Here is a 57,003-nt window from a genome sequence, read left to right on the forward strand (position 1 = left end):
TCATCAGCGGGAACTTGTGCGCGTGGTTGACGATCTGCTCGAAGACCAGGAACAGCAGGGACGGGATCTGGAACTCCACCACCGGGCGCAGCCCGGCCAGGGCCGCCCCGGTGGCGAAGCTGGTGAACGCCTGCTCCGACAGCGGGGTGTCCAGCACCCGCTCCGGCCCGAACTTCTTCAGCAGCCCGGCGGTGACGTTCGAGGCGGCCACCCGGATGTCCTCGCCGAGCAGGAAGACCGACTCGTCGCGGGCCATCTCGTCGGCGAGCGCCCGGGTGAGCGCCTTGCGGTACGACAGCCGTGGCATCAGCCACCTCCCGTCCGGGCGACCAGCCCGCTGGCGTACAGGTGCTCCAGCGCGCCGGCCGGGTCGGGCTCGGGGCTGGCCAGGGCGAACTCCACCGCCGCGGCGAGGACGGACTCGACCTCGGCGTCCACGGCGGCCCGGTCGGCGTCGCCGAGCCGTCCGCCCTGGATCTCGACCGGGTCCCGGGACCGGCCCCGGGCCACCTCCTCGGGCGCGCGGTAGTCGAGGCGTACCGCGTGTTCGAAGGTGTGGTGGGCGTCGAACCGGTAGGTGCGGGCCTCGATCAGCTCCGGCCCGCCGCCGGCGCGCATCCGGTCGACGGCGGCGGCCGTGACCTCGCGTACCGTCTCGGGGTCCTGGCCGTCGACGACGGCGGCCGGCATGCCGAACGCCTCGGCCCGGCCGCCGATGGTGCCGGCCACCGCGCCGTCGACGGGCATGGTGGTGGCGTAGCCGTTGTTCTCGCAGACGAACAGCACCGGCACCCGCCAGAGCGCGGCCAGGTTGAACGCCTCCAGCAGCATCCCCTCGTTGACCGCGCCGTCGCCGAAGAAGGTCGCCCCGACGACGTCGTCGCCGCGGCGCCGCCGGGCCCACACCGCTCCGGTGAGGATCGCCCCGGCGGCGCCGACGATGGCGTTGGCGCCGAGCACCCCGACGCCGAGGTCGGCGGCGTGCATGGAGCCGCCCCGGCCCCGGTTGAGCCCGGTGACCCGGCCCAGCAGCTCGGCGAGCATGCGGGCCGGGTCGGCACCCTTGGCGAGCACGTGGCCGTGCCCGCGGTGGGTGCCGGTCACCAGGTCGTCGGCGCGCAGCGCGGCGCAGACCCCGGCGGCGATCCCCTCCTGACCGAGGTACGGGTGGATGCCGCCGACGATCGCACCGGAGCGGACCAGCTCGATCGCCCGCTCCTCGAACCGGCGGATCAGCCGTACCGTCCGGTAGAGCCGGACGGGATCGGAACGGGTCACGCCGGGCGCCCCGCCTTGATCGCGTCGAGGATGTCGTCCCAGAGCTTCGCCCGGGCGGCCAGCGCCATGTTGACCGTGTCGGCGCACTCCTGCCACTTGGCGTCGTCGTCGCCGCACAGGTCGGCCAGCATCTGCATGGCCATCGGGGTGTGCTGCTCCCCGTCGACCTCGATGTGCCGCTCCAGGTAGTCGACGAACTTGTGCAGCTTCTGGCTGCGCTCGTTGACCGCGACGACCTGGGTGAACATGTCGGGGATCAGGTCCTCCCGGCCGAACGCGAACGCCGCCGCCTGGCAGTGCACCGGGGTCGAGTCGATGATCTTCCAGGTGGTGCCGGCGAACGCCGCGGACGGGGCGGGCACGCCGGCCCCCACCAGCGCCTCGGTCACCGACGTGCCGTCGCGCAGCAGGTCGATCAGGGCGTCCACGGCGGTGGTGGAGGCACCGGCCTCGGCCATGCCCTGCACGTACAGCTCGAAGTGGCTGATGTAGCCCTCGCCGAGTTCGTCGCTCTCCTCGACCATCACGATGTCGTTGATCAGCCGGCGGCTGCCGGTGGGCCCGGTGGGGATCCACGGCACCGTCACGCAGGTGAGCTGCCGCTGCAACGACTTCAGCAGGGACATGAAGTCCCAGACCGCGAAGACGTGGTGCTCCATGAAGGTGACCAGCGCCTCGTGGGTGTCCAGGTTCGCGTAGAGCGGGTGCTTGACCACCACGTCGCGGCGGTCGCTCACCGCCTGCTCCAGCCGCTCGATGCCCGGGTGCGTCTTGCCCCAGTCGTACCGTGACATTTGTTCAGCCTCCCTGTTGGGCGCGGTCGCGCCAGATGACCGGGCAGTATTCGGGGTCCGCGTAGTCCGGCCGCCCGTCGTCGGTGCGACGGACGAGCACGTCGTGGTTGTACGCGGCGAGGGCGCCGTCGGAGAGCGGGAACTCCCGGTAGGCGTTCGGGCCGTCCTGCAGGTGCAGCGAGATGGCCCGGCGGGGACGGCCACTGACGTTCGCGCCGCTGCCGTGGTAGGTGCGGCAGTGGTGGAAGCTCACATGTCCCTTGGGGATCACCATGGGGACCTTGCGGATCTCCGCCCCGTTGTGGGCGGCGTTCTCGGCCAGCATCTCCTCGAGCTGGCTGCGGTCGCGCTCGGCGAAGTGCCGCACGACGGTGTCGTCGGCGCCGATCTCCTTCCACCGGTGCGACCCGTCGACCATGGTGATGGTGCCCATCTCCTCGCCGCAGTCGTGGAACGGGATGAACGCGGTGAGCATCTCCTCCGACGACGAGGACGACCAGTAGTGCTTGTCGAAGTGCCAGGGCACGATGTTCGACGGCTCGCCGGAGATCGGCGGCTTGTAGATCAGCGTGGACTGGAACACCCGGATCTCGTCGGCCCTGGCCAGCCGGGCGGCGACCGCGCCGAGCAGCGGCTTGCGCAGGATCGCGGCGATCCCGTCGTGCTCGTAGTGGACGTAGTCGTTGTGCCGCTGCACCGGGCCCTTCGACGGGTCCCAGTACGCCAGCTTCGGCGGGCGCACCGGCAGGGTGCGGTCCCGCTCGCCGTCGTAGTAGCGGTCGGTGGCCGCCACCAGGGCGTCCACCTCGTCGTCGGTGAACACCTTCTTCGACAGGTACCAGCCGTGCTCGGCGAAGAACCGCACGTCCTCCTCGGACGGCAGCAGCGCCTCCTCCTCGGCGGTCAACGCCGGCTGAAGGTCGACGGTCGTCACGCTCCCACCCCCTGTGCTGTCGCCGTGGCGGCCAGCTCTCGTTCCTTGGCCTCGTAGAGGGCCTTGATGTTGCCGCTGCCGAAGGTCAGCGCCCCACGCCGCTCGATCAGTTCGAGGAAGAGCGTGCGGCGCACGTGCATGGATTCGGTGAAGATCTGCAGGAGCTGGCCGCCGTGGTCGCGGTCGACCAGGATGCTCAGCTCGCGCAGCCGGTCCAGCGGCGCGTCGACCGGGCCGACCCGCCGTTCCAGGTCGTCGTAGTAGGCGCCGGGGGTGCCGGCGAAGCGGACCCCCCGCCCGCGCAGGGTGCCGACCGCCGTGACGATGTCGTCGGTGCGCAGCCCCAGGTGCTGCACCCCGGCCCCGGCGTGCTCGGCGAGGAACGCGTCGATCTGCCCCGGCCGGTGACTGCGGTCCGGCTCCAGCAGCACCAGGGTGACCTGCCCGGACGGGCTCTGTACCACCGTGGAGTTCATCGCCTGGCCGGCGACCTCGACGTGCTCGGTGAAGATCTGCGCGAAGCCGAAGACCCGCTCGTAGTGGGCGACGGTCTCCGCGAGCTGCCCCGGCGGCACGCAGATGGCCAGGTGGTCGATCTCGGCGAGCAGGCCGTCGTCCCCGCCGGTCGGCGGGTCCATCTCGATGGCCCCGGGCAGGAACTCGCGCCGGTCGCCCCGGCGCTGCACCAGCCGGTGCAGCACGTCGCCGAAGCCCCCCACCTCGGCGGTCACCACCTCGGCGTCCGCGCCGGTGAAGGTGGTCGGTGGGGTCACCGGCGTCGCCCCACGGGCCACCAGCTCGGCGTACGCCCCGGCGGCGTCGTCGACCTCCAGCGCCACCACCGCGATGCCGTCGCCGTGCCGCTGCACGTACGTCGATGCCGGGTGCTGCGCGGTCAGCCCGGAGGTGAGCACCATCCGGATGTCGGCCTGGCCCAGCAGCAGCGAGCGCTGCCCGGCCAGCCCGGTCTCCGGGCCGCCCTGCCCGCGCAGCCGGAACCCGACGGCGGTGCCGAAGTAGAAGGCGGCCTGCCGGGCGTCCCCCACGTAGAGTTCGATGTGATCTATAGAACGGATGTCCATTTTCCAGCCCTTCCCCATGTCCCCCCGTGACTGCCGCCCGGGCGGCGCACCGCCCGGAGTGGAACGAGCGATCACCTCCCCGGGCCGGCGACGCGCGCACCCGCACCGGTGCCGCGTCGCAGTAGCAGGCTGACGTTCTGGCCGCCGAACCCGAACGAGTTGGTCAGCGCGTGCTCCGGGGCGGCCACCCTCGGTTCCTTGCTGATGTGGTCGGCGGGGCAGGCCGGGTCCGGGTCGTCGAGGTTCCAGGTCGGGGGCAGCAGCCCCCGACCCAGCGCCAGCGCCGTGGCCGCGGCCTCCAGCACGCCGGACGCGCCGAGCAGGTGCCCGGTGAGCGCCTTGGTGGAGCTGACCGGCACCCCGCCGTCGCCGAACACCGCGGTCAGCGCGGCGGTCTCGGCGATGTCGCCGAGCTTGGTGGCCGTGCCGTGCGCGTTGACGTAGCCGATGTCGCCGGCCGTCACGCCCCCGCTGGCCAGGGCGCGGCGCATGCACTCCGCCGCCCCGGACCCGTCCGGCCGGGGCGCGGTCGGGTGGTACGCGTCGGTGTTCGCCCCGTAGCCGGCCACCTCGGCGTACCCGGTGACGCCCCGGGCGGCGGCGTGCTCGGCGCGTTCCAGCACCAGCAGCGCCGCCCCCTCGGCGAGCACGAAGCCGTTGCGCCGGGCGTCGAACGGCCGGCTCGCCTCGGCCGGGTCGGCCCAGCCCCGCGCCAGCGCCCGGGCGTTGCCGAAGGTGTCGGCGAAGGTGGGGAACAGCGGGGCCTCGCTGGCCCCGCAGACCACCACGTCGGCCTCCCCGGCCCGGATCAGCCGGACCGCGTCGGCCACCGACTGCGCGCCGGAGGCGCAGGCGGTGCCGACCGACGAGCTGTAGCCCCGGATGCCGTGGGCGATGGCGATCCGCGCCGCCGGCATGTTCGGCAGGATCCCGGTGAGCAGGTACGGGCTGACCGCCGCCCGCCCCCGGGCGGCCCGGGCCAGCACCTGGTTCTCCAGGGTGGACATCCCGCCGACCCCGCCGACGATCACCCCGATCCGGTCGGGGTCGACGTCGCGGCCCACCTCGATGCCGGCGTCGGCGAGCGCGTCGGCGGCGGCGAGCAGGGCGAGCACCACGATCCGGTCGAGCACCCGGGTCTCCGGGCCGGACGCCACCGTGCGCGGGTCGATGTCCGGCAGCAGCCCGGCCGCCTCCAGGGACTCTCGGGCGGGGTGGTCGTCGGCCGGGCGGGTCAGCCCGGACCGGCCGGTGAGCAGGGCGTCGAAGGTCTCCGCGACGCCCCGGCCGACCGGCGTGAACAGGCCCATCCCGGTGATGACGGCGGTCATGACGGTGACTCGGTCAGGTAGCGCTCACGAAGCGCGACCTTGCGCACCTTGCCGGTCACGGTGACCGGGATGTCCTCCGAGCGCACCGGCACCACCCGGCGCAGGGTGGCCCCGACGTCGGAGCCCAGCGCGGCGCGCACCGCGTCGGTGCGGTCGGCGTCCGGGTCGGCCCCGGCGGCCAGCTCCAGCAGCACGTCGGTGACGACCCGGTCGGCCTCGGCGACGATGACCACGGTGCAGTCGGTGACGTCGGGGCAGGCGGCGAGGACCCGCTCCTCGGACAGCGCGGTGAAGAACCGTCGACCGTCACCGACCTCGACGGAGTCGACCGCCCGGTCCATGTGGTAGTACCGGCCCTCGTCGTCGGCGTACACCAGGTCGCCGGTGAGGTACCAGCCGCGCAGCCGGAACCGGTACGTGGTGGCCGAGTCGTTCCAGTAGCCCCGGAACAGCGACGGTGAGTCGATGCCGAGGAAGCCGACCTGGCCCGGGGGCAGCTCGTTGCCCTCGGCGTCGAGCACCGCGACCTTGGTGAACCGGTACGGGCGGCCCACGCAGCGGCCGTACTGGTTCGTCTCGCGGGTGTGGGTGATGTGGAACATCGAGTGGCCCATCTCGCTGGAGCCGAGGCCGTCGATGAAGACGGACCCGGGCACCCGGGTCACCCCGTGGCGGGTGACGGTGTCCCGGGAGCCGACCGCGACGAGCCGACGCACGTGCGGCTCGTGCGAGCAGTCGCCGGTGTTGAACCACAGCCGCACCGAGTCCAGGTCGTAACCGGACAGGTCGAACCGGGCCAGCTCCGCCCAGGTGACGGAGAACCCGAACACCCCGTCCGGCCGCCACCGCTGGATGGCGTCGAGCACCCGCTCCCCGCCCTGCTCGGACAGCAGGAACATCTCCGCCCGGTTGCCCAGCGCCTGGTTGACCATCAGCACGGTCGCGGTGTGCGGGGCGGGCAGCGCGTTGAGGATGCGGCCGGTGCCCTGCGCCTGCGGCATGGACAGCAGGTGCCGGGTGGCGGCGAACAGGCTGCTGTGCGAGTGCAGCACCGCCTTCGGCACGCCGGTGGTGCCGGAGGTGTGGGTGATGACGACCGGGTCGTCCTGGTGGTGCCGGTAGTGGGCCGGGGCGGCGGTTGGGTCGCCGGCGCCGGCCTCGGCGGGGGTGCCGAGCAGCGGCGCGCCGAGGTCGTGGCCGGCCAGCAGCTCGGTGTGCGCGGCGTCGGCGAGCACGCCCGCGCCGCGCAGCCGGCGGATGTACTCGGCGGCGATCTCCGGGCGCAGCCTGCCGTTCATCAGCGCCGGGATCGCGCCGAGCCGGGCCAGCGCCAGGAAGCTGAGCACCATGTCGGCGGCGGCGGTGGCCCAGACGGCGACCGGGTCGCGCGGCTTGACGCCCCGGGCGTGCAGCCAGGCGGCCCGGGCGGCGACCCGCTCGTCGAGCTGCCCCAGCGTCAGCGGGTGCTCGGCCGGGTGAGCGTCGACCGGCGTGTCGAAGGTCAGCCCCGGGCCGTCCGGGTCGGCGCCGTGCGCCAGCACCCGGGCCAGCACGTTGCCGGCGCCCAGTTCGGTGTCGGCGGCCAGCACGCCGCGCAGTCCCCTGGTCCTCATCGTGTGTCTCCTCCCCCCAGCAGCACCGCGACGGCCCGGGTCCCGGGCGCCCCGCCCGGCTCCCCGGCCCGGACGCCCGCACCGGCGTCGTCGGCTGCCTGCTCGATCATGATCAACAAGGTCTCGTCGGCGTCGCCGTCGTGGCACAGCAGTTCCGCCTCGGCCGTGCCCTCGGCCAGCGGGTCCCCGGTCGGAGCCACGCAGACCACCGGGCCGCCCAGCCCCCAGCGCGCGGCGACGTGGCCGGCGACGCTGTTCGGCACGGACTGGAAGAAGAACAGCGGCCCGGGTCGCCCGCCCGCGGCGACCGTGGCGTGCACCTGCTCGGCGCTGGCCCGGTCCCCCGCGGCGCTGACCAGCACCACGGCGGTCCGGACGCCGACCGGCTCCGGGGCCGGCCGCTCGCCGTGCCGCCGGGTGAGGCACCGGTCGGCGACGGCCGCCACGACCGGGCTGAACGCCGAGTGCACGAACCCGGGCAGGGCCGGCGGCGCGCCGTCGCCCGGCTCGGGCCAGCGGGCCTGCGCGAGCACCCGCAGGCCGGCGGCGGTCGCACCCGCGCCGGCCCGGTCGGGCTCCCCGGTCACGCCGCACCCACCAGCAGCGCGGTGTTGGCGCCGCCGAACGCGGAGTTGAGGCTCAGCGCGTAGCCGGTGGCGGCCGGGCGCGGCGCGTCGCGGATGACGTCCAGCGGACACGCCTCGTCCGGGCCGAGCCAGCCGGCGTTGACCGGCAGCTTCCCGTGCCGCACCGCGAGCACGGTCACCACCAGCTCCAGCAGCCCGGACGCCTCCAGCGCGTGCCCGTGCAGCGCCTTCGTGGAGCTGACCGGCACCCGGCCGGCGTGCTCGCCCCAGGCCAGCCGCAGGGCCGCCGCCTCGGCGGCGTCGCTGTATCCGGTTCCGGTGGCGTTGGCGTTGACGTACCCGATCTGCTCCGGGTCGAGCCCGGCCCGGCGCAGGGCCGCGCCGACCGCCCGGGCCAGCCCGCGCCCCTGCGGGTCGGGCTGGCAGGGGTGGTGGGCGTCGCCGGCCCGTCCCCAGCCGAGCACCGCGGCCAGCGTCGGCGCGTCCCGCCGCCGGGCCGCCTCGGCCGACTCCAGCACCACGGCGGCCACCCCGTCGCCGAGCAGCAGCCCGCGCCGGCCGGCGCTGAACGGGCGCACCGCGCCGTCGGTCGCCAGCGCCCGGCCGGCGTCGAACAGCGCGTACTGGTCGGGCTCGACCAGGTAGCCGGCGGCGACGACGACCCGGTCGACGTCGCCTCGGCCGATCAGCGCGGCGGCGTCGGCCACCGCCGTGGACGCCGACACGCAGGCGCTGGTGTAGACCCGGGGGGCGCCTGCCAGTCCGCACCGGCGGGCCAGTTCCCCGGCCAGCGCCGGCACGCCCGCCCCGCCGTGCGCGGCGAGCAGCAGCGGCGCGCCGGCCCGGGCACCGGCGTCGAGCCGGGCCGCCGCGCAGGCGACGTCCACCGCCTCGGCCAGTTCGTCGGGCAGGGCGCCGGTCTCCGGCAGGGTGGCCGCCACCCCGACCCGGCGGGCCGTGGTGTCGAAGCGGCCGACCGGCCGGAACGCCGGGGTGCCGGCGAGCACCCCGGCGAGTTGCGCCTCGGCTCCCCTGCCGAGCGCGCTGAGCGCGTGGACGCCGGTGATCCGTACGCCGGGCCGCTCAGCCATCTGCGGGAGCGGTCAGGCAGGTGTGGAACACCGCCAGGGCGTCGTCGACCGTCCGGATGCCGGCGAGCTGGTCGTCGGTGAGGTCGAGTTGGCGGTCGTAGCGCTGCTCGACGAGGTGGACCAGCCAGGCGAGTTCCATCGAGCCCACCCGGTCGGACACCTGGTCGACCGGTTTCGCGCTCATCTCGGCGAGCATCGTCAGCAGGTCAGCTCGCCCCAGGTCGGGCTGACCGGACATCAGGAGTTGCCGTCGGCCGACGCGGCGACGCGGTCGGCGATCATCGTGGTGAACTCGCCGACCGTCATCAGGGCCAGCTTCTCGGACTCGTCGTCGGCGAACTTCAGGCCGTAGCGGTCCTCGACCCGCACGGCCAGGTCGGCCAGGGCCAGCGACTCCAGGTCGACGCCGGCGGGGCCGAGGGTGGTGTCGTCGTCGATGTCGTCGACGTCGTAGTTCATGTCGGTGAGCTGCTCGATGACGAAGGCACGGACCTCGTCGCGCATGGTTAACCTCTTTCCGTGAGCCAGTCAGCGGTGCCCGGTCGGGACACCGTGTACGTGTGGTTCGGCCGTACCACCGGCGGTCGGCCGGAGGCGGCCCGGCGGCTGTTGCGGCGCGTGGGTGGCACGCTGCTCGGCCGGGCGGAGGCGGAGATCCGGGTGGGGCGCGACGCCGCAGGGCGGCCGTTCGTCCGCGCCGGTGACGCGGCCGAACTGCCGGTCAGCGTGAGTCACGCCGGCGACGCCGTGGTGGTCGCTGCCCGCCGCGCGGGCCCGGTCGGGATCGACGTGGAGGCCCGCCGGGAGCTGCCCGCGGTGGCACTGGCCCGTCGCTGGTACGCCCCGGCGGAGGCCGCCTGGCTGGCCGGCCGGCCCGCCGAGCGGCGCGCCGAGGCGTTCCTGCTGCTCTGGACGGCCAAGGAGGCGGTCGGCAAGGCGCTCGGCCGGGGGCTGCGCGACGGCGGCCTGGGCCGGCCGATGCCCCTGCCCGGCGGGCCGGGCGAACTGCTGCGCCCGGTTCCCGGGCCGGGCGGGCTGCGGGTCGGCCATCCCCGGCTGGCCGGCGACACCGCCGGTGACCCGGCCGGCGGCGCGTCCCGGACCGGCGGCCCGACGCTGTTCGACGCCGCGGCGGGGCGCGGCGCTCTGCTGCTGGCGGTGGCGGTCGACGGGCCGGTCGACGGGGTCGAGATCATCACGGACTGATTGATCAGTCAGGGTCGGGGACGCGACGGCGGGCCGCCGGAGCGGGCCGGTCACGGCGTCGCCGCCCGCAGCGCCTGGGTCGAACGGACCAGCTTGCCCGTGGTGGTGCGGGGCAGCCGGTCGAGCAGGTGCAGGGTGCGGGGCCGCTTGTAGCCCGCGAGCCGCTCGGCGATCAGCCTCTCCAGCACCTCCTCCGACAGCGGCCCGTCCGGCTGCACGTACGCGGTGATGCCGTCGTCGTAGACCACCACGGCGGCGTCGACCCCGGGCAGCCCGGCGAGGGTCGCCTCGACCTCGGTGAGGTCGACCTTCATCCCACCGACGGACACCTGGGAGTCGAGCCGGCCGCGCACGGTCACCAGGCCGGTGTCCGGATCGACGGTGCCGGCGTCGCGGGTGTGCAGCCAGCCGTCGGACCAGCGGTCCGGGTCGGAGAGCCCGACGTAGGGCGACTCCGCGCAGCTCACCCACAGCTCGCCGGCGGCGGACTCACGCACCTCGATGCCGGGGGCGGGGACGATCGACGGGCGGTGCCGCCCGTGCAGATCGGTGCCGATCACCCCGACCTCGGTCATCCCGTACATGTTGCCCAGCGGCACCCCGAACCGGTCGGTGAACGCGGCGGCGACGGCGGCCGGGACCAGCTCGCCGCCGGTGGTCATCCGCTTGAGCTGCGGCAGCGGCCCGGTCCGCCGGGTGGAGGCCAGCAGTCCGATGTGGAACGGGACGCCGAGCACGGTGGCGGGGCTGTCGTCGGCGGCGACGGCGGCGAGCACCGCGTCGCCGCTGAGCCGGGCCGGCGGGACCAGCGTGATCCGGGCGTGCAGGCCGTAGAGCAGTCCGCCGACGAGGCCCAGCACGTGCACCATGGACGGCAGCAGGATGATCCGCTCCCCGGGCAGCGCGACCCCGTCGATCCGGGTGTAGCGGCGCACCTCGGCGACGAGCGAGGCGGCGTGGCGGCCGATCACCTTGGACGGTCCGGTGGAGCCGGAGCTGAGCTGGATCACCGCGTGCGGGCTGCCGGCCGGCCGGTCCGAGTAGGGGGTCACGCCCTCGGTCACGTCGACGAAGATCTTCAGCGCGCCGGCGCCGCTGCGCACCGGGGTCACCACGACCTGCGGGGTGAGCCGCTCCAGGGCGCGCTCCACCTCGTGGTCGGTGAGCCGATGGTCCAGCAGGATGGCCTGCGCGCCGCTGCGCCAGGTGGCCAACAGGTTCACCACGTACGCCAGCGACGGCGGCAGGCGCAGCGCGGCGGCCCCGCCGGGACGCAGCCCGGCCCCGGCGAGCCGGGCCTGGGCCTCGCCGACCAGCCGGCGCAGGGTGCCCCGGTCCACCGGGTCGGGCAGCCGGAAACAAACGTCGGTCGACGGGCCGGCCAACAACACTTCGTCAACCCAGGCAGCGTCGTCTACTGTAGATTCTTCTGCCGAACGATCCATACTCACTGTGGTCTACCGCCCAGCATCGAAAAGGGCACAACGGCCCAATGTGGTGCGTCTTTCGGGGTGCTGACGGAACACTACGGCAGCCGCCGAGACCATTACTAGATGCGAATGGCTAGATCAAAAAGGTCGGCCGGCCCGATTGCCGGTCGGCCGGTTCGGGGGGCAGGATCGGCCGCGACACGGCGGCCGGCGGCAGCCTGCCCGCGTACGCCCAGCGTCCGGCGGGGGCGCGAGCCTGCCCGCCGGTAAGCGGTCCCACCGGGGCGGCAGCCTGCCCGGCCCCGGCCCCGGGGTGCGCTCCGGCGAGCACCGCACCCACTCCGGCGAGTCGCGGGCGGTGGTGCCCCTGGGTCGGGGCCCGGACGGGCCGGTGGCGGTGCTGGACAACAGCACGATCGGCGTCGCCCTGCCGGCGGCCGGGAAGCCGCCGCCGCTGCGCCGGCTGGCGCAGACCGACACGCGCCACCATTCCGTCGACGACGTGCTGGACCGGCTCTGCGGGCTGCTGGCCGACCCGAACACCGACGACGCCGTAAGGAAACTCGCGCCGGACGACGCCTACCAGGGGAAGCTATGCCCGGGCTGAGGAGGAAGTTGTATCCGGACATTGGTACGGACGAGCTGATTTGCAGAAGCCGCGGTCAGGCATGTTCGCCGCGGGGTTGGGGGTCGCCGAACCAGTTCGTCAGCGCCTCGAGGAGGTCGTCGGTGCCGTTCGGGCCGAGGGCCCACGCGACGTAGCCGTCCGGGCGGACGACAAGGGCGTCGGTGGGTCTTGGCGTGGGGGCGTAAGCGGTGACGAGGTCCACGCGGTCGCGCCAGGCGTCGGTCAGGTCGGCGAGGTGGCTGGAGTCGGTGAGGTCCACCAGCAGTGGCCGGCCCGGACGCATGAGTTCGGCGAGGCGGGTGGCGCGGGTTCCGACATGCAGGGCGAGGTCGGGGGCGAAGCGGCCGGTCAGGGCATGGGGTGTGCCGTGGTGCATCCGGTATCGGACGTCCGAGCCGGCCAGGAGGTCGGTGATCTGTCCGGTGACACCGGGGGTTTCGAGCAGTTCGGCGACGACTTGGCGCAGGGCGGTGGTCGCGGGTCCGGGGGACATCAGCGCCAACTGGGCCTGGGTGTGCGTGGTGACCCGTTCGGCGGCCGGATGACGCTCGGTGTGGTAGCTGTCGAGCAGTCCGGGTGGCGCCCAGCCGTGCACCTGCGCGGCGAGTTTCCAGCCGAGATTGGCCGCGTCCTGCAGCCCGAGGTTGAGTCCGGGCGCGCCGACCGCGGGATGCACGTGGGCGGCATCTCCAGCGAGGAACAACCGGTCGCGACGGTACGAGGTGGCGATGCGGGTGTTCGCGGCGTGCCGGCGGCGCAGCAGATGCGGTCCCGGGGTCGCCGGCGCGGTAAGCGGCAGCTCCTGTCCAAGGACCCGGTTGAGACTGGCGCGCAGCTCGTCGAGGCTGACGGGGGTCTCGTCGGTGATCGGTGGCCCGTTCCACTCGATCACGGACACCATCACCACGCCTGGCTCGTGCGGTACCACCGCGTAGGCGCCGCGTTCGGTGCGATGCCAGGCGTACAGGCCGATCCGGTCACCGCTCGGCAGGGCAAGTTCGGCGGTGGAGGTGCTGACTGATGACGGTGGTACAGCCACATGTGCGGCGCGGGAGATGACGCTCGGATCGGTGAAGCCGGCGAATGGGAGACCGGCCTGCTTGCGTACGGCGCTGCCAGCGCCGTCGCACCCGACGAGATATCGGGTACGCAGCTCATAGCAGCCATCGGGGCCCTGTACCCGCGCGGTTACGCCATCGTCGTCCTGACGCAGTTCCCCTAGCTGGTGCCCGCGTCGCAGGTCCACGCCGAGGTGGAGAGCCCGCTGCTCCAAGAGTGATTCGAGGCGTGTTTGACGGATCTGCAGGCCGTACAGCGGATTGTCGACCAGGCCGGACAGCTTCAAGGGCAGCGCGCCGAACAGGAACGCAGCAGCGGGCTGCGGCCGATCGCCGTGGCCGCCGAAGGACTGGTACAAGCCTCGGTGGTCGAGGAAGCGGACGACCTGACCGATCAAGGCGTTGGCCTTGTGCTCGGTGCTGCGTTCGGGCATTTGCTCGAGCACGACCGGGCGCACGCCGGCAAGCATCAGTTCACCGGCCAACAACAGCCCGACAGGGCCGCCACCCACGATGATCACATTGACGTTCATCGGATTCTCCACTCGGTCGGGTCCGCCGCACAGGACCCCCGCCGACAGTGGCGGGTCGCTGCCGCCACTTCCAGGCGCGCGCCCGGAATCTGCCCCGCGAGTGCTTCGCCGTGGGCGGGCGGGATCAGGGGGTCCTCACTGCCGCGCACGACCGACGTAGGGGCATTGACGGTGGACAGAGCAGCACGCCGGTCGTCGTCGAAGCGCCGCCGGCGAGATCGTGATTCAACGTGGCACCGAAGTGGACGGCCGGTGTCGCGGTGATCGAATCGGATGACCTGCAGACCGTCGCCGGGTCGCTCTGTCCACAGCCGCAGTCGTCCGGAACTCACGAGCTTCTCGTCACCAGCAAGCATGCCGGGCACCATAGCGAGCACCGAATGAGCCAGATGCCCCTACCCCCGGCAGTCCAAAATAGCGCTCGTGAGATAATGGAGCCGAGGCCGACGGATACGCATCTGCCCATTTGCGACGTTGGAGTGGGGTCTTCTCACTTCGAATCCGACGGCATTCGCCCAGCGCAGAGCGATCTACCTCAACGCGGCCATCCCTCTCGGAATGCGAAGTCCCCGATGAAGCAGTCCGCGCGAGGCTTCGTAGGAAGAAACGGCAATCGCCGGATCGTCGCACAGGTGAACCCACCCGACGAACGCCCCTGGGTGTCGGGCCGACACCAGGGGCGGGCAGGTCGGGGTCGACGCCGAGACGTGCGTCGAAATCCGCGGTACCCCCTATGACTGGCACGGACGACCACGCCAGCGCCCGCATCGCTCATCAGCCGTGGTCAGCCATATCCGTTGATTTTTCCGCCAGGACTACGGGAGCCCCGGGCGTCTGCGCGTAGACCAGGAAGCGCAGCGACAACTCCTCCTCGCTGAAGCACTCGCGTAACGGCTGGACCAGGTCCCGGTGCTGCACGCTGCGCTCCCACGCCTCGAACGCGGCCAGGTTGACCCACTCGCTGGTGATCAACCACTGCTCCGGGTCGGCGGCCGAGCGGCACACCTGGTCCACCAGGTGCCCCGGCGTCCCCTCGGCGACCAGGTGCCGGATCGACTGGTACGCGCGGAGGAAGTCCCCCGTGCGCTCGTCCGGCACCCGGACCAGGAACACCACCCGGGCCCGCTGTTCGATCATCCGTCCGCTCCTCTCGTCACGCCGGGCTCGGCCGCCCGGCGGGGTTGTGGTGCCGGGCGGCCCGCCGCGCCGCGCAGCACCAGCGCGCTGTTGAAACCGTCGAACCCGCGGGCGCCGACGAGCGCCACCCGGGAGGCGGGCCGGCGCGGCTCGCGCAGGAAGTCCAGGTCGCAGCCGTCGGCGGGGCGGTCCGGGCCGGCGGAGGCGGGCAGCGTGTCGTGCGCGAAGGCGAGCAGCGCCGTGGCCACGTCCAGCGCCGCCCCGCCCTGGTGGGCCCGGCCGGTCAGCGGCTTCTGGGTGGTCACCGGGACTGGACGCGCCCCGAACACCGCGCGCAGCGCGTCGGCCTCGGCCCGGTCGTGGCGGGGGGTGCCCAGCGCGTCGGGCAGCACCACGTCCACGTCGTCCGGGGCGACCCCGGCCCGGTCCAGGGCCAGCCGCATCGCCCGGGCGTACTGGGCGGGGTCGCCCGCGGAGTCGGGGCCGGTGTGCGCGGCATCGTGGGTGGCCCCCCACCCGGTGACCTCCCCGTAGACCCGCGCGCCCCGGGCCAGGGCGTGCCCCAGTTCCTCCACCACGAACACCGCCCCGCCCTCCGCCGGGACGTACCCGGCGGCGTCGGCGTCGAAGGGCCGGTACGCCCGCCGCGGGTCGGCCTCCGTGCTGAGCAGCCCGGAACGTAGCTGGCAGGCCAGCGCGTACGGGCTCAGTGGGCACTCGGTGGCCCCGGCGATCACCACCGGGGTGCCCCGACGCACGGTGCGCACCGCGTGCGCGAGGCTGTCCAGCCCGCCGGCGGACTCGCTGACCAGCACCCCGCAGGGGCCCTTGAACTGGTGGTGGATGGAGAGCTGCCCGACGCTGGCCGCGTAGAACCAGGCGATCGACTGGTAGGCCCCGACGGTGCGCGAGGGGCCGCCCCAGAGCCGTTGCAGCTCCCGCTGGCCGAACAGGTTCCCGCCGGAGGAACTGGCCAGGGTGACCGCGTACCCGTACGGGTCGGGGGCCCGCTCGGGCAGCCCGGCGTCGGCCAGCGCCAGCCGGGTGGCCGCGAACCCCAGGTGGGTCCACCGGTCGGTCTGCACCAACCGGCGGTTGTCCGCCCAGGTCAGCGCCTCGAAGCCGGGCACCTCACCGGCGAGCCGGGTGGGGTAGGTCGCCGGGTCGAACAGGGTGATCGGGCCGGTGCGCCGGGTCCGCGTGGACACCGTGGACCAGTGCGCGTCTGCGCCGACTCCGCTCGGGGCGACCACCCCGATGCCGGTGACCACCGCCCGGGCGGTCACCCGGCCACCGCCGGTGACAGCCGGCGGAACAGCATCGCCGACTGGAAGCCGCCGAAGCCGCTGCCCACCGACAGCGCCACGTCCACCGGCAGCTCCCGCGCCACGTTCGGCACGTAGTCCAGGTCGCACTCCGGGTCGCGGGTGCTCCAGTTGGCCGTCGGCGGCACCACCCCGTACTCGACGGCCAGGGCGCAGGCGGCCATCTCGATGGAGCCGATCGCGCCGAGCGAGTGCCCCACCATCGACTTGATGGAGCTGATCGGCACCCGGTGGGCGGCCTCGCCGAGGGCCCGTTTGAACGCCGCCGTCTCGTGCCGGTCGTTCTGCCGGGTGCCCGAGCCGTGCGCGCTGATGTAGGAGACCTGCGAGGTGTTCAGCCGGGCCTGCTTCAGGGTGGCCGAGATGGCCAGCCCCATCTCCAGCCCGTCCGGGCGCAGCCCGGTCATGTGGTAGCCGTTGCTGCGGCTGGCGTACCCGGCCAGCTCGCAGTAGACGTGCGCGCCCCGGCGGCGGGCGTGCCCGTACTCCTCCAGCACCAGCACCGCCGCGCCCTCGGCGAGGACGAACCCGTGCCGGTCGGCGTCGAACGGGCGCGAGGCGTGCGCCGGGTCGTCGTTGTCGGGGCTGGTCGCCTTGATCGCGTCGAAGGAGGCGACGGTGACCGGGGAGATCGGCGAGTCGGCCGCCCCGGCCAGCACGATGTCGGCCTCGCCGTCGGCGATGAGCTGGTGGGCGTACCCGATGGCGTCGATGCCGGAGGTGCAGCCGGTGGAGATCACCTGCGCCGGGCCGTGCAGCCCGTGCCGGCAGGCCACGTCGGCGGCCAGGCTGCTGGGGATCAGGGCCTGGTACAGGTACGGCCCGCCGCGCGCGTGGTCGACGAGCCAGCGGCTGCCGGAGTCGCTGACGGTGACGTACTCCTGTTCCAGCGCCATGGTGCCGCCGACGGCGGTGCCGAGCACCACCCCGGCGCGGTCCCGCTCGGCATCGGTCAGCTCCAGCCCGCTGTCGGCGACCGCCTCGATCGAGCACGCGAGGGCGAACTGCACGTACCGGTCGGCGCGGCGCCGCTCGGCCTCGGTGAGCCCGGCGGCGACCGGGTCGAAGTCGCACTCGGCGGCGATCCGGGAGCGGAACGGCGACGGGTCGAAGAAACTGATCCGCCGCGTCGCCGTCCGCCCCTCGGTGATCGTCTTCCAGAACCGGTCCCGGGTCACGCCGCCCGGGGCGACCACCCCGATGCCGGTCACCACCGTGCGGCGCGCGGTCACGACACGCCCCGCTGTTCGACCAGTTCGGTGTCGACGTGGCCGAGCTCCGGACGGGGCGCGAGCGGGCCCAGGTGGAACACCACCTCGGCCGGCTCGGTGCCGGTGTTGCGCAGCCGGTGGCGGACGTTGACCGGCACGAACAGGGACTCACCGGCGGCCAGCGGCACCGGCCGGTCGTCCAGGTCGACGGTGATCGCCCCGCGCGTCACGTACAGGAACTCCTCGCTGTAGGGGTGGTAGTGCTCGGCGATCCGCTCCCCCGGGGCCAGCACCGCCACCCCCATGAACCCGGAGGTGCTGCCGACCGTCTTCGGGCCGAGCAGCACCCGCAGCTCGCCGCCGCGGCGCCGGTCGGCCGGCACGTCCCGGCCGGCGACGGGCCGGTGCGCCGGTGTGCCCGCCGTGGTCCGCTGGTCGGTGGTCTCACTCATCGTCGCCTCCCGTGCTGGTGGAGCGGGTTCCGGCCGCCCGCTCGATCCGTTCCTTGATCACCGCGAGCTGGACGCGGCTGTTGGCGTTGATCCGCGCGGTCATCCCCGCGTTGTCCAACGGCGCCTGCGGGCGCATCGCGAAGTCCTGCACCCAGGTCATCCGGGTGCCGTCGGGCTCGGTGTCGTAGTGCCAGCGGATCCGCATGTACTCGAACGGGCCGGTCTCCACCCGGTGCGCCCGCACCTCGCGGTTCTCCCAGTCGGTGGTGCGTTCGCTGACCCAGCTCCACACCGTGCCGTTCTCGTCCGGGTGCATGGTCAGCCGGAACCGGACGGTGCGACCGTCACGTTCGAGGATGTCCACCGCGGCGTACTCGGTGAACAGGTCCGGCCAGTTCGCCACGTCGTTGGTCAGCTTCCAGACCAGCGGCAGGGGCGCGGCGATGACGATGCTGTTCTCGGTGTGCCCGGGCGGGTCGGTCTCCCGGGCGACCAGGTCGGCGACGGCGTCGATGCTCAGCCGCCCGGCCTCCTCCGGGATGCGCACCCGGTAACGGTCGGCGAGCACGGCCGACAGTTCGAGCAGGGCGAGCGAGTCCATGCCGAGGTCCTCCAGGGACGCGGCCGGTTCCCGGGCCGCGGCCTCGGCGTCCAGGCCACAGTGCGCCACCAGGATGTCGGTGATCTCGGCGGTCAACGGTCGCCCGTGCGTGACGGTCATCAGTTTCTCCTCTGGTCGGGGCCGGACGGCGCGGCGCCGTCGGCGACGGCGGTGGCGACGGCGGGTGTTCCCCCACCGGCCGGTGCGGCGGGGGCACCCGGAACGCGCGGGCGGAGCCCGGCCGGGGGCACGGTCGCGGTGCCCCCGGCTCGCGGGACTCCGGTCGCGGCGGCGTGGGTGCCGGCGCCGGTGGTGGCACCCGCTGCGGGCGCGGCGCCGTCGGCTCCCCGGGCGGGGGCGCCGGTTGCCGTGGCGCCGCCGGCCGGGTCGGCGGCGCACAGCAGCCGCTCGACCAGGCCGGTCGAGTAGCGACCCGCGCGGAAGGCGGCGTCGTCGAGCACCCGCCGGACGAAGGGGATGGTGGTCCGCACGCCCGGCCCGCCGATGTCGAACTCGTCGAGCGCCCGGTCCAGGCGGTCCAGCGCCAGCCCCCGCTCCGGCGCCCACACGGCGACCTTGGCCAGCAGGGAGTCGTAGTGGGGGCCGACGACGTAGCCGGGTCGGCCGTGGGTGTCCACCCGGGTGAACGGCCCCCCGGGCGGGTGGAACCGGTCCAGCCGGCCGGGGGTGGGCGCGAACCCGCGGTCCGGGTCCTCCACGTTGACCCGGCACTCCACCGCGACCCCGTGCGGGCGGACGTCGGACTGCCGCAGCCGCAGCGGCGTCCCGGCGGCGATGTGCAACTGCTCGTGCACCAGGTCGATCCCGGTGATCATCTCGGTGACCGGGTGCTCCACCTGGATCCGGCAGTTGATCTCCAGGAAGTGGAACCGGTCGGCGTCGTCCACCAGGAACTCGACCGTGCCGGCGCCGGCGAAGCCGACCTCCAGCACACCCCGCAACGCGGTCCGCGCGATGCTGTCCGCGACGGCCGCCGGCAGCGACGGGGCGGGCGCCTCCTCCACCAGCTTCTGGTGCCGCCGCTGCACCGAGCAGTCCCGGGTGCCCAGGTGCACGCCGTTGCCGTCGCCGTCGCAGAGCACCTGCACCTCGACGTGCCGCGCGTCGGTCAGGTACCGCTCGACGTACACCCGGTCGTCGCCGAAGGCAGCCTGGGCGGCGGCCCGGGTCCGCGCGTACGCCCGGGGCAGGTCGCCCGGGGTGCGTACCACGGTCATGCCGCGCCCGCCGCCGCCGGCGGCGGCCTTCACGATCACCGGGTAGCCGACCTCGGCGGCGACCTCGACGGCCCGCTGCGCCGTCGGCAGGGTCTCCACGCTGCCCGGGGGCAGCGGCAGCCCGGCCCGGCGCATCCACGCCCGCGCGGTGGCCTTGTCCGCCAGCGCGGACATCACGTGCGGCGGCGGGCCGATGAACGTGAGCCCGTTGTCGGCGCAGATCTCGGCGAAGTCGGCGTCCTCGGAGAGGAACCCGTAGCCCGGGTGCACGGCCTGCGCCCCGGTGCGCCGGGCCGCCTCGACGATCGCCGCCGCGTTGAGGTAGCTGCGCCGGGCGTCCGCCGGCCCGATCCGGACCGCCTCGTCGGCCAGCCGCACGACGGCGGAGTCGGCGTCGGCGCTGGAGTAGACGGCCACCGTGCGCACGCCCAGCTCCCGGCAGGCCCGCAGCACCCGCAGCGCGATCTCGCCCCGGTTGGCGATCAGTACCTTCTCGAACATCTCCCCACCCGACCTAGGCTGGTTCCAGCGCGACCAGCGGCTGGTCGTACTCCACCGGCGCCGCGTCGTCGGCGAGCACCGCCGTCACCCGGCCGGCCCGGTCGGCCGTGACCTCGTTCATCAGCTTCATCGCCTCGACGATCCCCACCACCTGACCGGCGCGGACCAGGTCCCCGACCGCGACGAACGGCGCGGCGCCGGGTTCCGGCGCGCGGTAGAACGTGCCGACGACCGGCGACCGCACGACGGCGCGGTCGGTCTCCCCGCCCTGCGGCGCGGGCTCGGCGCGCGGGGCGGGCGGGACGGACGTCCGCTCCACCGTCCCGTGCCACTCCACCTCCAGGGCGGCCTGCCCGCTGCTCAGCCGCACCCGGCGCACCGGGCCGGCCAGCTCGGCGACGAGGTCCCGGGCGTGCCGGCGCAGCCCCGCCAGCACCGCGTCGTCGGGCATCGCCTCGGCGCTCACCGGGTGCCCCCCACCGTGACGCCCAGGCTGCCGGCCCGGGCCGCGCCGTACCGGCGGAACCGCTGCCGGCGGCGGCGTACCAGCGTCGCGGGCGGCACGTCGAGCAGCGGGGCCAGGTTCGCCAGCACCGCACGGCGCAGCAGTTCCCCGGCGGCCTCCGGGTCCGCGTGGGCCGCCGGCGCCGGCTCCGCCACGATGTCGTCGGCGATGCCGAGCGCGCACAGGTCCGGCGCCGTCAGCCGCAGCGCCCGGGCCGCCTGCGGGGCCGCGGAGCTGTCCGGCCAGAGGATCGCGGCACACCCCTCGGGGCTGATCACCGAGTAGATCGCGTGCTGGAGCATCAGCACCCGGTCGGCGACCGCGAGGGCCAGCGCCCCACCACTGCCGCCCTCGCCGGTGACCACCGCGACCACCGGCACCGGCAGGCTGCTCAGGGTGAGGATGTTCTCGGCGATGGCCGCCGCCTGCCCCTGCTCCTCGGCACGTATCCCGGGGTCCGCCCCGGGGGTGTCGACGAGGGTGACCACCGGCAGGCCCAGCCGGGCGGCGAGCCGCATCAGCCGCAGCGCCTTGCGGTGCCCGGCGGGGCTGGCCATCCCGAAGTTGCGGGCGACGAGTTCGGCGGTGTTGTGCCCCTTCTGGTGGCCGATGACCATCACGTGCCGGTCGCCGAGCCGGGCCAGCCCGCCGACCACGGCCGGGCAGTCGGCGCCCAGCCGGTCGCCGTGCAGCTCGACGAAGCCGTCGAACGCGGTGCCGAGGTAGTCCAGGGTGGTCGGTCGGCCCGGGTGGCGGGCCGTCCGCACCGTGTCCCACGGATCGCCCGCGCCGGCCAGGTCCCCGTCGACCCGACCCCCGTCGACCCGACCCGCCGGCGCGCCGGCCAGCCGGCCAGCCGGCGCGTCTGCCCCGGCGCGGCCGGACGGCATCTCGCTCGTGGCCCGGCCCGCCGTGACGGCGAGCCCGACACGGACGTGGCCGGCCGGCCCGGCGGCGGGCTGGCGGAGCACCAACTGCCCGGCCTCCGGCCGGCACACCGGCCGCCGGTCCGTCGCCCGCCGCTCCGCGCGGGCGCAGTGGGCCGCCGCGAGCAGCGCCAGCAGCCGCGCCCGCAGGGACCGCCGCTGCACCACCATGTCGACCTGGCCGTGCCGCAGCAGGAACTCGGCGGTCTGGAACCCCTCGGGCAGGGCCCGCCGGGTGATCTGGCGGATCACCCGGGGGCCGGCGAAGCCCATCCGCGCGCCGCTCTCGGCCAGCACCACGTCGGTGTTGGTGGCGAACGACGCCGCCACGCCCCCGTACGTCGGGTCGGTCAGCACGCTCACCGTCAGCAGCCCCGCCTCGCGCAGCGCCGCCACCGCCTGGCTCACCGTGGCCATCTGCATCAGCGACAGGGCGCCCTCCTGCATCCGCGCCCCGCCGGAGGCGGTGACCAGCACCAACGGGACGCCGTCGGCCAGCGCCCGCTCGGCGGCACGGGTGATCAGCTCGCCGACCACGCAGCCCAGGCTGCCGCCGAGGAACCGGAAGTCCATCACCGCCAGCGCCACCGGGTGGCCCCCGATCGTGGCCGTGCCGCAGACCACGGCCTCGGTCAGGCCGGTGCCGGACCGGGCCGCCATCAGCCGGTGCGGGTACGGCAGCACGTCGACGAAACCGATCGGGTCCACATCGTCCGGACGGTCCGGCAGGACGACGAAGGAGGACGGGTCCACCAGCTGACGCAGCCGCTCCGGCGCGCCGAGCCGGACGTGCGAGCCGCACTCCGGGCAGACGTCCAGGTTGCGCCGCAGCCGCTTGCGGTAGAGCAGGGCGGCGCACCCGTCGCAGCGCGACCAGAGTTGCTCGCCGCGACCGACCGTGGCGGTCACGACCGCCGCCCGGCTGCCGGGTCCCCGCGGTGGCAGCAGCCCGCCACCGGTGCCCGCCCCGGCCGCCCGGTCTCCCCCGGCCGGACGTGGCGGTCGTACGGCGGGCACGGCGACCGGTGCCGGCCCTCGGCCGGGCGCGGCAGCGCCGTCGCGACGGGCCCGGCGAAGACCCTGGCGCACTGCTCGACGGTGGTCGGGACCACCTGGGCGACGATCATCGAACGATCCATGGACGTGCCTCCCTAGGGCGCGTGGCGGGCGTGGCCTGGCCCGTCCGTCACGCGGGACGACTGCCGTCACGGTGCGCGTGCCACCGTCACGGCGGCGTCACCACCGAACGCCGACCGGACACGACCTGTGGTGACGATGCGTTGATGCAAGCTGTGAACAATCCATGCCGGACCTTTGAGCCACCTGACGGTGGCGACAAGTTTTCGCAGTTGAGAAGCTGTCAGCCAGGCGGCACGGCTCCAACCTTCACAGACACCATGTTGACTCACCGTAATCGGTAGGGTTAACCTCCGAGAGGGCCAGCCCGGCGGTCGCGGCGCTCGGCCCGGTGCCTTGTGGAGCCACCGGCGACAGTGGCGTCCCGGGTACGCCGCGCCGGGACACACGACAGTCCGGACGAGGTCCGGTGCAGGGGGTGCCGCCGTGACCGCTGATCCGCCCACGCCGACCAGGCAGGACGATCCCTCCCCATCGGTCTCGCTGCACCTGCTCGGCGGCTTCCGCCTGCTGCACGACGGGACCCCGGTCGTCGTGCCCCGCGGGCTGCAACGGGTCCTCGCCCTGATCGGGCTGCGCCCCGGCGCAACCCGCAGCCACCTCGCCGGCCTGCTCTGGCCCGAGGCGCCCGAGGAGCGCGCCCTGTCCTCCCTGCGGACCGCGCTCTGGCGGCTGCGCCAGGACCCGTGCTGCCCGCTGGTCACCACCGGTGACACCGCACGCCTGCACCCCCGCGTCCGGCTCGACGTCGACGAGCTGACCGCCACCGCCGCCCGGGTGCGCGACGGCGACGACCCGGGCACCACCAGCGCCGCCCGCACCGCCGGCCGGCACGACCTGCTGCCCGGCTGGTACGACGACTGGGTGCTGCTGGACCGGGAACGGCTGCGCCAGCTACGGCTGCACATGCTGGAACAGATGGCCCGCAACCACATCGCGGCGGGCCGGCACGGGGAGGCTCTGGAGGCCGCGCTGGAGGCGATGGCGGCGGAACCACTGCGCGAGACCCCGCACCGGCTGGTGGTCCGCATCCACCTCGCCGAGGGCAACGTGTTCGAGGCCGTGCACGCCTTCTACGCCTACCGCGACATGCTGCTGCGGGAGCTGCGCCTGGAGCCGTCCCCGGCGATGTCCGCCCTGCTGCACGACACGCTGGCGCCGATCCGGCAGGCCACCCGGCCGGCCGCGCCCGAGCCGCGCCGCGAGCCGGCCCCCCGCACCGGCCCCCGCCCGCGCTGACCCGTCACCACTTCCGCACGGACCGTGACGGCAACGTGACAGGACGGCCGGCAAGGTGGGCGGCAACGGTGCACATGGTCACCCGACCGTGATCCAGGAGCACCACCGGCGGGAGGGGTCCCATGAGTCGTCTACTGATCGTCAGCCGAATCATCCCCGGCGCGGAAGGCCGGGTGGCGCAGATCTTCGCCGAAGCCGACGCGACGGAGCTGCCGGGCCTCACCGGGGTCCGGCACCGCTCCCTGTACTGCCTGCACGACCTGTGCGTACACCTGATGGAGACCGAGGACGTCGACCCCGACGCCCTGGCCGAGGCGCGCAACCACCCGCTGTACCTCCAGGTCAACGAGCGGCTCTCCGCGCACACCTCGCCGTACCTGCCGACGTGGCGCTCACCGCGCGACGCGATGGCCGGCTGCTTCTACAACTGGGACGCCACCCCGTCGGTCAGCACCACCCGCACGGCCGGCTGACCCGGAGCCGGCCCCGTGTCCGCCAAGGGTCCACACGTACTGGTCATCGGGGCCGGCACCGGCGGCCTGTGCCTGGCCCACGGGCTGCGCCGGGCCGGCCTCTCCGTCTCGGTGTACGAACGACACACCACCCGCGCCGACGGGCTGCTCGGCTACCGCGTCGGCATCAGCCCCTCCGGCAGCAGGGCGCTGCGCGAGTGCCTACCGCCGGAGCTGTTCGACACCTTCGTCGTCACCTGCGCCCGCGCCCCCCGCTACTTCAACGTCATCACCGAGCGACTGCGCCAGACCGCGTCGTTCGAGCTGCGACCGGACACCGACCCGGTCGACACCGAACGCTCCGTCGCCCGGATGACCCTGCGCCAGGTGCTGCTCACCGGCCTGGAGGACGTCGTCCACTTCGGCCGGACCTTCACCCGGTACGAACAACGCGACGACGGCACCGTCACCGCCCACTTCGCCGACGGCAGCAGCGCCACCGGCGACCTGCTGGTGGCCGCGGACGGCACGCACTCCGCGGTCCGCCGCCAGTACCTGCCGCACGCCGCCAGCCGGGACGCCGGGACGATCAACATCGCCACCCGGATCCCACTGACCGAGCACACCCGCGAGCTGATCCCGCAGCGCCTCCAGCAGGGCATCTCGCTGATCTTCGGCGCCGGTGGAATGATGGGTGTGCTGCACGTGATGGAGTTCAAGTGGGACCGCCACGGCGAGATCAAGCCCGGGGTCGGCGCCGCCGACACCGCGCTGTTGCGCCGCTGGCCGGGCCTGCGCCACGACACCACCCGCGACAACATCAACCTCATCGTGTGGAGCGCCACCCGCCGGTTCCCCGCCGACATCATGCGGCGGCGGGGCGGCGAACTGGTCGAGGTCGCCCAGGAACTCACCCACGGCTGGCATCCGCGACTGCGCGAGCTGCTGGCCCGCTGCGACCCGGGCAGCGCCCTGCCGGTCAAGGTGTCCACCGCCGAGCCGGTCGCACCGTGGAAGAGCAGCACCGTCACCCTGCTCGGCGACGCGATCCACAGCATGACCCCGGGCCGTGGGGTCGGCGCGAACACCGCCCTGCGCGACGCCGCCCTGCTCACCCGGCAGATCAGGCTGGCGGCCTCCGGCGACAAGACCCTGGTGCAGGCCGTCGCCGACTACGAGGCCGAGATGATCCCGTACGGCTTCGCCCGGGTCGCCGAATCGTTGCGCAGCAGCGGCACCAGCGGCGACGACGCGCTGTACCGGCCGGTGATCGGCCGGCTCGCGCTGCTCGGGGCACGAAGCTACTTCGGCGTGAGCAGCCGGGTGCCCGCGCTGCGCCGCAGGTTCGTCGACGACTTCTACACCTACCGCGGCGAGGCCGACTGAACCAGCCGGCGTGGCCCCGGCACCGCCTGGCGGTGCCGGGGCCACCCGCCGTCCGGAGCCGTCCCGGTGCCCCCGATGGACGCCGGCGACGACGGGGCGGGCTCGGCCCGGCGACGCGGCGGTACGCGACGCCCCCGCACCACGTTCGGTAACCCCACCGCCACCCCCGGTGCAAAACACCCCACAAGTGCTGTAACCGCACGGACCTCCCTGTCGCCGACCCGGCGCGTGTGCGAAGCTGCGACGGATTTTTCTCGCGACTTTTCACCAATCACGCTCACAAGAGGGAGGTTTGCCGTGCCGTCGACTTTCGGGCAATGGCTGATCGTGATCCTGGCACTGCTGCTGGGTGCGGCGGCCGGATGGGTGCTACGCGGCCGGCAGGACGCGCCGGCCACCGGTACGCCCATCGTGGCGGGCGACCCCGTCGCCGGGGTGGCCGTGGTGTCCGGCCCGGCCGCCGAGGCCACCGTCGACGCGCACCGGCCGGAGGCGACCGTCGCCCCGGCCGTGGCCCCGGCCGCCGTGGTCGACCGCCCCGCTCCGGAGACCGCCGACGCGACCCGGCCGGGCGCGGTCCTCGACGACAGCGACCCGACCGTCTTCGCCGACGACAACGCAACGCCGAAGGCCGACCTGTCCGCCGGCGAGGCCCGGACGGACGACGAGGCCAGCCCGGCCGTGCCGACCACCCCGGCCCGCGCCGAGGCGGCCCCGGTCGAGGACATCCCGGTCGAGTCCGTCCCCGCGGCAGCCGCCACGGTCGAGTCCGTCCCCGCGGCAGCCGCCACGGTCGAGTCCGTCCCCGCGGCAGCCGCCACGGTCGAGTCCGTCCCCGCGGCAGCCGCCACGGTCGAGACCCCGGCTGCGGAGGCGGCTCCGGCCGAGACCGCCCCCACCGAGACCGCCCCCACCGAGGCCGTTCCCGCCGTGACCACGCCCGCCGAGGTCGGTGCCGAGGAGGTCGTTCCGGCCGAGGCCGTTCCCGTCGCGGCTCCCGCGGCTGAGGAGGCTCCGGCTCCCGCGGCTGAGGAGGCTCCGGCTCCGGCGGCTGAGGAGCCGCTGGTTCCGGCGGTTGAAGAGGCCCCGGTCCCGGCAGCCGCCAAGCCCGTCGTGCCGGCACCCCGGGCCGCCGCCGACGACGCCGAGCCGGCCCACGCTGTTCCCGGCGACGCCGCCGAGACGCCCGCCGCCGAGACGCCCGCTGCCGAGGCCCGGGACGACGTCGAATCCCGGGACGACGTCGACGGGTCCAGCCCGTCGACCCCCGACGCGGCCCCCGTTCCCGCGCCGGCAGCCGGAGCCGGAACCGCCGACGACTTCCGGCGCATCCAGGGCATCGGCCCGAAGATGGCCACCGCGCTCCAGGCGGCCGGCATCCGCACCTACCAACAGCTCGCCGACCTGGACGAGGCGGCGCTGCGGGACACCATCCGCGCCGCCGGCCTCCGCGCGGCGCCGGCCCTGGCCAGCTGGCCCCAGCAGGCCAAGGTGCTCGCGGGCGCCCCGGCCGAGGCCGACCGGGTCCTCCCCGCGCCGGTCGGTGCCGACGACGCGTCCTGACCTGCGACGCCGGGCGGTGGCTCCACGCGGGGCCACCGGCCGGCGCGGCGCCGGCCGGTGGCCGTCAGCACCCCGGCCGACGGCGCGCTGGTTTCCGACACCATGTTCAGCCTCAGTCAGCCGGAGGCGGCGCAACCTGGCCGCCTCCGGCTGACGGTCACCGCGGGCCCCGGCAACGGTCGGCCCGGCCACTGACCGAACTCGGACACCCCTCCCACCGGGTCTGCCTCGGACGCCGTTTAGCCGATCGTCGCGGGTGGGTACAACGGGCTCACCTCGACCCACCACAACCCGGGAGGAAGCCATGCGGCGTGGCCCGTCGATTTTGGGAATCATCCTTGTCATCTGGCTCGTCATCGGCGCGATCGCCGCAGGCCAGCGTGGCTACTACAAAGGCGACGACACCAACTGCGCCGAGGCGGGCACCATCCTGGTGACCATCGTGGCCGGCCCGCTGAACTACATCGGCGCCAACCCGAAGGTCGACTGCGAGCTTCCCGAACCGTCCAAGTAGACCCGCCCGTGTCCGGCCCGCGCCCCACCCCCGGGGACGCGGGCCGTCGCATGTCCGCCCGTCCCCCCGGCCCGCCGTCAGCCGCCGACGTGGATGCCCGGACGGCGGGACGGGTCCGGTTCGGACTTGCGGATGATCTCCCGCACCACGGGCGGGGTGTCGCCACGGCCGAGGATCAGGTACCGCAGCAGGTGGGCGATGGGGTTCCCCTCGGACCACTCGAAGTGGGCGTGCGGGCGCACCCCGGTGGCGTCGCGCAACGCGAGCAGGATCGCCGCGATCGCGTTCGGCACGGCGGGGCTCGCCGCCCGCAGCACCCGGTATCCGCCGGCCTCCACCCCGTGCACCCGCAGCACCCGGCTGAACTCCGACGGGTCGACCACGTCGATCTCCAGGAACAGCACGTCGGCGGCTCCCGGGACCGGGTTCATGCCGCGCTGCGCGCGTTCCTTGACCCGGTACTCCTTGACCGCGCCGCTGTCGCGCCTGTTGGCGATCAGGTGCAGCCGGCCGTCGTGGGCCAGGGACTCGGCGACGAACCGGCGGGCAGCGTCGTCGAACTCGATCCGCTCGGCGCGCAGCTCGGTGGTGCGGGTGACCCGGGAGATCAGCGAGACGGCGACGATGCCGGCCACGAACATGCCGGAGATGGCGATCCCGTCCGGCTTCTCGATCACGTTCTCGGTCAGGGCGTAGATCAGCACCGCCGTGAGCACGGCGAAGCCGGCCGCGGCGGTCCGCTGGCGGGCGCGGGCCGCCGCGATGGTCACCGCCACCGCGCCGGAGACCATCATCGCCAGGATGCCCGTGGCGTACGCGCCGGCCTGGGCGTTGACGTCGGCGCGGAACGCGACCGTGATGGCGATGCTGATCAGCGTGTAGACGATCACCACCGGGCGCACCGCCCGGCCCCACTCCGGGGCCATCCCGTACGAGGGCAGGTAGCGCGGCACGATGTTGATCAGGCCGGCCATCGCGGAGGCGCCGGCGAACCAGAGGATCAGCACGCTGCTGACGTCGTAGACGGTGCCGAACCCCTCACCGAGGCGCTCGTGGGCCAGCCAGGCCAGCGCCCGCCCGTTGGCCGCGCCGCCGGGCTGGAACTCCCGCGCCGGGATCAGCACGGTGGTGACGAAGGTGGTGCCGACCAGGTACACCGACATGATCAGCGCAGCGGTGGCGAGCAGCCGGCGGGTGTTGCGGATCCGGGCGGCCAGGCGCCGGGCGGCGTCCGGGCCGTTCCCGCGTACCAGCGGCATCATGCTCACCCCGGTCTCGAAGCCGGAGAGTCCCAGCACCAGCAGCGGGAAGGCCAGCACCGCCGGGCCGACCACGTCGGCGAACCCGGTGCCCCGGGCGGTCAGCGCGGTGGCCCAGTCGCCCACCGTGCCCGGGTCGGCGGCGATCTGCGCCAGCCCCGCCACGACGATCACCGCGTTCAGCCCGAGGAACACCACGACCAGCGGGATGGCCACGGTCACCGCCTCGCTGAACCCCATCAGGAACACCCCGCCCAGGACGAGCAGCAGCACCACGGTCACCGTCACCGCCGCGAGGGCGCCGTGCGGGGCGGACGCCGGCAGGTACGGGTTCTCCAACAGGTGGACGGTGGCGTCGGCGGCCGACAGGGTGATCGTGATGATCCACGAGGTGGCGACGAAGCCGAGCAGGACGAGGACGAAGATCTTGCCGCGCCAGAACGGCAGCAGCCGCTCCAGCATCGCCACCGAGCCCTGCCCGTGCGGGCTCTCCCCGGCGACCCGCCGGTACATCGGCAGCATCCCGAACAGGGTCAGCGCCACGATCAGCAGCGTGGCCAGCGGGGACAACGCCCCGGCGGCGAGCGCCGCGATGCCGGGGACGTACGACAGGGTGGAGAAGTAGTCCACCCCGGTCAGGCACATCACCTGCCACCAGGAGTGGGTCTTCGCCTGCGCCTCCCCGGTCTCCGGCCCGACCGGCTGCACCAGGTGCTGGAACAGCCAGCGGCGCAGCGGGCCCGCGGGCTCCTCCCGGGGGGCGGGACGCTCGACGCACGCCGGGATGGCCCCCGGGCCGGGGCCGCCGTGCCCGCCCAGGCGCGGGTCCCGGGCGGCCCGCGCGGCCGGGCTCGGCTCCCGGCCGCCCCGATCCGACCGACCCGGGTCCCGGCCGGCGTCCCCGTCGCCCGACGGGCCCCGGGGCTCGCGAGGGCTCCGGCCCGGGGCCGGCGCACGCCGGTGCTCCCGGCCCCGCCTCGGCCGCGCGCCGTCCCACCGCTCCGCCATGCCACGCCACCCCTCCACGCCCTGCTCCGACGGTAGGCGGTGCCGGCGGCGCCGCCCGCCGGAACGGTGAGGAAGGCCGGCGCAACGGCGCGGCGGACCCGGCGGGTACGTGCCGGCGGGACCGTCGACCTCGCCCGGGGACGTACTCCAGCACCCGGTGGCCCCGGTCGTCGCGGCCCAGCGGGCGGGGCGCGCCGGGAAGCCGGCGCGCACGGGTGGGTCAGCAGCGCGTCGACCGTGTCGGTCCACGGTCCGGCCGGGCGCCGGACGGTGTCGCCGACCCGGACGACCCCGGCGGTGGCGTTGCCGGGCAGGGCGCCGGTCGTCATCCCGCCATCCGGCCCGGGACATGGGGATGCCCCCGCGCTCCCCCCGGCAGCGCGGGGACCCCCCGTCCCGGCTACTGCAGGAACGCCCCGAGGGGCGACAGCAGCAGCCGGCCGAGCGCGGCGGCGTTGTCGTCCAGCCGTTCGCGCTCACACTCGCGGGCCTCCGGATCGTGCCGGCAGCGCCAGATCTTCTGCGCGTTGCGCCAGGCCACGTTCCGGGTGTACTCCACCAACTCGCCCTGGTACCAGTCGTCGATGTCGCCGTTGAGCATGTCGATCATGAGCTGCCAGTTGTCCAGGTAGCCCCGGCGCAGCTCCGGGATCCGCTCCGCGAAGATCTGGTTGATCTCCAGGTAGTCGTGGTGCTGCTCGCTGCCGTCGACCGGCTCGGACTCCAGGCTGTCGAACGTGGTCACCAGGGCGAACGGCAGGTCGTAGTTGATGTGGGCGTTCACCCCGGCCGCCGCCGAGGGCAGTGGCCGGGCGTCCGGGCCGCGCATCCGCCGGAACAGGCACGACCAGGCCCGCGGCGTGACCGGGCTCGACTCGGTCCAGTACCGCAGCGCGTCGAAGTAGCGGGCGGCGAACTCCACGTCGAGCCGGGCCAGGAAGACCGGGTCGGCGAAGCGGTCGTCGTACAGGCCGTTGAGCACGCTGGTGGTGATGGTCAGGTAGAGCTCGTTGAAGTCCGCGAGGGGACAGCTCCGCTCCAGCGGAGGCAGCCGGACCAGCAGGTCCTGGAGCTTGGTGAGGTGGTCGACCACCGCCGGCACATCCGCCGGGTGGTCGGCCAGCAGGCCGACGATGTCCTGGTGTACGGGGCCCCAGACCGGTTCGTCCATGTCTCCTCCACTGTGGTCCGGGGCACCCCCCGTGCCGCCGACGTCGGAGCACAGCCTTTCAGCCGGGACCGTGCGGCGGATCAGTAGAACGACGTATACGCAACCGACCGACGTACGTCGGCGCCTACTCGGGACGGTTGCGTAGGAAGATCGCGCTGGCCTGCACCCGGGTACGGACCTGGAGCTTGTCGAAGATGTGCGAGACGTGCACGCCGATGGTCCGCTCGCTGATGAACAGCCGCTGGCCGATCTCCTTGTTGGTCAGCCCCTCGGCCACCGCGGCGAGGACCTCGCGCTCCCGGGCGGTGAGCGCCGCCAACTCGGTGCCGGCCGGCTCGGCGTCGGCCGGGGACCGGCCCTCGACCGAGGTGCCGTGCGCCTCCAGCGGCACCCGGGCCCGGCTGGCCAGGGTGCGGATCTCGGTGCTCAGCGGCACCGCGCCGAGGCCCTGGGCCACCTGGTACGCCTGGCGCAGCAGCTTGCCGGCGGTCGCCGTACGGCTGCGCCGGGCCAGCAGCGCCTCCGCCTGCCGCAGCCGCGAGTACGCCGCCGGGTACGGGTGGTGGCGCCGCTCCCACTCGGTCACCGAGCGCGCCCACAGCGCCGGGTCGCTGTTCCCGTCCAGGCGGCTCAGCTCGGCGTCGCACAGCGCCAGGAACCCGTCGACCACGTCGCGCACCGAGCGGACGGCGTGCTCGCTCTTGCGGGCCACCCGCTCGGCCACCTCGCGCAGCCGGCGTACCGCCGTCCGGTCGACCGGCACCGTGCGGGACGCGTACGCCTCGGCCTCGGCCCGCAGCCCGTGCCAGACCAGCGCGGCGAGGATGCCCACGTCGTCGGAGCGGCTCTCGGTCAGGCCCCGCTGCACCGCCTGGCGGGCCAGTTCGTGCCGGCCCTGCCACATCGCCAGGCCGGCACGCAGGGTGAGCAGCGGGATGACGTGCCGGGCACCGCCGCCGGCCAGCACCGTGGCGACCGCCTCCAGGTCCCGGTCGGCGGCCTCGATGTCGCCGTAGCCCACCCAGAGCCGGCAGCGGGCCAGCAGCAGCTCCACGGCGTCCGCGCCGGAGGGGCGGTGCCGCAGCGCCGCCGCGACCACCTTCTCCGCCTCGGCCCACTGCCCGACCCGGAACAGCCCGTTGGTGGCGATGGCCAGCAGCCGGGTCTCGTACGTGCGGCCCAGCCCCAGCTCGGCGACCCGCTCGGCGCCCCGGCGGGCCACCACGACGCCCTCCTCCAGGATGTTCAGCGGGCCGGTGAGCAGCTCCGCCAGGTGCAGGTACGCGCACGCCACGTCCTCCGGGCGGCCGGACCGCTCGGCGGTGGCCAGGGCCTCGCGCATGACCGCCAGCCCGGCGTCCGGGTCCTCCAGGTACGCCTCGCTGAACCCCAGCGCCATGCTGGCCAGAACGACCTCGGAGACCGACCCGTCGACCTCGGCGGCCAGCTCCAGGGCCTCCCGGGCCCGTTCGCCGGCGTCGGCGTACCGGCCCAGGTGCAGCAACAGCTCGGCCAGGTGCGCGGCGGCGGCGGCCCGCTCCCGGGAGGTGCAGTCGGCCGCCGCGAGGGCCCGCCGGTACTCCGCCTCCGCCGGGGCGGACCGGCCGGCCGCGGCCAGGTAGCGGGCCCGACGGATGTGCAGCGCGCAGACCGGGGGCGCGCCGTCGGCGGTGGCCAGCTCCTCCAGCAGGGCCAGCGCCCGGGCGTGCTCGCCGCAGTGGTGCGCCGCTTCGGCGGCGTGCCGCAGCAGGTCCGCGCGGTCGACGTCGAGACTGCCGTCCACCGCAGACGCCCCGGTGGCCGGGGCGTCGGCCAGTTGGAGGGCCACCGACCAGTGCCGGTGGGCCTCGGCGTAGCCGTGCAGCCGCTCCGCCTCCCCAGCGGCGGCCACCGCCGCCGGCAGGGCGCGGGCGGGCTCGCCGGCCAGCCGCCAGTGGTGCGCCAGCCGGGCCTGGTGCAGCTCCGCCGGAACCGAGGTCAGCGCCTCCGCGTACCGGCGGTGCAGGGCCGACCGCTCGGCGGGCAGCAGTTCGTGGGCCAGCACCTCGGCGACCAACCGGTGCCGCAGCCGGTACCCGTCGTCGTCGCCGACCAGCAACCGGTGCGCCACCGCCGCCCGGACCGCGTCGATCAGCTCCTCCTCCGGCAACCGGGTCACCTCGGCCAGCAACCAGTGCGCCACCGGCTCCACCCCGACGGCCACCGCGTGCACCACCGCGTGCGCGGGCTCGGGCAGGGCGTCCACCCGGGCCAGGAACACCTCCCGCAGGGTGTCCGACAGCCCGTCCCGGCCCTCGCGCAGGTCCCGCGCCAACTCCTCGACCACGAACGGGTTGCCGCCGCTGCGCTGCCACACCGACTCCGCCGTCTCCGCGCCCAGCGGCCCGCCCACGATCTCCGCCGCCAACCGCTCGGTGTCCGCCCGGTCCAGCGGGGCCAGGTCGAGCACCCGCACCGACCGCAGCCGGCGCAGCTCGGTCAGCACCCGGCGCAGCGGGTGCGCGCCCTGCAACGACTCGGCCCGCACCGCCGCCAACACCGACAGTTGCAGGTCGCCCAGCCCGGCGAGCAGGTAGAGCAGCAACTGCCGGGTGCTCCGGTCGACCCACTGAAGGTCATCGAGCACGAGCACCAGCGGCCGGCCCTGGGCCACCAGGTGCAGCCCCCGCGACACCCGCTCCAGCAGGGCCCCCGCGCCGTCCGGGCCGCCGGTCTCCTCGGCGAACATCTGCAACAGCCCGCGCACCGCCGACGACGTCCGGGCGTGCGAGGCGGTCAGGTCCGCGTCGAACCGGCGCAGCGCCTGCAACAGGGGGTGCAGCGGGGAGGCGTCGCCGATGTCGAGGCACGCGCCGGTGAGCACCAGTGCGCCGGCCGCGCGCAGCCCGTCGCCCACCTCACGCAACAGCCGGGTCTTGCCCACCCCGCTCTCGCCCGTGAGGAAGACCGCCGCCGTCTGTCCCGGCCCGACGTCGTCGAGCAGCGCGGACCGCAGCGTCGCCACCTGGCCGGCACGGCCGACGAGCGGCGCGGTGTCCACATCGCTGGCCATGGCTCGCAGCCTAGTCACAGGTCCCCGGACCGTTCTACGGGTCTTTGCCGCCACTCGTACGCCTCGCGTCGACATTGCGACTAAAGGTTGCGGGGGGCCGACATACGTCGTTCTGCCGATCCCCCGACCTACCGGTGGTGGGAGTCTCCTGGGGTCGTCAGGCACCAAACGGGGGGAAGGACGGTGCGATGCCAATGTCCACGATCGTCACGGGAGCGCAGGTCACGGCACCGGCGGACTGGCCCGTGCCGGAGGAGCGGCGGACGGTCAGCGTGCTCTTCGCCGACATCGTCGGCTCGACCGCGCTGGTCGACCGGCTGGACCCGGAGGAGGTCCGGGCCCTGCAACGCGCGTACTTCGACACCGTCGCCGGGGTGCTGGCCCGGTGGGGCGGCGTGGTCGAGAAGTACGTCGGCGACGCCGTGATGGCCCTGTTCGGGGCCCGGGAGTCCGACGGCTTCGACGCGTACCGGGCGGTGCGGGCCGGGCTGGAGATCCAGCGCGCGCTGGACGGGCGGACGCTGCCCGGCGTGGCGGCCCTGCGCACCCGGGTCGGGGTCGCCACCGGCGAGGCGCTGGTGGACGTCGCCGCGGTGCGCGACGGCGCACACGGCACGGCCAGCGGCGCGGTGATCACCGCCGCCGCCCGCCTCCAGGAGCACGCACCGCCCGGCGCCGTCGTCGTCTGCGCGGCCACCCGGCGCGCCACCGCCGGCCTGATCGCCCACCGCGCGCTGCCCCCGCTGACCGTCGCCGGCAAGCCCCGGCCGATGGACGTCTCGATCGCCGCCGGCCCGGCCCGGCCCGAGCAGGTCGGCCACCGTGGCCGGCTGGTCGGCCGGCGCCGCCCGCTGGCCACCGCACGGGACCAGGTGCTGCGGGCGGTACGCGAACGCAACCCGCGCTGGGTGTCGCTGGTCGGCCCGGACGGCAGCGGGCGCAGCCGGATGCTGCACGAGCTGCACCAGGCCGTCGGCGCCGTCGACGGGACCCCGGTGCGCTGGTGCGTGGTCGCCTGCCCGCCGTGCCCGCAGCGACCGGTCGGACCCGTGGCCGACCTGCTGCGCGCGTTCGCCGGCGTACGCGCCGAGGACCCGCCGGCCACCGTCCGCCGGCGGCTGCTGGCGGCGGTGGACGGCCTGGTGCCGCCGGTGCGGGCGCTGTCCACGGCCGTAGCCCTGGAAGGGTTGCTGGACGGGTCGTTCCCGGCCGGCGCGGTGGTCTGGCAGTGGCTGCTGCTGCGTCAGGCCGCCGTGCAGCCCCTGGTGGTGGCGGTGGACGACCTGGACCGCGCCGCCCCGACGGTGACCCGGTTCCTGCGCGGCCTGTTCGCGGCGGCCGTCGCGCGGGGGCTGCCGCTGGCGGTGGTGACCACCCACCGTCCGGAGCGGGCCGACACCCGGCCGGGGCCGGCCGACCGGCGCACCGAGGTGCCGCTGCCGCCGCTGTCCCAGGTGGAGACCGGACGGCTGCTGCGCCAACTACTCGCCCGGGCCGGCCGGCCGACGGCGCTGGCGGCGCGGCTGCTGCCCCTGGTCGGCGGCCTGCCCGGGGCAGCCGAGGCGTACGCGCGGCAGGTCACCGAGGGGGCGGACCCGGCGGCGGCGCTGCCGGACCGGGTGCGCGCGAGCGCCGGCGTCCGGCTGGACGCCTGCGACGGCGCGGAGCGGGCCGCGACGATGGTGGTCGCCGCCCTGGGGCCGGCGGTCCCCGCCGCGACGGTGGACCGGGCGGTCGGCTGGGCGCCGGGGCGGGCCGAGCCGGTCCTGCGCCGGCTCGCCGGGCGCGGCCTGCTACGGCGCGCCGCCCGGGGCGGCTGGTCCGTCGCCGATCCGGCGCTGCGCCGGGTCGCGCACGACCGGCTGCCCAGGTCGGTACGGACCGAGATCGCCCGGCGGGCCGACCGGGCGGTCCCGGCCGGGCCGCACCTGGCGTCTCGGCCGGTCGGCGCGGCTGGGCGGGCCGAGGCGGTCCCGGGTCACCCGACGGGCCCGGCGCGACCGGCCAGCGGGGCACCTGTCCACCCGATCGGCGCGCCCCCGCCCCGCCGTCGGGGCGGCCCGCCGGTGCGGACGGGGCGGTCGCCAGCCGCCCGGCTGGTCCGCACCGCGCTGCCCGGCCCCGCCGTGGCTGCCCGCCCCGCGCCCGCCGGCCCGGCCCTGGATACGGCGCGGTCCTCGCCCGCCGGCCCGCCCAGGGATCCGCGCCTCACGATCGCCGGCCCGCGCGGCGCGGCGGGGACTTCGCGGCTCGCGGTCGCCGGTCCACCCGCCCCGGCCGTCGGCCCCCGCCGCGCGGTCGCCGGTCCGCCCGGCACGACCGGGGGCCCACACCTCTCGGTCGCCGACTCGCCAGCGCACTGTTCCCGCGCGTCGGGCGGCCCGGCGACGCCGGCCGGCCGGCCGGCGCGGGAGATCCGGCGCGAACCGGGGGACGTCCGGCCGGCCCGGCCCGATCGGCCCGGTCCCGGCGACGCCGGCCCGCCCCAGGACCGCTGGGCGCCGGTCGTCCGCCTGCGGGAGCGGGCGCTGGTGCCGGCGGCGCCCGACGGGGCGGCCAGGTCGGCGGATCCGGTGGACCGGACGGGAAGCGCCGACCGGACCGGTGCCGGGCCGGGCAACGGGGCGACGATCGCGCCGGGCGCCCCCGGGCGCACGACGGCCGGCGCGGCGACGACCGGACGGACCGCAACCGGCACGGCTCCGGCCGGTGGCGCGGCGACCGTCCGGACGACGATGCGCCGGACACCGACCGGACAGGCGGCGGCCGGACGGACGACGGTTCGGACCGTGGCGACGGGCCCGACGGGGTCAGGCCGACCGGCCCCGGGTACCGGCCCGGCTCACCTGGCGGTGGCGGCCTGAGAAAGTGTTGCGCAACCGATCGACCACCTGAGGTCATCGATCCCGGAAGCCCTGGCACCGGGAAGAGGACGTTCGGCTGGGTGGCCCGCTGTCGCCGGCTGTGCCGGGACCACCCGAGTCGGTCACCGCCACCGATCCGCCCCGGACGTCAGCGACCGTCGAGGAAGGCGAGCACGCGTTCCCAGGTCAGCTCGGCGGCGGCCGGGTCGTGATCAGGGACGCCCGGGTCGGTGAAGAGGTGACCCGGGCCCGGGTAGCGGTACACCGAGAGGTCGGCGCCGGCGGCGGTCATCGCCCGCTGCCACGCGTCGACCTCGTCCTGCGGCTCGTACTCGTCGGGATCGGCGAGGTGCAGTTGCACCGGCAGGCCGGGCCGGACCGTCTCCGGCGGGCCGGCGATGCCGTGCAGCAGGAGCAGGGCGGCGGCATCGGGGCGCTCGGCGAGCAGTTCGGCGGCCACCCAGACGCCGAAGGAGAAGCCAGCCAGGACCGTGTCGGGCGGCAGGTCGGCCACGGCAACCCGGGCCCGGTCGAGCACGGTCTGCTTGCCGACCTTGTCGAGCAGGGCGAACCCCGCCTCGACGGTGTCGGCGGCGGGCTCCCCGTACAGGTCGGGGGTGACGACCCGGTGCCCGGCGGCGCGGAGCCGGTCGGCGGCGGCCAGCACCGCCGGGCGCAGGCCGTAGACGGAGTGGAACAGCGCGATCTGACTCATCCCACCATCCTGGCCCACGGGTCCGACATCCACCGACGGTGGGCGCTGCCCGCCGGCCGGTGGGAGGCGTCAGCCCCGCCCGCCGCCCTCGGCGAGGGTACGGGTGCGGCCACGAAACCCCGGCGACCACCTCGCCGCCGTCACGAGTGACGGTGACGGGCCGGGGCCGAGCTGGAGCGTCCGCAGCTCGGCCACGCCGGCCCGCTCCACCGGTTCGAGTTCCTCGGGACGGGGGTCCGGTCCTGCGCAGCGCCTCCTGCGACGACGGTGGCGCGGCCGGCGGTCGCGCCGGGCGACCCGCATACCGTACGCCCGTACCGGTTGTTCCAGCAGGTGGACGCCGGGGCGACCCGCCCGGCGTGGACACCCGAGGGTCCCACTCCGTCACGCACCGGGATCGCACAATGGCGCGGAGTTACCGACTCTTGAGAGGAGCGCCCGATGACGAGCAGCGGAGTCCGCCACGAGGCATCCCCGTCCGCCCCTGCGGCCGTCCCCCGGGTGCCGCCGGCCACCCGCCGGGAGGACCTGGTCACCGTCCTGTTCGGCGCGTGCCTGACGGCCGGGGCGATGTCCGACGGTTGGGCGCACAGCAACATCGTCGAGACCATCGAGGGCTTCTTCACCCCGTGGCACGGCCTGCTCTACGCGGGTTTCGCCGCCACTGCGGCGTGGACGTTCTGGCTGGCGTACCAGCGGCGCGACGCGGCGCCCCGGTGGTGGCGGGACGGCTTCCCGGCCGGCTACCGGGTCGGCGCGATCGGCGCGGTCACCTTCCTGCTCGCCGGCCTGGCCGACCTGGCCTGGCACGAGGCCCTCGGGGTGGAGGTGGGCCTGGACGCCGCGTTCAGCCCGAGTCACCTGCTGCTGGACGCGTCGGCGGTGCTGCTGCTGACCAGCCCGCTGCGGTCCTGGTGGGCCAGCGGGGAGCAGGGCGGACGGTCGGCGACGGGGGTGGCGTCGCTGGCCCTGGGCGTGATGGCGCCGTCGATCCTGCTCACCTACGCGTCGGCGTTCCTCATCCTCGCGCCGACCCGCGCGATCGGCGCCGTCGGGACGCAGCAGACGGCGGTCCTCGGCGTCGACGCGTACCTGATCACCACGCTGGTGCTGGTCGGGCCGTTCCTGCTCGCCCACCGGCGGCGGGCCACCCCGGGCGCGGGCGCGGCGCTGGCGGCCGGGGTGGCGCTGTTCGACATGGTGATGCACGAGTTCCCGACGCCGCAGGTGTGGGCCGCACTCGGGGCGGTCTGCGGCGCGGGCCTCGCCGACCTGCTGCTGCTCCGGCTGGACGCCGTCCGCGGGCGCGACGCCGCGCTGCGGCTGCCGGCCGCCGGCGCCCTGCTCGCCGGGCTGGTGGTCGCCGGGCACCTGGCGGGGCTCGCGCTGGCCGCCGGGATCGGCTGGACCCCGGAGGTGACCACCGGCGTTGTCACCCTCGCCGCGCTCCTCGGGGCCCTGCTCGGCGGCCTGGCCGCCCAGCCAACCCCGGCCGAGGTGCCCCGGCCGGGGCCGGCCGGTCCCGCCTCGGCGGGACCGGAGGCCGCCGCCCCCGGTGCGCCGGCCCCGGCGGACTCGACCCGCTGACGCCGACGGGCCGCCCACTGGACGCCACCCCGCCGGCCCGTCCCCGCCCGGACGGACCCAGGGCCAGGCCGACCCAGGGCCAGGCCGACACAGGGCCAGGCCGACACAGGGCCAGGCCGACACAGGGCCGGGCCGACACAGGGCCAGGCCGACACAGGCCGGTCAGACGGTGAGCAGCGTCTTGCCGACCGTCGCCCGCTCCTCGATGGCCCGGTGCGCGTCGGCCGCCCGGTCCAGCGGGAACGTCTGCCCCACCAGCGGCGCCAGCCGGCCGGCGGCGGCGGCGTCCAGCGCCGCCAACAGGTGCCGCCGACGGGCCGGCGCCGAGGCGGCCCGCAGTTCCACGATGCCGGTGACCGCCACGCCCCGCTCCCGGGCCGACGCCGGGTCGGGCGCGGCGAAGCCACCGGCCGGCGCGCCGTAGGCACAGGCCCGACCGCCGGGCAGGATCAGGTCGAACGCGGCCGGGCCGTACTCCCCGCCGGCGCCGTCGAACAGCACGTCGAGGCCGCCGAGGCCGGCGCGCACCTCGTCGGTCCACCCCGGCTCGGAGTAGTCCACGACCTCCTCGGCCCCGAGCCGGTGCAGCGCGTCCCGCTTGGCCGGCCCGCGGGCCGCCGCCACCACCCGGGCGCCCGCGGCTCGGGCGGCCTGGACCAGCACCGCACCCGCTCCCCCGCCGGCGGCGGTGACCAGCACCCGCTCACCGGTCCGGACGCCCCCGACGAGGTCGAGCACGGCGAACGCGGTGGCCCCGTCGTGCAGCAGGGCCGCCGCGTCGCGCAGCGACACCACCGGCGGCACGGCGAGCAGACCGTCGACCGGCACGAGGGCCCGATCCAGGTAGCCGCCGCCCGGCCCGGTCCGCCCGACCACCCGCCGGCCGACCCAGCCGGGGTCGACGCCCTCACCCACCGCGGCGACCGTCCCGGCCACCCCGGCCCCCGGCCGGTACGGTGGCTGGGTCGGGAACCACGCGCCGGCCCGCCCCCCGCGGATCGCCGTGTCGATCCACAGCACGTCCGCGAAGGCCACCTCGACCACCGCGTCACCCGGACCCGGCGTCGGGTCGGGTGCGTCGATCAGGGTCAGCACCTCCGGCCCGCCGAACCGGGTCACCTCGATCACTCGCATGCCGTACCTCCAGGTCGCTCGCCGTCCACGACAGCCTCTGAGGTGAAGCATGGTTGAGGTCAACCCCCGATTGATCGACACGGTGTCAGTGACATCGGGGCATCTCGACGGCCTGATGCCGCCTTGTCATGGACCTGGAGTCGATCAGGGCGAGGCCACCAGCGCGGCGGGACCGGCGGGGCGACGTCCCGGCGCAGGGATGAACCACCACCGCACCGGGACGCCTCGCCGGCCATCCGGCCGATCATCGCCCCGCCATCATCCTGCAATTGCCAATAGTTGGCAACAAGGTCTGGACGAAGCCCGGACAGGTAACTAGCCTGCTCGTCATGACTCCTTACATCACCGAGGCAGCGGACCAGCTCGCCGCAACGGCGGCGGCCTTCCAGGAAAGCTGGGACCAGCAGCAGGAGGCGTTCCTGCCGGACCGGGAGGAACGCTTCGCCGCCATGCTCGACGCCGTCGACGCGGTCACCGACGCGGACGCGCCGCGCCTGCTCGACCTCGCCGGAGGCACCGGCACCATCTCCCTGCGGGCGCTGGCCCGTTTCCCCCGGGCCGAGGTGACCCTGGTCGACCTCGACCCGGCGCTGCTGGCCCTGGCCGGCGCGTCGCTGGGCGACCGGGCGAGCGTGCTGGTCGCCGACCTGGGCCGCCCCGACTGGACCGACCGGCTGCCGCACCGCGACTACGACGCGGTGCTCACCGCCACCGCCCTGCACTGGCTGCCCGCCGGCCGGCTCACCGACCTCTACGGCGAGATCCGCGACCTGCTGCGTCCGGGCGGGCTCTTCGTCAACGCCGACCGGATGCCCGACGACGCGCTGCCGGGGCTGACCGACAAGCTGACCGCCCGGGCCCGCGAGCGCCGGGCCGCCCGGTACGCCGCCGGCGCGGCCCTGTCCTGGTCCGACTGGTGGGAGCGGGCCGGCGCGGACCCGGTGCTCGGCCCACTGGTCGCGCGGCGCCAGGAGATCTACCCGACCGGACACAGTCCCGACTGGAACCCCCCGGTCTCCTGGCACCTCGACACGTTGGCCGCCGCAGGCTTCACCGAGGTCGGCACGCTGTGGCGGGGCGGCGCCGACGCGGCGGTGGCCGCCGTCCGCTGACCGGACCCGCCACCGGCGCGGCGGCCACCCCGCCCCGGACCGCCCGGCCCACCGCACCGGCGGCCCGGACTCCACCATTGACCGGTACGCGGCTACCGGGTACCCGCCGCCACGGCCGGGACTGCCCCGACGCCCCGGGCCGACCACGCCACGCACCGGCGGGCGGGGCCGGCCCGGGGGCCAGGGCTGGTGCCGACCGGGCGACCAGAGGCTGGTGCCGACCCCGGGGCCGGTGGGCCCGCCGGCGGTAGGCTCGTCCCGGCGGAGGCACGAGGGGCCGCCGTCGGGGCGGCCGTCGGGCAGCCGCGAGGTCACCCGCGACGGATTCCCGCCGGTGACGGCCGTGCTGGTGGGAGGACGAGGTGACCGGAGCGGAACCACGCCGGCTCGACCCCGACGTCGACCTGCGCGTACCCGGGGACCGGGGCGAGCTGCGGGTGCACCCGGCGGCGGCGCTCGCCGTGATCGCGGCGGGGGGTGTGCTCGGCGCGCTGGCCCGCGCGGGGCTCCAGGCCGCGTTCCCGCACCGGCCCACCGGCTTCCCGTGGGCGACGTTCACCGTCAACGTGACGGGGTGCCTGCTGATCGGGGCGTTGATGGCGGTGGTCACCGCCGGGCGGACCCGGCCGCTCACCCGGCCCTTCCTCGGCGTCGGCGTGCTGGGCGGGTTCACCACCTTCTCCACGTACGCGGTCGACGTGCGGCTGGCCGTGGCCGCCGGGGCGGCCGGCACCGCGCTGGCGTACCTGCTCGCCACCCTGGTGGCGGCGCTGGTCGCGGTGTGGCTCGGCGACGCCGCCAGCCGGTTCCTGGGCCGCGCGGGCCGCGCCGCCCCGGCGGTGACGTCCGGCGGGCGGCCGGGGGCGGGTGGTTCCCGGGCGGCGGGTGGGCCGGCCCCGGCCGGGCCGGCCGGTACGGATCGGAGGGACCGGTGACCGTCCTGCTGATCGCCCTCGGCGCGGCCGTCGGGGCGCCGCTGCGCTACCTCACCGACCGGGCCGTGCAGTCCCGGCGCGGCTCGTCGTTCCCGTGGGGCACCCTGACCGTGAACGTGCTCGGCTCGCTGCTGCTCGGCGCCCTCGTCGCCGTGCCGGTCGGGCCGGCCGTCGCCGCGCTGCTCGGCACCGGCTTCTGCGGCGCGCTCACCACGTACTCGACCTTCGGCTACGAGACGCTGCGGCTGGCCCGCGACGGTTCCCGGTGGCGTGCCCTGGCCAACGCGCTGGTCAGCGTGGCCGCCGCGCTGGCCGCGGCGTCGCTCGGCTACGCGGTGACCCGCGCGCTGCGCGGCTGACCCGCCCCGGCCGAGGCGCCGGTGTCCGTGGGGGCGACGCGACCGTCGACGAGCGGCGGCGGGCCCGCCGTGTCTCCCCGTCCGACGGGCCCCGGGCCCGGGCCGGTCGTCGGGAGGGCCGCCCGTTGCGCCACGGGGCGGACGGGCGGCCCGTCCCGGTCAGCCCAGGGCGACGACCGGGCCGACCACGAAGACCGCCGGGGGCCGGATGTCCGCCCGGACCGCCAGCGCGCCCAGCTCGTCCAACCGGGAGGTCAGCGTCCGCTGGGTCGGGTGCCCCGCGTCTTGGACGACCAGCGCCGGGGTGTCCGGGGCCCGGCCGTGCTCGACCAGCACGGCGGCGATCTTGGAGATCGTGTCGACGGCCATGAGCAGCACGAGGGTGCCCCGGGCCCGGCCCAGCGCGGTCCAGTCCACCAGCGAGCCCGGGTCCCCCGGAGGCAGGTGACCGGAGACCACGGTGACGTCGTGCGCGACCCCCCGGTGGGTGACCGGCACGCCGGCCAGGGCGGGCGCGGCGACGGCGCTGCTCACCCCGGGGACGACGACCGTCTCCACCCCGGCCGCCGCGCAGGCCTGGACCTCCTCGTGGCCCCGGCCGAAGACGTACGGGTCGCCGCCCTTGAGCCGGACCACCCGGCGGCCGGCACGGGCGTGCGCGACGAGGGCGTCGTTGATGGCGTCCTGCCCCATCGACGGTCCCCGGGGGACCTTCGCCGCGTCCACCACCAGCACCCCGGGGTGCAACCCGGCCAGCAGGCCGCGCGGGGCGAGCCGGTCGGCGACCACCACGTCCGCGGCGTCGAGCAGCGCCCTGCCGCGTACGGTGATCAGGTCGTCGGGGCCGGGCCCGCCGCCGACGATGGCGACCTGCCCCGGCCGCAGGCCCCCCACCCGGTGCCGGCCGCGGCCGTCCTGCCCGTGCCCGTGGCCGTCGCCAGGACCGTGCCCGTGCTGGTGGTCGGGGCCGTGGCCGTGCTGGTGGCCGTGGTCGTGCTGGTGCCCGTGGCCGTGCTGGTGGCCATGGTGGTCGTGGTCGGGGCCGTGGCCGTGGTGACCGCCGACCGGGTCGTCGGGGTGGTCGTGCGGGGTCTGCGGCCGGCCCACCTTGTCGACGAAGCCGGGCAGCGCCACCCGGTAAGCGCAGGTGTCGCAGTTCATCCGGATGTCCCCGCGCAGCGCCTCGGCGTGCCGCTGGAGCACGAGGTCGGCGAGGGCGTCGCAGTCGCCGATCAGGTCGGCGACCCGCACGTCGAGGTCGGGGTAGGCGGCAGCGAACCCGGCCGTCTGGGCGACGATCCGGTCCGGCAGCACCCCGGCGAACAGGAAGTACGGCGCGACGACGATCCGCCGCGCACCGAGCCGGCGCAGCCGGTCCAGCACGGCCGGCACCGACGGCTCGGCCAGCGAGACGAACCCCGGCTCGACGCCGGCGTAGCCGCGCCCCTCCCAGAGCAGCCGGGCCACCTTGGCGACCTCGGCGTTGGCGTCCGGGTCGGTGGAGCCCCGGCCGATCAGCGCCACCCAGGTCCCGGCCCGGTCGGCCCCGGCCAGCACGGCGTCGATCCGCTGCGCCAGCGCGTCGTGCAGCAGCGGGTGCGGGCCGAGCGGCCGGCCGTAGGCGTACCCGAACCCGGGGAAGCGCTGCTTCTCCCGGGCCAGCGCGGCCGGGATGTCGCCCTTGCCGTGGCCGGCGGCGGCGAGCACGAGGGGCAGCGCCACGAGCCGGCGGTGCCCCCGGTCGACCAGCGCGCCGACCGCGTCGGTCAGCGGCGGCCGGGACAGCTCGATGAACCCACCCTCGACGTCGGCTACGGCGTCCCGGTGGCGGATCCGCTCGACCAACGCGGCGAACTGGGCGACCCCGGCGGCGCTGCGGGTGCCGTGCCCGACGATCAGCAGCGGGGTGCGGGCATCCCGGGTCGGCGTCATGGCTTCTCCTCAAGGTAGAGCAGGGCGTTGAGGGCGGCGGCGGCGACCGCGGAGCCGCCCTTCTCGCCGATGTTGGAGACCGCGGGCAGGCCGCTGGCCCGCAGCGCGGCCTTGGACTCGGCGGCGCCGACGAAGCCGACCGGCAGCCCCACCACGAGCGCCGGCCGGGCGGCCAGGTCGATCAGCTCGAACAGGGCGGTGGGCGCGCAGCCGACCACCCACACCGCGCCGGCACCGACCCGGTCGTACGCCAGCCGGGCAGCCGCCGCCGAGCGGGTGATCCCCGCCGCCCGGGCCAGCCCGGCGGCGGCCGGCTCGGCGATCGGGCAGACCAGTTCCAGGCCGGCGCGGGTGATCCCGGCGGCGACCATCGCCACGTCGGTGACGACGGGCGCCCCTGCCCGCAGGGCGGCCAGCCCGCCGGCCAGGGCCGCCTCGTCGCAGACCAGGTCGGTGACGTAGTCGAGGTCGGCGCTGGCGTGCACCACCCGTTCGGTGACGGCCCGGGTCAGCGGCGGCAGGCCGGTCAGGTCCACCCGGGAGCGCAGGATCGCGTACGACTGCTGCTCGATCGGGTGTACCGCGCGGCTCACCGGGACTCCCCCGTCGCACCGGCAACCGTCGCACCGGCAGCCGTCGCACCGGCAGCCGTCGGCCCGGCCGGGTTCGCGGCGGTCCCGCCGAGCACCGCCGTCGGCGCCGGGCCGGCCAGGTGGTGGCGCGCCGGGGGCGCGACGCTGACCGCGGTCGAACTCATCGGGCTCCTCCGGATCGTCTCGGGTTCGGTGACACGGATCGCGTCCACCGGGCAGATCTCCAGGCACTCCAGGCAGCCGGTGCACCGGTCGGCGCGGACCAGCAGCCCGGCCGGCGTCGGCCGGATCGCGTGCGTCGGGCAGGTCAGCAGGCAGGCGCCGCACCCCTGGCAGGGGCCGATCGCCACGGGCGCGACGGTCGGGTCGGTCACCTGCGCCACCGGTAGCCGCGCGGGGTGACCATCCGGCCGGCGACGACCCGGGTCTGGGTGCTGCCGACCACCACCACGCTGTACATGTCGACCACGGCCGGGTCGAGCGTGGCCAGGGTGGCCAGGTGCACCCGTTCGCCGGGCCGGCTGGCGTTGCGCACCACCCCGACCGGGGTGTCCGGCGGGCGGTGCGCGGCGAAGGTCTTCAGGGCGGCGGCGAGCTGCCAGTCCCGGGCCCGGCTGCGCGGGTTGTACAGCAGCGCCACGAAGTCCCCCTCGGCCGCGGCGGCCACCCGCCGCTCGATGACCTCCCAGGGGGTGTGCAGGTCGGACAGGCTCAGGTAGGCGTGGTCGTGGCCGAGCGGGGCGCCGAGCAGCGCCGACGCGGCAAGCGCGGCGGTCACCCCGGGCACCCCGACCACGTCGATCCGGTCGTCGGCGTGTTCCAGGGCGGGGCTGGCCATCGCGTACACCCCGGCGTCGCCGGAGCCGACCAGCGCCACGGCGTACCCGGCGGCGGCCTCGGTGACGGCGGCGCGGGCCCGTTCCTCCTCCGCGCCGAGGCCGCTGGCCAGCACCCGGCTGCCGGGGCGCAGCAGGTCGCGCACCTGCTCGACGTACTGGTCGAGGCCGACGACCACGGCGGCCCGGCGCAGCTCGGCGACCGCGCGCGGGGTGCGCAGGTCGGCCGCGCCGGGGCCGAGGCCGACGATCGCCAGCCGGCCGCGCGGCGCGTGCCGGGCCACCGCGACCGTGGCCATCGCCGACGCGGTCTTCGGCGCGACCAGCGCCGCGTCGCCGCGCCGGCCGGGCTCGCCGAGCAGCGCGGCGGCCTCCGCGACGCTCGGCGTGCCGACCGCCGCGCGCACCACCTCGCTGGGGTGCGGCACCTCGACCGCCGCCAGGTCCGCCGCCGGATGCGTCACCAGGGGTACGCCCAGCGCGTCGGCGGTCGACCGGATGCCCGCCTCGTCGGCCTTGATGTCGGCGCTGGCCAGGCAGCGGACGCTGGCGGGGCTCAGCCCGGCGGCGGCGAGCACCCGGTCCAGCAGGTCGCGCACCTCGGCGGCGGGCACGCCCCGGCTGCCGCCGACGCCGACCACCAGCGACGGGGGCCGCAGCACTGCGGTGCGCCCGTCGAGCGGCACCACCCGGTCGGTGACCAGCAGCCGGGGCCCGTCGGCGGGAGCGTCGGGACGGACGGTCTCCGGCAGGGCGGGCAGCGGCCACACCGCGTCGGCGACCAGCCGCACCGGCTCGCCGTCGAGGATCGCCCGGCTCACCGCGGCGAGGGCCCCCTCGACCGGCCAACCGAGGGTGTCCAGGCCGGGCAGGCCGACCGCGTCGGTGGCGGTGGTGACCACCGGCCGGGCGTCGAGCAGCGCGCCGACGTCGGCGGCGAGGGCGTTGGCGCCCCCGGCGTGCCCGCCGAGCAGCGCCACGGCGTGCCGGGCGGCCTCGTCGACCACCACGACGGCCGGGTCGGCGTGCTTGTCGCGCAGCAGCGGCGCGAGGACGCGGACCACCGCGCCGGTGGCGAGGAACGCCACCACCGCGTCGTACCCGGTGAACGCGGCGCGCAGCGCGTCGGCGGCGGTGCCGGCCTCGACGAGGCGGGCGTTCGGCCAGGCGGCGGCGACGGTCCGGGCGTGCCGGCGGCCGGCGGCGGTGGCGGCGACGAGTCCGATGCGGGGCATCTGCGCTCCTGGGCTGGCGGGTGGCGGTTCGGAAGCGGGCGGGTGGCGGTTCGGCGGCGGTGGGCGGCCGGGCGGGCGCGCGGCGGCGGCTGTCACGGGCGGTCCCCGGTGAGGACGAGAACCGGGTTGGTGGCGGCCAGCCGGACCGATCCGCCGGGCAGGTCGGCCAGCCGGGCGGCGGAGAGCTGTACGCCCTCGGCGCGGTAGCCGTGCTCGCGCAGCAGGCCCAGCGCGGGGGCGACCCGGTCCAGCGCGGCGAGGGTCGCCACCACCCGGGCGGGCCGGCGGGCCGCCACGGCGGCGAGCACGTCGAGGCCGCCGCCGCCGACGAAGGCGGCATCGGGGTCGGGCAGCCCGGCCAGCGCGACCGGGGCCGCCCCGGCGACCACCCGGACGTCCACCCGGTACGCGGCGGCGTTGCGCCGGACCAGGTCCACGGCGTCCGGGTCGCGCTCGACGGCGATCACGGCCGCGCCGAGCAGCGCGCACTCGATCCCGACCGAGCCGCTGCCCGCGCCGACGTCCCAGACGAGCCGGCCGAGGCGGGGACGCAGCCGGGCCACGGCGAGGGCCCGCACCTCCGCCTTGGTGATCATCGAGTCGCGGTGGGCGTACCCGGCCTCGGGCAGCGCCCAGCCGCCGGCCGGCGCGGCGGCCGGCTGGTTGTCGGCGCGCACCGCCCCGACCTCGTCCGGGTCGGTGGCGAGGCAGAGCAGCACGTGCGGGTCGGCCCAGGCGGTGGCGGCGGCCCGCTCCGGGGTGGTCTCGACGACCCGTTCGGCCGGGGTGCCGAGGTGCTCGGCGACGACCAGCCGGCGGCGCCAGCCGACCAGCCCCGCCCCGAGTTCGGCGGCTCCGGCGCCGGGGGCGGTGAGCACGGCGACCGCCGGCAGGGCGCGGACGGCGTTGAGCGCGGGCCGCAGGTCCCGGCCGTGCGCGCTGACCACCGCCGCACCGTCCCAGGGCAGGCCGGCGCGGGCGAACGCGGCGGCCACGCTGGACACGGCGGGCAGCACCCGCACCGGCAGTCCCTCGACGCGCAGCCGGCGGACGATGCCGAACAACCCCGGGTCCCCGCTGGCCAGCACCACCGCCGGCAGGCCGGCGGCCACGGCGGCGGCGAGCCGGTCCAGCGCGGGCGCGAGCGGGCCGAGGGTCACCGTGGCGCAGTCGTCGGGCAGTGCGGCGCAGGCGAGGTGCCGGGCCGCGCCGACGGCCAGCCGGGCCCCGGCCAGCGCGGCGAGGGCGGCGGGATGCGGCGGCGCGCCGGCCGCGTCCACCCCGACGACGGTCACCGGGGCCGCGGCCGGACGGCCGACGGCGGCCGGGTCGGCGGCGCGGGTCACGCGGCCCACCGGCCGGAGGAGGCGACCATGTTGTCCCCGGCGAAGTCCACCATCGCCACGTCGACGGCGACGCGGTGCCCGGCGAAGCGCAGCAGTACCTGGCGGACCCGGTGGCAGAGCAGGTCCCCGGCGGGACGGAGCAGCCCGGCGGCCTCCCACAGCTCGTACGCGTGCCGCCCGGTGTTCGCCGCCGCCACCTCGGCCACCAGCGCCGGGTCCCCGCCGGCCTCGGCCGTGACCGCGCCGAGCAGGGACAGGTCCACCTTGGACCGGGTGTAGTGGGTCATCAGCACGCCGGCGGCGAGCTTGGCCAGCTTGCCGGCCATCCCGACGAAGGCCACCCCGGTCATCCCGTCGCCGACGGCGGCGGTGACCGCCGCGCCGGTGAAGTCGCCGACCTCGACGAAGCAGACCTCGGGCAGCTCGGGCAGGAGCGCGCGGGCGGCCCGCTCGGTGCGCCCGCCGGTGCACAGCACCACGGTCCGCTCCCCCTGCGCGGCCATCACGTGCACCGCCTGCACCACGCTGGCCCGCCAGGACGCCGTCGAGAAGGGCCGGACGATCCCGGTGGTGCCGAGGATGGAGATGCCGCCGAGGATGCCCAGCCGCCGGTTGGTGGTCTTGCGGGCCATCACCTCGCCGCCGGGGACGCTGATCACCACCCGGATGCCGACCTCGGTCAGGTCGACCACCTCGGCGACGGCCTGGCCGATCATGCGGCGCGGGGTTTCGTTGATCGCCGGCCCGCCGACGGCGAGCCCCAGGCCCGGCCTGGTGACCGTGCCCACGCCCGGGCCGCCGGCGAGGTCGAGGCCCGGCTCGTCGCGCCAGCCGACGGTGGCCGTGAGGTGCGCGCCGTGGGTCACGTCCGGGTCGTCGCCGGCGTCCTTGACCACCACCGCCTCGGCGCGCGCCCCGGGCAGCCGGGCGAAGTCGCACCGCTGAACGGCGAAGACCACCCGGCGGCCGGCGGGCAGGCCGATCTCGACCTCCCGCTGCGGCACGCCGGTGACCAGCGCGGTCACCGCGGCCTTGGCCGCCGCGGTGGCGCACGCGCCGGTCGTCCAGCCGGTGCGCAACGCCCGGGGCCGGACCTTCGCGGTACGCGGCAGGTCCGGCTCACGCAGCTCCGGCTCGGGGTACGTCATCCGGCCCGCTCCGGGCCGGCGGGCTCCCCCGGCACGGCGGGCTGCCCCGGCGCGGCGGCGCTCCCGCCCGGCCGGGCCTCGCCCGCGTCCGGTCGGCCGGGGTCGCCGCCGGGGCGGCCCGGGATCTCGGCCGTACCGGTCGCGCCCTCGCGGCGGCGGCGCAGCTCCGCCCGGGCGGCCGGCTCGGCCCGGCGGAAGGTGTGGAAGTGCCCCGGGTGGTAGAGGTGCGACCGGGTGCCGGTGGCGGCCAGCGCCGGCCCGACCAGGAACAGGGTGTGCTTCCAGAGCCGGTGCTCCTTGACGGTCGCCTCCAGCGTGCCGACGGTGCAGCGCACCACCAGTTCGTCCGGCCAGGTCGCCTGGTACGCCACCACCGCCGGGGTGTCCGCCGGGTAGCCGCCGGCCAGCAGCTCGGCTTGGACCTGCCCGGAGCGGGCGGCGGAGAGGAACAGCGCCATGGTGGTGCCGTGCCGGGCGAAGTCGCGGACCCGCTCACCCGCCGGCATCGGCGTCTTCCCGCCCTCCAGCCGGGTGAGGATCACCGACTGGGCGACCTCGGGTACGGTCAGCTCCCGGCCCACGAGCGCGGCGACGGCGGTGAACGAGGACACGCCGGGGACGATCTCGACGGCCAGGCCGAGGGCCCGGCACAGGTCGAGCTGCTCCTGCACCGCGCCCCACAGCGCCGGGTCGCCGGAGTGGATCCGGGCCACGGTCAGCCCCTGCGCGGCGGCCCGCTCGTAGAGCGGGCGCACCCCCTCCATCGGAAGCTGGGACGAGTCGACGATCTCGGCGTCGGGGCGGGCGTGGGCGAGCACGTCGGCGTGCACCAGGCTGGCCGCCCAGACCACCACGTCGGCCGCGCCGACGACCCGGGCGGCGCGCAGGGTGAGCAGGTCCGCCGCGCCCGGGCCGGCCCCGACGAACCACACCTTGCCCATGGTCGTCGCCCCGGTGCTGTCCGGGTTCGCCGCAGTGGTCACAGTTTTCCTCCTCGGCGGTCCCGGCGGGCCGGGACGAGCAGCGTCGACAGGTACGGCAGGTCGGTCTCGTCGGGGCGCACCGGCCCGATCCGCTCGCCGGGCAGGCCGAGCCCCCGGCCGAGCACCGCGTCGCCGAGGCGGCCCTGCCGGCGCAGCTCCCCGACCAGCTCGGGGTGCCGCCGCCAGCCCTTGTACGCGACCACGGTCCCCGGGCCGGCGAGCGCGTCGGCGAACAGCGCCGGCCCGGCGGTGGCCGGCAGCAGGGTCAGCGGCTCGCGTCCCTCGCAGAGCACGGTGCCGCTGCGGGCGGCGAGGTCCTGCATGGCGGTGATCCCGGGAACGGTGCCGACCGTGACCGCCGGCCGCAGCGCGCGCACGCCCTGGGCCAGGTAGCCGAAGGTGGAGTAGACGTTGGGGTCGCCGATGGTGGCGAACGCGACCCGGGTCGCCCCGGCGTCGAACGCGTCCACCACGGCGCGGGCGGCGGCGTCCCAGGCCGCGCGGCGGCGGGCGGTGATGCCACCCCGGTCGTCGAGGGCGAACGGCAGCCGTCGCACCCGGGCAGCGTCCACGTACGACCGGACGGTCGCCTCGGCCCGCCCGCCGCCGTCGGCCACCCCCGGGTCGTCCCCGGTCCCGGCGGGGCCGGCCGGGGCGTCGGTCCGGTGCGCCATCACCGGTACGAAGACCACGTCGGCCGCCCCGAGCACCCGGACCGCCTTCACGGTCAGCAGCTCCGGGTCGCCCGGCCCGACGCCGACCCCGGTCAGCGCCGGCCGGCCCGGGTCCGCGGGGTCGGGCGGGGGGCTCACCGGCACGCCTCGACCAGGCGGCGGGCGGCGGCCGGCTGGCCGGCCCAGTGGGTGTGCAGGTAGGAGGCGTGCACCCGGCCGTCGACGAAGCCGTGCGCCGCGCCGTCCCAGCGCCAGGCCGGGATGTCGCCGTGGCCGGGGTCGGTGACGGTGCGGTGGAACTCGTGTCCGCGTACCGGCTCGCCGGCCCGGGTGACCGGGGAGTCGGCGGCGGCCACGGCGTCCCGGTAGCCGAGGGTGAGCCGGCCGGTCATCCGGGCGGTCAGGTCCAGCCGCCCGCACATCGGCGTCCCGTCCAGGGAACGGCCCAGGTAGAGCAGGCCGGCGCACTCGGCGACGACCGGCCCGTCGAAGGCGGCCAGCTCGGCGCGGAGCGCCGCGTTGCCGGCGAGGGCGTCGGCGTGCGCCTCGGGGAAGCCACCGCCGATCACCACGGCCCGGGTGCCGGCCGGCAGGCCGGGGTCGCGCAGCGGGTCGAACGGGGCCACGGTCGCGCCGGCCGCGGCGAGGAGTTCGGCCGTCTCGGCGTACGAGAAGGTGAAGGCCGGGCCGGCGGCCACCGCGACGGTCGGGGCGGTGGTCGTGGCCGGACCGCCGACGGCCGCGACCGGGTCCCAGGCCGGCGCGGTCAGCGGACCGGCGGTGCGGGCCAGGGCGAGCACCGCGTCGAGGTCCACGGTGGCGACGACCAGGTCGGCGAGGGCGGCCACGATCGCCACGGACTCCGGGGCGCGCTCGGCGACCGGGACGAGGCCGAGGTGCCGCGACGGGGCGGTGACCTCGACGGCTCGGCTGACCGCCCCGAGCACCGGCACGCCCACCTCGGCGAGCGCGGCGCGCAGCAGGCTCTCGTGCCGGGGCGAGCCGACCCGGTTGAGGATCACCCCGCCGATCCGCACGGCCGGGTCGAAGGCGCGCATGCCGAGCACCAGCGCGGCGGCGGAGCGCCCCTGGGCCGTGGTGTCGAGCACCAGCACCACGGGTGCGTCGACGAGCGCGGCGACGTGCGCGGTGGAGGCGTACCCCCGGCGGCCGACCGCGCCGTCGTGCAGGCCCATCACCCCCTCGACCACGGCGACGTCGGCGGGGGTCGGGACGGTGGCGCCGTGCCGCAGCAGCGCCGCGACCCGCTCCTCGCCGACCAGCCAGGGATCGAGGTTGCGGCCGGGCCGGCCGGCGGCGAGCCCGTGGTAGCCGGGATCGATGTAGTCGGGGCCGACCTTGTGCGGGCTGACGGTCAGGCCGCGGCGGCGCAGCGCGCCGAGCAGCCCGGTGGCCACGGTGGTCTTGCCGTGCCCGCTGGCCGGCGCGGCCACCACGATCCGGGGCAGCGCCCACGGCCCGCCCGGGTCCGGCGGCCGGGTGGCGGTCGAAGCGGACGCGGGCGGCCGGGGACTGTCGGCGGCTGTCGGGGTCACCACTCGATGCCCTTCTGGCCCTTCTGGCCGGCGTCCATCGGGTGCTTGACCTTGGTCAGCTCGGCGACCAGGTCGGCGGCCTCGACCAGCCGGGGGTCGGCGTCCCGACCGGTGATCACCACGTGTTGGAAGCCGGGCCGGGCGGCCAGCGTGTCGACCACCTCGGCGACGTCGACCCAGCCCCACTTCATCGGGTAGGTGAACTCGTCGAGCACGTACAGGCCGTACCGCTGGGCGGCGAGGTCGCGCTGGATCTGCCGCCAGCCCTCCAAGGCGTCGGCGGCGTGGTCGGCCTCGCCGCCGCGCTGGATCCAGGACCAGCCCTCGCCCATCTTGTGCCAGGCCACCGGGGCACCCTGGCCGGTGCGCTCGTGCACCTCGCCGAGGGCGCGGAAGGCGTTCTCCTCCCCCACCCGCCACTTGGCGCTCTTGACGAACTGGAACACCCCGATCGACAGGCCGGCGGTCCAGGCGCGCAGCGCCAGCCCGAACGCGGCGGTCGACTTCCCCTTCATCTGCCCGGTGTGGACGATCGTCAACGGCCGATGCCGCCGCTGCCGCGTGGTCAACCCGTCGACGGGCACGTGCGAAGGCTTCCCCTGTGGCATCAGCGAACGCTCCTGTCCTGATGGTTCTCCGCGATCTTGCGGTTACGGCCCCCGGGAACACCGCTTTCGTCCCTTTCGCCCGCCCCCAACGGGCAAGATCGCGGAGAACGGGTGGGGTGGGGGGTGGCGAGGTGGGTCAGGAGGGGGGTGGAGGTGACGTCGGTCAGGGGGTGGTGGTCCGCGGCCAGGTGGGTGGCGAGGCGGCGGGCCAGGTGCAGGCGGACCGGGCCGGACTCGCAGTCAACGACCACGCAGGGGGCGCCGGTCGCGGCGAGCACCGCCGCCGCCCGGGCGGCCCGGTCCAGCGGGCGGTGCCCGGCGGTGGCCCGGCCGTCGGTGAGCACCAGCACCAGCGGCCGGCGGCGCGGGTCGCGCAGCCGCTCCACCCGCAGCAGGTCGGCGGCGGCGAGCAGGCCCTCGGCGAGCGGGGTACGCCCGCCGGTGGGCAGCTCGGCCAGCCGGGCGGAGGCGGCGAGCACGGACGAGGTGGCCGGCAGCAGGGTCTGCGCGCCGGCGCCCCGGAAGGCGACCACGGCGACCTTGTCCCGCCGCTGGTATGCGTCGGTGAGCAGGGCCAGGACGGCCCCCTTGACGGCGGACATCCGCTGCTGGGCGCCCATCGAGCCGCTGGCGTCGACCACGAACAGCACGAGGTTGCCCTCGCGTCCCTCGCGGACCGCCTCGCGCAGGTCGGCCGGGCGTAGCCGCAGCGGGCCGCCGCGGCGTCCCCGGGCCGGCTGGTGCGGGGCGGCGGCCCGGATCGTCGCGGGCAGGTGCAGGGCGCCGGCCCGGCCCGCGAGCGGGGTCCGCGCCCCGGTGGTGCGGCCCCGGCCGGTGCGGGCCCGGGACCGCCGGCCGGGCACCCCGTCGCCCACGCCGGGCGCGGTGAACAGCCGGGCCTTCAACCCCGTTCGGGGTACGGCCACCGGCTGCCCGCCCGCCGAGGGCTCGCCGGGCCGACCGGGTCCGCCGGGGCGCGCGTCGGCGTGGTCGCCGGCACGGGCCGGGTCACCGCCGTCGCCGGCCGGCGCGGCGTCGCCCCGCTCGCCGGTTGCCGTGCCGCCACCACCGGCCGGCGCGGCGTCGCCGCCCACCGGGCCGGCGGGTCCCGGTCCCCCGGCGTGCTCGCGGCGCGGGTCGCCGTCGGCGGGCCGGTCGTCGTCCGGTCCGCCCCCGTCGCGGCCACCGCCACCGGGGCCGCCACCCGCCGGACCACCGGGGCCGCCCGGGCCGCCACCGGTCGGGCCGCCGGGGCCGCCGTCGTCAGTCGGGCCGCCGGGCGGGTCGGGGTCGTCGTCGCCGGCCCGCTGCAACGCCTCGTCGAGGCGCTTCTCGTCCAGCCCCGGCGTGTCGAACGGGTCCCGGCGGCGCCGGTGCGGCAGGGCGAGCCGGGCGGCCACCCGGACGTCCTCGGCGGTCACCACGGTCCGGTCCTGCCAGGCGGCGTGCGCCATCGCGGCCCGGGCGGTGACAATGTCGGCGCGCATCCCGTCGACGTCGAACGCGGCGCACACCTCGGCGATCTGCCGCAGCGCGGCGTCGGGCAGCAGCACCCGGTCGAGCCGGTCCCGGGCGGCGGCGACCCGGCGGGCCACCCGCGCGTCGTCGTCGGCCCAGCGGGCGGCGAACCCGGCCGGGTCGGCGTCGGCAGCGAGCCTGCGGCGGACCACCTCCACCCGCACCGCCGGGTCCCGGCTGGCGTTCACCTCGACGGTGAGCCCGAACCGGTCCAGTAGCTGGGGCCGCAGCTCCCCCTCCTCCGGGTTCATCGTGCCGACCAGCAGGAACCGGGCGGCGTGGCTGACCGAGACGCCCTCCCGCTCGACGTGGCTGCGGCCCATCGCGGCGGCGTCGAGGAGCAGGTCGACGAGGTGGTCGTGGAGCAGGTTGACCTCGTCGACGTAGAGCACCCCCCGGTGGGCGGCGGCGAGCAGGCCGGGCTCGAAGGCGCGTACCCCCTCGGCGAGGGCCTTCTCCAGGTCGAGCGAGCCGACCACCCGGTCCTCGGCGGCGCCGACGGGCAGCTCGACCAGGCGGGCCGGGCGGCGCTCCGCCGCCGGGGGGGCGGGGTGCGGGCCGTCGGGGCAGCCGGGGTCGGCGTCGGCCGGGTCGCAGCCGAACCGGCAGCCGGCGACGTGCTCGACGGGCGGCAGCAGCGCGGCGAGGGCCCGCACGGCGGTGGACTTCGCGGTGCCCTTCTCGCCCCGCACGAGCACCCCGCCGATGGCCGGGGAGACGGCGTTGAGCAGCAGGGCGAGACGCATGTCGTCCATGCCGAGGACGGCGGAGAACGGGAACGTGGTCACTGTGCTGCCATCTCCGTTCGCGACTGCGGGGCTCGCAAAACCAGCTCACTCCTCGCGCTCATTGCCGGTCCTCCAGGTCGCCCTCACTGGTCAGGTACGTCTCACGGAGCCGGTCGAGGGTGGCCGGCTCCGGCTCGGCCCACAGCCCCCGGTCGGCGGCCTCCAGCAGCCGCTCGGTGATGCCGCGCAGCGCCCACGGGTTCGACCGCTCCAGGAAGTCCCGTGTCTCGGGGTCGAAGACGTACGCGGCGGCGAGGTGCTCGTACATCCAGTCGTCGACGACGCCGGCGGTGGCGTCGTAGCCGAACAGGTAGTCCACGGTGGCGGCCAGCTCGAACGCGCCCTTGTAGCCGTGCCGGCGCATCGCGGCGATCCACCTCGGATTGACCACCCGGGCCCGGAACACCCGCCGGGTCTCCTCGCCGAGGGTGCGGGTGCGCACGTCGTGCGGCATCGCCGAGTCCCCCACGTACGCGGCCGGGGCGGCCCCGGTGAGGTGGCGGACCATCGCCACCATCCCGCCGTGGTACTGGAAGTAGTCGTCGGAGTCGACGATGTCGTGCTCGCGGGTGTCCTGGTTCTTCACCGCCACCGCGATCCGGGCGAAGGAGCGTTCCATGTCGGCGCGGGCCTCCCGGCCGTCCAGCCCTGGGCCGTAGGCGTAGCCGCCCCAGACGGCGTACACCTCGGCGAGGTCGGCGTCGGTGCGCCAGTTCCGGGCGTCGATCAGTGGCAGCAGCCCCGCGCCGTACGCGCCGGGCTTGGAGCCGAAGATCCGGGCGGTGGCCCGCCGCTCGTCGCCGTGCTCGGCCAGGTCGGCGGCGACGTGCGCGGCGAC

General features: G+C 76.0%; 48 protein-coding genes and 3 pseudogenes (2 of these 51 running past the window's edge). 12 read left to right on the forward strand and 39 right to left on the reverse strand.

Annotation, left to right across the window (positions count from 1 at the left end):
* The 11 genes from C5N14_RS17675 to C5N14_RS17725 all read right to left on the reverse strand — a co-directional run.
* Positions 1-307, reverse strand: partial view of an alpha-ketoacid dehydrogenase subunit beta gene (locus C5N14_RS17675; RefSeq protein WP_117669203.1) — the beginning only. 665 nt of this gene lie to the left of the window's left edge; the window shows 307 of its 972 coding nt (coding positions 1-307); its start codon is at positions 305-307; its stop codon lies off the left edge, out of view.
* Entirely contained in the window at positions 307-1,278 is a 972-nt protein-coding gene (locus C5N14_RS17680) for a thiamine pyrophosphate-dependent dehydrogenase E1 component subunit alpha (RefSeq protein ID WP_117669204.1), read from the reverse strand. Before C5N14_RS17680 ends, C5N14_RS17675 begins: the two co-directional genes overlap by 1 nt.
* Complete coding sequence (locus tag C5N14_RS17685) at positions 1,275-2,072, reverse strand: DUF3050 domain-containing protein (RefSeq protein ID WP_117669205.1); 798 nt, start codon at positions 2,070-2,072, stop codon at positions 1,275-1,277. Before C5N14_RS17685 ends, C5N14_RS17680 begins: the two co-directional genes overlap by 4 nt.
* Positions 2,073-2,076: 4 nt before the next feature.
* Positions 2,077-3,006 carry a phytanoyl-CoA dioxygenase family protein gene (locus C5N14_RS17690; protein ID WP_117669206.1) on the reverse strand — a complete coding sequence of 310 codons (930 nt, stop codon included), beginning with the start codon at positions 3,004-3,006 and terminating at the stop codon, positions 2,077-2,079.
* Positions 3,003-4,088, reverse strand: coding sequence for a 4-hydroxyphenylpyruvate dioxygenase (hppD, locus tag C5N14_RS17695; RefSeq protein WP_117669207.1), 1,086 nt, complete (start codon positions 4,086-4,088; stop codon positions 3,003-3,005). Before hppD ends, C5N14_RS17690 begins: the two co-directional genes overlap by 4 nt.
* A gap of 71 nt (positions 4,089-4,159) precedes the next feature.
* A complete protein-coding gene (locus C5N14_RS17700) occupies positions 4,160-5,419 on the reverse strand; it encodes a beta-ketoacyl synthase (protein ID WP_117669208.1) in 1,260 nt (419 codons plus the stop codon).
* Positions 5,416-7,032, reverse strand: a complete 1,617-nt coding sequence (locus C5N14_RS17705; RefSeq protein ID WP_117669209.1) for a class I adenylate-forming enzyme family protein — start codon at positions 7,030-7,032, stop codon at positions 5,416-5,418. The genes C5N14_RS17700 and C5N14_RS17705 overlap by 4 nt, the downstream gene beginning before the upstream one ends.
* Positions 7,029-7,619 carry a beta-ketoacyl synthase chain length factor gene (locus C5N14_RS17710; protein WP_243639713.1) on the reverse strand — a complete coding sequence of 197 codons (591 nt, stop codon included), beginning with the start codon at positions 7,617-7,619 and terminating at the stop codon, positions 7,029-7,031. The genes C5N14_RS17705 and C5N14_RS17710 overlap by 4 nt, the downstream gene beginning before the upstream one ends.
* On the reverse strand, positions 7,616-8,710 hold the full coding sequence (locus C5N14_RS17715; protein ID WP_117669210.1) for a beta-ketoacyl synthase: 1,095 nt from the start codon (positions 8,708-8,710) through the stop codon (positions 7,616-7,618). Before C5N14_RS17715 ends, C5N14_RS17710 begins: the two co-directional genes overlap by 4 nt.
* A complete protein-coding gene (locus C5N14_RS17720) occupies positions 8,703-8,948 on the reverse strand; it encodes an acyl carrier protein (protein WP_117669211.1) in 246 nt (81 codons plus the stop codon). Before C5N14_RS17720 ends, C5N14_RS17715 begins: the two co-directional genes overlap by 8 nt.
* Complete coding sequence (locus C5N14_RS17725; protein WP_117669212.1) at positions 8,948-9,214, reverse strand: phosphopantetheine-binding protein; 267 nt, start codon at positions 9,212-9,214, stop codon at positions 8,948-8,950. The genes C5N14_RS17720 and C5N14_RS17725 overlap by 1 nt, the downstream gene beginning before the upstream one ends.
* Positions 9,215-9,229: 15 nt before the next feature.
* Here C5N14_RS17725 and C5N14_RS17730 point away from each other — a divergent pair, with 15 nt between their 5' ends.
* Complete coding sequence (locus tag C5N14_RS17730) at positions 9,230-9,916, forward strand: 4'-phosphopantetheinyl transferase superfamily protein (RefSeq protein ID WP_117669213.1); 687 nt, start codon at positions 9,230-9,232, stop codon at positions 9,914-9,916.
* 50 nt (positions 9,917-9,966) lie between these two features.
* Here C5N14_RS17730 and C5N14_RS17735 read toward each other — a convergent pair whose 3' ends face one another.
* On the reverse strand, positions 9,967-11,361 hold the full coding sequence (locus C5N14_RS17735; protein ID WP_371685861.1) for a class I adenylate-forming enzyme family protein: 1,395 nt from the start codon (positions 11,359-11,361) through the stop codon (positions 9,967-9,969).
* 298 nt (positions 11,362-11,659) lie between these two features.
* Here C5N14_RS17735 and C5N14_RS17740 point away from each other — a divergent pair, with 298 nt between their 5' ends.
* A complete protein-coding gene (locus C5N14_RS17740) occupies positions 11,660-11,953 on the forward strand; it encodes a hypothetical protein (RefSeq protein WP_128763599.1) in 294 nt (97 codons plus the stop codon).
* 55 nt (positions 11,954-12,008) lie between these two features.
* Here C5N14_RS17740 and C5N14_RS17745 read toward each other — a convergent pair whose 3' ends face one another.
* From C5N14_RS17745 to C5N14_RS17790, 10 genes and pseudogenes are all read right to left on the reverse strand, one after another.
* Positions 12,009-13,565 (reverse strand): FAD-dependent monooxygenase, encoded by a 1,557-nt coding sequence (locus C5N14_RS17745; protein ID WP_117669216.1) that lies wholly within the window; start codon positions 13,563-13,565, stop codon positions 12,009-12,011.
* A 774-nt stretch (positions 13,566-14,339) separates the two neighbouring features.
* A complete protein-coding gene (locus C5N14_RS17750; RefSeq protein ID WP_117669217.1) occupies positions 14,340-14,702 on the reverse strand; it encodes an antibiotic biosynthesis monooxygenase in 363 nt (120 codons plus the stop codon).
* Positions 14,699-15,988, reverse strand: coding sequence for a beta-ketoacyl synthase N-terminal-like domain-containing protein (locus C5N14_RS17755; protein WP_117669218.1), 1,290 nt, complete (start codon positions 15,986-15,988; stop codon positions 14,699-14,701). The genes C5N14_RS17750 and C5N14_RS17755 overlap by 4 nt, the downstream gene beginning before the upstream one ends.
* Positions 15,985-17,259: a beta-ketoacyl synthase gene (locus C5N14_RS17760; RefSeq protein ID WP_117669219.1), complete on the reverse strand. Its 1,275-nt coding sequence runs from the start codon at positions 17,257-17,259 to the stop codon at positions 15,985-15,987. Before C5N14_RS17760 ends, C5N14_RS17755 begins: the two co-directional genes overlap by 4 nt.
* Positions 17,256-17,690 carry a cupin domain-containing protein gene (locus C5N14_RS17765; protein ID WP_243639715.1) on the reverse strand — a complete coding sequence of 145 codons (435 nt, stop codon included), beginning with the start codon at positions 17,688-17,690 and terminating at the stop codon, positions 17,256-17,258. The genes C5N14_RS17760 and C5N14_RS17765 overlap by 4 nt, the downstream gene beginning before the upstream one ends.
* Complete coding sequence (locus tag C5N14_RS17770; protein WP_117669220.1) at positions 17,683-18,411, reverse strand: SRPBCC family protein; 729 nt, start codon at positions 18,409-18,411, stop codon at positions 17,683-17,685. The genes C5N14_RS17765 and C5N14_RS17770 overlap by 8 nt, the downstream gene beginning before the upstream one ends.
* A gap of 278 nt (positions 18,412-18,689) precedes the next feature.
* Positions 18,690-20,030, reverse strand: a pseudogene (locus C5N14_RS17775) (acetyl/propionyl/methylcrotonyl-CoA carboxylase subunit alpha); the annotation flags it as partial.
* A 13-nt stretch (positions 20,031-20,043) separates the two neighbouring features.
* Entirely contained in the window at positions 20,044-20,481 is a 438-nt protein-coding gene (accB, locus tag C5N14_RS17780; RefSeq protein WP_117669316.1) for an acetyl-CoA carboxylase biotin carboxyl carrier protein, read from the reverse strand.
* 11 nt (positions 20,482-20,492) lie between these two features.
* Positions 20,493-22,370, reverse strand: a complete 1,878-nt coding sequence (locus C5N14_RS17785) for an acetyl-CoA carboxylase carboxyltransferase subunit alpha (protein ID WP_117669221.1) — start codon at positions 22,368-22,370, stop codon at positions 20,493-20,495.
* Positions 22,367-22,600 carry a hypothetical protein gene (locus tag C5N14_RS17790; protein ID WP_128763600.1) on the reverse strand — a complete coding sequence of 78 codons (234 nt, stop codon included), beginning with the start codon at positions 22,598-22,600 and terminating at the stop codon, positions 22,367-22,369. The genes C5N14_RS17785 and C5N14_RS17790 overlap by 4 nt, the downstream gene beginning before the upstream one ends.
* Before the next feature lie 424 nt (positions 22,601-23,024).
* On the opposite strand from C5N14_RS17790, the gene C5N14_RS17795 reads away from it, so the two are divergent.
* From C5N14_RS17795 to C5N14_RS17815, 5 genes are all read left to right on the forward strand, one after another.
* Entirely contained in the window at positions 23,025-23,837 is an 813-nt protein-coding gene (locus C5N14_RS17795; RefSeq protein ID WP_117669223.1) for a BTAD domain-containing putative transcriptional regulator, read from the forward strand.
* Between the two features lie 122 nt (positions 23,838-23,959).
* A complete protein-coding gene (locus C5N14_RS17800; protein ID WP_117669224.1) occupies positions 23,960-24,310 on the forward strand; it encodes a TcmI family type II polyketide cyclase in 351 nt (116 codons plus the stop codon).
* Between the two features lie 15 nt (positions 24,311-24,325).
* Positions 24,326-25,675: an NAD(P)/FAD-dependent oxidoreductase gene (locus C5N14_RS17805; protein ID WP_117669225.1), complete on the forward strand. Its 1,350-nt coding sequence runs from the start codon at positions 24,326-24,328 to the stop codon at positions 25,673-25,675.
* Between the two features lie 297 nt (positions 25,676-25,972).
* Positions 25,973-27,238, forward strand: a complete 1,266-nt coding sequence (locus C5N14_RS32700; RefSeq protein ID WP_243639717.1) for a helix-hairpin-helix domain-containing protein — start codon at positions 25,973-25,975, stop codon at positions 27,236-27,238.
* A gap of 304 nt (positions 27,239-27,542) precedes the next feature.
* Positions 27,543-27,752, forward strand: coding sequence for a hypothetical protein (locus tag C5N14_RS17815; protein ID WP_117669226.1), 210 nt, complete (start codon positions 27,543-27,545; stop codon positions 27,750-27,752).
* 77 nt (positions 27,753-27,829) lie between these two features.
* Here C5N14_RS17815 and C5N14_RS17820 read toward each other — a convergent pair whose 3' ends face one another.
* The 3 genes from C5N14_RS17820 to C5N14_RS17830 all read right to left on the reverse strand — a co-directional run bounded on the left by C5N14_RS17820 (position 27,830) and on the right by C5N14_RS17830 (position 34,242).
* Positions 27,830-30,019 (reverse strand): amino acid transporter, encoded by a 2,190-nt coding sequence (locus C5N14_RS17820; RefSeq protein WP_243639719.1) that lies wholly within the window; start codon positions 30,017-30,019, stop codon positions 27,830-27,832.
* A 400-nt stretch (positions 30,020-30,419) separates the two neighbouring features.
* Positions 30,420-31,190 (reverse strand): DUF5995 family protein, encoded by a 771-nt coding sequence (locus tag C5N14_RS17825; protein ID WP_117669227.1) that lies wholly within the window; start codon positions 31,188-31,190, stop codon positions 30,420-30,422.
* 124 nt (positions 31,191-31,314) lie between these two features.
* Positions 31,315-34,242, reverse strand: a complete 2,928-nt coding sequence (locus tag C5N14_RS17830) for a helix-turn-helix transcriptional regulator (RefSeq protein ID WP_117669228.1) — start codon at positions 34,240-34,242, stop codon at positions 31,315-31,317.
* Positions 34,243-34,430: 188 nt separating this feature from the next.
* On the opposite strand from C5N14_RS17830, the gene C5N14_RS17835 reads away from it, so the two are divergent.
* Complete coding sequence (locus C5N14_RS17835; RefSeq protein WP_243639721.1) at positions 34,431-37,106, forward strand: adenylate/guanylate cyclase domain-containing protein; 2,676 nt, start codon at positions 34,431-34,433, stop codon at positions 37,104-37,106.
* 148 nt (positions 37,107-37,254) lie between these two features.
* Here the strand turns inward: C5N14_RS17835 and C5N14_RS17840 are convergent, their stop codons facing one another.
* Positions 37,255-37,821 carry a dienelactone hydrolase family protein gene (locus C5N14_RS17840; protein ID WP_117669229.1) on the reverse strand — a complete coding sequence of 189 codons (567 nt, stop codon included), beginning with the start codon at positions 37,819-37,821 and terminating at the stop codon, positions 37,255-37,257.
* Between the two features lie 441 nt (positions 37,822-38,262).
* On the opposite strand from C5N14_RS17840, the gene C5N14_RS17845 reads away from it, so the two are divergent.
* Positions 38,263-39,408: a hypothetical protein gene (locus tag C5N14_RS17845; protein ID WP_128763601.1), complete on the forward strand. Its 1,146-nt coding sequence runs from the start codon at positions 38,263-38,265 to the stop codon at positions 39,406-39,408.
* A 162-nt stretch (positions 39,409-39,570) separates the two neighbouring features.
* Here the strand turns inward: C5N14_RS17845 and C5N14_RS17850 are convergent, their stop codons facing one another.
* Complete coding sequence (locus tag C5N14_RS17850; protein WP_117669231.1) at positions 39,571-40,542, reverse strand: zinc-binding dehydrogenase; 972 nt, start codon at positions 40,540-40,542, stop codon at positions 39,571-39,573.
* Between the two features lie 329 nt (positions 40,543-40,871).
* Here C5N14_RS17850 and C5N14_RS17855 point away from each other — a divergent pair, with 329 nt between their 5' ends.
* From C5N14_RS17855 to crcB, 3 genes are all read left to right on the forward strand, one after another.
* Positions 40,872-41,654: a trans-aconitate 2-methyltransferase gene (locus tag C5N14_RS17855; protein WP_117669232.1), complete on the forward strand. Its 783-nt coding sequence runs from the start codon at positions 40,872-40,874 to the stop codon at positions 41,652-41,654.
* Between the two features lie 362 nt (positions 41,655-42,016).
* Positions 42,017-42,589 carry a CrcB family protein gene (locus C5N14_RS17860; protein ID WP_117669233.1) on the forward strand — a complete coding sequence of 191 codons (573 nt, stop codon included), beginning with the start codon at positions 42,017-42,019 and terminating at the stop codon, positions 42,587-42,589.
* Entirely contained in the window at positions 42,586-42,948 is a 363-nt protein-coding gene (crcB, locus tag C5N14_RS17865) for a fluoride efflux transporter CrcB (RefSeq protein WP_117669234.1), read from the forward strand. Before C5N14_RS17860 ends, crcB begins: the two co-directional genes overlap by 4 nt.
* Positions 42,949-43,107: 159 nt before the next feature.
* Here crcB and cobA read toward each other — a convergent pair whose 3' ends face one another.
* The 12 genes and pseudogenes from cobA to cobN form a co-directional block, all read right to left on the reverse strand.
* Positions 43,108-44,880 (reverse strand): uroporphyrinogen-III C-methyltransferase, encoded by a 1,773-nt coding sequence (gene cobA / locus C5N14_RS17870; RefSeq protein ID WP_117669235.1) that lies wholly within the window; start codon positions 44,878-44,880, stop codon positions 43,108-43,110.
* Positions 44,877-45,473 (reverse strand): precorrin-8X methylmutase, encoded by a 597-nt coding sequence (locus tag C5N14_RS17875; RefSeq protein ID WP_117669236.1) that lies wholly within the window; start codon positions 45,471-45,473, stop codon positions 44,877-44,879. The genes cobA and C5N14_RS17875 overlap by 4 nt, the downstream gene beginning before the upstream one ends.
* Positions 45,474-45,607: 134 nt before the next feature.
* Positions 45,608-45,856 (reverse strand): annotated as a pseudogene (locus C5N14_RS33225) (DUF362 domain-containing protein); the annotation flags it as partial.
* Positions 45,844-47,544 carry a precorrin-3B C(17)-methyltransferase gene (gene cobJ, locus C5N14_RS17885; protein ID WP_117669238.1) on the reverse strand — a complete coding sequence of 567 codons (1,701 nt, stop codon included), beginning with the start codon at positions 47,542-47,544 and terminating at the stop codon, positions 45,844-45,846. The gene cobJ and the pseudogene C5N14_RS33225, both read right to left, overlap by 13 nt.
* A 92-nt stretch (positions 47,545-47,636) precedes the next feature.
* Positions 47,637-48,899, reverse strand: a complete 1,263-nt coding sequence (cbiE, locus tag C5N14_RS17890; protein ID WP_117669239.1) for a precorrin-6y C5,15-methyltransferase (decarboxylating) subunit CbiE — start codon at positions 48,897-48,899, stop codon at positions 47,637-47,639.
* Positions 48,887-50,038 carry a cobalt-precorrin-5B (C(1))-methyltransferase gene (locus C5N14_RS17895; protein WP_117669240.1) on the reverse strand — a complete coding sequence of 384 codons (1,152 nt, stop codon included), beginning with the start codon at positions 50,036-50,038 and terminating at the stop codon, positions 48,887-48,889. The genes cbiE and C5N14_RS17895 overlap by 13 nt, the downstream gene beginning before the upstream one ends.
* Entirely contained in the window at positions 50,035-50,979 is a 945-nt protein-coding gene (gene cobM, locus C5N14_RS17900; protein WP_243639737.1) for a precorrin-4 C(11)-methyltransferase, read from the reverse strand. Before cobM ends, C5N14_RS17895 begins: the two co-directional genes overlap by 4 nt.
* A 38-nt stretch (positions 50,980-51,017) precedes the next feature.
* Positions 51,018-51,791, reverse strand: a complete 774-nt coding sequence (cobI, locus tag C5N14_RS17905; protein WP_117669320.1) for a precorrin-2 C(20)-methyltransferase — start codon at positions 51,789-51,791, stop codon at positions 51,018-51,020.
* Positions 51,792-51,829: 38 nt separating this feature from the next.
* Positions 51,830-53,164, reverse strand: coding sequence for a cobyrinate a,c-diamide synthase (locus C5N14_RS17910; protein WP_243639739.1), 1,335 nt, complete (start codon positions 53,162-53,164; stop codon positions 51,830-51,832).
* 83 nt (positions 53,165-53,247) lie between these two features.
* The gene (gene cobO, locus C5N14_RS17915; protein WP_117669241.1) at positions 53,248-53,859 is read right to left on the reverse strand and encodes a cob(I)yrinic acid a,c-diamide adenosyltransferase; all 612 of its coding nucleotides are present in this window, start codon (positions 53,857-53,859) and stop codon (positions 53,248-53,250) included.
* A gap of 140 nt (positions 53,860-53,999) precedes the next feature.
* Positions 54,000-56,227 (reverse strand): annotated as a pseudogene (locus C5N14_RS17920) (VWA domain-containing protein); the annotation flags it as partial.
* Positions 56,224-57,003, reverse strand: the 3' end of a protein-coding gene (gene cobN / locus C5N14_RS17925; protein ID WP_117669242.1) for a cobaltochelatase subunit CobN. 2,889 nt of this gene lie beyond the right edge of the window; the window shows 780 of its 3,669 coding nt (coding positions 2,890-3,669); the start codon falls outside the window, past its right edge; it ends in the stop codon at positions 56,224-56,226. The pseudogene C5N14_RS17920 and the gene cobN, both read right to left, overlap by 4 nt.

Origin of the sequence: Micromonospora sp. MW-13 (assembly GCF_003434305.1) — a bacterium.
Lineage (GTDB): Bacteria > Actinomycetota > Actinomycetes > Mycobacteriales > Micromonosporaceae > Micromonospora.

Excerpts from the sequence above, each read along its gene's own strand:
- C5N14_RS17685 (WP_117669205.1), bottom strand. The coding sequence starts at position 2,072 with ATGTCACGGTACGACTGGGGCAAGACGCACCCGGGCATCGAGCGGCTG.
- hppD (WP_117669207.1), bottom strand. The coding sequence starts at position 4,088 with ATGGACATCCGTTCTATAGATCACATCGAACTCTACGTGGGGGACGCC.
- C5N14_RS17700 (WP_117669208.1), bottom strand. The coding sequence starts at position 5,419 with ATGACCGCCGTCATCACCGGGATGGGCCTGTTCACGCCGGTCGGCCGG.
- C5N14_RS17705 (WP_117669209.1), bottom strand. The coding sequence starts at position 7,032 with ATGAGGACCAGGGGACTGCGCGGCGTGCTGGCCGCCGACACCGAACTG.
- C5N14_RS17715 (WP_117669210.1), bottom strand. The coding sequence starts at position 8,710 with ATGGCTGAGCGGCCCGGCGTACGGATCACCGGCGTCCACGCGCTCAGC.
- C5N14_RS17720 (WP_117669211.1), bottom strand. The coding sequence starts at position 8,948 with ATGTCCGGTCAGCCCGACCTGGGGCGAGCTGACCTGCTGACGATGCTC.
- C5N14_RS17725 (WP_117669212.1), bottom strand. The coding sequence starts at position 9,214 with ATGCGCGACGAGGTCCGTGCCTTCGTCATCGAGCAGCTCACCGACATG.
- C5N14_RS17735 (WP_371685861.1), bottom strand. The coding sequence starts at position 11,361 with ATGGATCGTTCGGCAGAAGAATCTACAGTAGACGACGCTGCCTGGGTT.
- C5N14_RS17745 (WP_117669216.1), bottom strand. The coding sequence starts at position 13,565 with ATGAACGTCAATGTGATCATCGTGGGTGGCGGCCCTGTCGGGCTGTTG.
- C5N14_RS17750 (WP_117669217.1), bottom strand. The coding sequence starts at position 14,702 with ATGATCGAACAGCGGGCCCGGGTGGTGTTCCTGGTCCGGGTGCCGGAC.
- C5N14_RS17765 (WP_243639715.1), bottom strand. The coding sequence starts at position 17,690 with ATGAGTGAGACCACCGACCAGCGGACCACGGCGGGCACACCGGCGCAC.
- C5N14_RS17770 (WP_117669220.1), bottom strand. The coding sequence starts at position 18,411 with ATGACCGTCACGCACGGGCGACCGTTGACCGCCGAGATCACCGACATC.
- accB (WP_117669316.1), bottom strand. The coding sequence starts at position 20,481 with ATGCCCGACGACGCGGTGCTGGCGGGGCTGCGCCGGCACGCCCGGGAC.
- C5N14_RS17790 (WP_128763600.1), bottom strand. The coding sequence starts at position 22,600 with ATGGATCGTTCGATGATCGTCGCCCAGGTGGTCCCGACCACCGTCGAG.
- C5N14_RS17800 (WP_117669224.1), top strand. The coding sequence starts at position 23,960 with ATGAGTCGTCTACTGATCGTCAGCCGAATCATCCCCGGCGCGGAAGGC.
- C5N14_RS17815 (WP_117669226.1), top strand. The coding sequence starts at position 27,543 with ATGCGGCGTGGCCCGTCGATTTTGGGAATCATCCTTGTCATCTGGCTC.
- C5N14_RS17820 (WP_243639719.1), bottom strand. The coding sequence starts at position 30,019 with ATGGCGGAGCGGTGGGACGGCGCGCGGCCGAGGCGGGGCCGGGAGCAC.
- C5N14_RS17825 (WP_117669227.1), bottom strand. The coding sequence starts at position 31,190 with ATGGACGAACCGGTCTGGGGCCCCGTACACCAGGACATCGTCGGCCTG.
- C5N14_RS17830 (WP_117669228.1), bottom strand. The coding sequence starts at position 34,242 with ATGGCCAGCGATGTGGACACCGCGCCGCTCGTCGGCCGTGCCGGCCAG.
- C5N14_RS17835 (WP_243639721.1), top strand. The coding sequence starts at position 34,431 with ATGCCAATGTCCACGATCGTCACGGGAGCGCAGGTCACGGCACCGGCG.
- C5N14_RS17840 (WP_117669229.1), bottom strand. The coding sequence starts at position 37,821 with ATGAGTCAGATCGCGCTGTTCCACTCCGTCTACGGCCTGCGCCCGGCG.
- C5N14_RS17845 (WP_128763601.1), top strand. The coding sequence starts at position 38,263 with ATGACGAGCAGCGGAGTCCGCCACGAGGCATCCCCGTCCGCCCCTGCG.
- C5N14_RS17850 (WP_117669231.1), bottom strand. The coding sequence starts at position 40,542 with ATGCGAGTGATCGAGGTGACCCGGTTCGGCGGGCCGGAGGTGCTGACC.
- C5N14_RS17855 (WP_117669232.1), top strand. The coding sequence starts at position 40,872 with ATGACTCCTTACATCACCGAGGCAGCGGACCAGCTCGCCGCAACGGCG.
- cobA (WP_117669235.1), bottom strand. The coding sequence starts at position 44,880 with ATGACGCCGACCCGGGATGCCCGCACCCCGCTGCTGATCGTCGGGCAC.
- cobJ (WP_117669238.1), bottom strand. The coding sequence starts at position 47,544 with ATGCCCCGCATCGGACTCGTCGCCGCCACCGCCGCCGGCCGCCGGCAC.
- C5N14_RS17895 (WP_117669240.1), bottom strand. The coding sequence starts at position 50,038 with ATGACGTACCCCGAGCCGGAGCTGCGTGAGCCGGACCTGCCGCGTACC.
- cobM (WP_243639737.1), bottom strand. The coding sequence starts at position 50,979 with ATGGGCAAGGTGTGGTTCGTCGGGGCCGGCCCGGGCGCGGCGGACCTG.
- cobO (WP_117669241.1), bottom strand. The coding sequence starts at position 53,859 with ATGCCACAGGGGAAGCCTTCGCACGTGCCCGTCGACGGGTTGACCACG.